Genomic DNA, 57,671 nt, shown 5'->3' with positions numbered 1-57,671 from the left:
ATAAGTGAATATATCGACCACTTAAGAAATGATGTGGTGATTGACAAAGAAAAATTCGACAACCTTAGTGATGCCGAGAAATTGGCGAGATCATCTATTGGTGCTTCTATCACCTTAAAAGGTATTAATGAGAAACTTGATACTGTTGTAAGTCCATCATTTATGGCAACAGTTGCCGCACTGGATTTAGAAGCGAAAGAAATTATTGGTACGATTAAGGCGTATAAAGAGAAAAACCTCAATACTGATGACTACAGCTTGTATTTAAAAGATGAGTTGAGCATTGATGAGAGCCATAAGCATGCCAGCGCCCTAGTTGAAGCATATCAAAAACTTGAGCCTGAGCTTACGACTGAACAAATCGAAGACAAGGTTATGGAGTTAAAATTTTAAATGTCTGACTTTATCATTCAGGCAAAGAAGAATCGAGTTCAAGCAAACCGAGTAATTGGCGGTGAGCTTGAACCTATCTTATTTGCTGGTGAAATGACTGTTCCTCAAGAAAACTTCTGGGATATTTTCAAGCATAAGATTGAGTACGTTGATAATGAAACCTTAGCTTTAGTGATTATTTCGGACGATAAGAGCTTCCAGGTTGACTCTGATATAAGTATTTCAGATAGCTTTGTTAACTCTGTAAAAGAAATTGGTTGGCTTACAGAAGAGTTAATCTTTCCTGGGGCTTCTATAGCAAGTTATCCCCAAATTGAAACACCAATTCCATATACTGATCCTTCTTTTTCGTCTGTCGCATCTAGCATAAAAGCTATTGACACATCGGAGATGGAGGAACTCTCAGATGGAACGAGCCTCCAAGCTTTCTATCGAAAAAAAACCAGAGATTATGGACGTAGGTAAGTGCTATGGATATTAATATTCAAACCTTATTAAATGCTCTGGATGATGAAAAAGTACGAGCAAAGGTGCGAGAGATAGTTGTTGAAAAAAATGATTGCGTAGAGCCACCGTTAGAAACTGAGCAAGTATCCAGTTTTGATAATTCTGAATTAGAGTGTGTGAAAGAGAGCCTACAAAAGGTTGAGAGTGAGAACGAAGACTTGAAACAATTTATTGATAAGTTAAAGTCTTTGCTTTGTATGGAGAAAGAAGCTAAAGAAAAAGCTGGAGTTAGGGTTGAGCAACTTTCTGAACAAAATGGGGATAAGGATCTGTTGGTTGCGAAACTACAGGCTGATCTTAAACTGCTAGCAGAGATGAAGAATCAGTTACAGAATGATGTGACCGAGTTAAACCAGAATCTTGAGTATTACAGAAATAATTTCCGTGATGATCTACAAGTTCTCGAGTTATATAGCCGATTGTCAGAGCAAACACTTCAGTCTTTATCTGGAATCTTTAAAGATACAACAGTTCAAGGTTTGATTTCTTGTGGGATTCAAGAGAAAAATATTTCTAATCTATGGGATTATGCGAAGAGTGAAACAGTCAACGGAAATAATGGTGATATAGCTAATGTGATTTCGCTATTCAATCTGTTATTTAAGCGTTTTACCTTAGCTTATCCTATGTTCGCACTTCAAGAGGTTAGCTCTGGGGACTCGTTTGACACTCAGTGTCACATAAAACATAGCTCTAGCCACAACACAAGTGGCTCTATCACCCAGATCATGCTTCATGGTTACGTTAATACCAAAACAGGTAAAGTTATTAAACCATCTGTCGTGAAGTTGTAGCTTTAGCTGGATGTTCAGAAATAGAAAAGCGACATTCATAGAATGTCGCTTCGATCTATATTATTGCTCAGTAATAAACGGATAAACAGGGTCACCCCATAGCTCACTACTACCATCCATCATAATCTTGATGATAACTGGTAGAACCTTTTCCAAGAGCACGGTGCAATCTCTTAATTGCTGTCTATTCGCAGAGCTGCTATAAGTCGCACCACCGTGAATTATTTGATTACGCAGCGTGTAAAGGCGTGAGAATACGATAGAAAGCACTGACGCTGTGTTGTTATGCCCAAGTGCTGTATTAGCTGCGACCTTAGCTTTACTGCGAGCTTCTTTCCATTCTTGTTCACTAATGCGTCCCGCATGGTAGCTCCAATAGCTTTCAAGAATAAACTCGTTATCGAGCAGTGCTCGTATTACACCTGAGTAGTTTTGCCAGACAATTTCAGCTAACAAGTTATCAGAATCTAGTTCAACAAGGCGAGATAAAAACTCTTGGTACAAGCCACGCTCACCGTAGTTTGCTTTTTGTTCAAAATCTTGAGCGTAAGCTGAGTTGAAAGCTATCCAAAGGAAAGTAAATGTAGAATCATCATCTTCACATGCTTCCGCTTTCTTTAGCCAACTTAGAGAGCGATGCACACGAGTAGAAAGTGATTGCGAATAGCTATTTCGCTCACGACGGTGACGTTCTTTTAACGTATTAAAAGTAAGCATTTTGCCCTCTTTCTATTATTGTTTGTTGTTATTTTGTGAGTGTATTACTTTTACAAGTAGCGGCTTCTTAGGTGATCCTTATAGTGCTGTATATTAAGTGTTTCCCCTGTAGCTTGCTTGACTAGTTCATCTGTACTTAACAAGCTACCTTTACTCCAGATATTATCAGATAGCCAGATAAAAATTGGCGTAAGATCTCCTCTAAGGATTGCTCCATCTACATCTACTGATTGTTTCATAGCTGCCATAAATTGAGCAGCGTACATGGCTCCCAGCGTGTAGCTTGGAAAGTACCCAAAACTTCCATCGCACCAATGGATGTCTTGCATGCAGCCATCTTTATAGTTGTGCTTGTTTAGTCGTTTTTCTTTATTTTTCATCGTGTTAGTGGAAGTGATGTGCGATCGCTGAGGGTCAGTCCAATGGATGTCTTGCATACAACCATTTTTGAAGTTGCCCTCTGTAGATAGACCCAGATACGCTTTCATTTTCTCATTCCACAATTCAGGGACGTCAGTGTGTTTAATCACACCGTTCATGAGATCTCGTTCAATTTCGTAGCGAAGGATAACGTGCGCAGGGTAGGTCAGTTCATCTGCATCAACTCGGATGAAGCCTTTTTCTACTCGCGTGTATATCTTCGCTAGATTGTCCTTCGCGAACTCGTTGCCAGAGAAATGATTTGAAGCCAAGCGAGCAAGATGATCGATAAAGGCGTTGTTGCGGCCAATTTGCATCTCGAAGAATAGAGATTGTGATTCATGAATGCCCATCGATCGCGCTTCACCCGCTGGTGTGCCAGCCAATTCCTTAGGTAAGCCTTGTTCATAACGAGCGTGACCAGTTTCGTGCACGATTCCCATTAATGATTGCATAAACTCACTCTCATCGTAACGAGTTGTGATACGCACATCGGTAGGAACGCCGCCACAGAACGGGTGGACACTCTCATCGAGTCGACCATGCTCGAAATCGAACTGGAGCAGCTTCATCACTTGCAAGCCCAGTGCTTTTTGTTTTTCAGCAGGGTAATGGCCGTTAGGAAGCAGAATGTTATTTGATTTTTGCTTTTCAATTGCTTCGTCAATTAAAGAAGGCAACCATGTTTTGACGTCAGAAAACAGTATATCTAAAGAAGTCGACGTCGTGCCTGGCTCGTAAACATTCAGCATCGCATCGTATGGCGTTGTGCCATTTGCGTCTGCACGAATTTGAGCCTCTTCTTGGGAAAGTTTTACAACTTCTGCCCAGTTCTTCTCAAAACCGGCCCAGTCATTATTAGCACGCTGTGTTCGCCAAGCGTGCTCACACTTCGAACCGGCAAGAGAACTTGCTTGAACTAATGATTCTGGAAGAAGGTTTGCAAGCTGCCATTCGCGTTTCATTTCACGTAACATGGCTCGCTCTTGCGTGGCGAGGGTTTCTTCTTCTGCTTGTGCAAATAGATCCTCAAGATGCGGCTGAATCATGAGCGAGTGGATGTGTACTTCAAGTTCAGCCATTGCGTTGGAGCGTGCTTCAGCACCGCCTGATGGCATCACAGCTGCTTGATCCCAGCCTACAATTTCTAATAAATGGCCAAAGTTGGCGACTTTTTTTGAATGTTCGACGAGTTTTGTAAATGCATTCATTGTGACTACTCTTATTTTTGTTCTTTCCCTAAACACCCGAAAAGGGTCCTTCACATCAAGTCGCGCTAAGCAACTGAAGTTAATTTACTAATAATTAACATTTAATGACGTCTCATTGTCCACAAATTCATCCGGTTGTATAGCGCTCTTAAAAAAGAAGCTTGCGAATCGAGTTGATTGGCGGTATTGATGACACATTACCCATTAATTATCACAACAATATGGACATACTAAATTTTGAAGCGTTTCTTATCGCTATCACAATTTTAACGCTGACGCCGGGGCTGGATACCGCATTAGTTCTTCGTAATACAAGTCGTTCGGGCTTAAAAGATGGGTGTACAACAAGTTTAGGCATTTGTTTTGGCTTGTTTGTACATGCGTTTTTCTCTGCCGTGGGCATTTCTGCCATCCTTGCACAATCCGCTGAGCTATTCCAAATCGTTAAAATGATTGGAGCCGCGTACCTCATTTGGCTTGGTATCAGCAGTTTGAAAGCGCTAATGGCTTCAGACGGAGGCATTACTGTCGCTGAACAAATTCAGCAGGTATACAGTGGAAAACGTTCGTTTAGAGAGGGCTTTCTCTCAAATGTACTAAACCCAAAAACGGCAGTGTTTTACTTGGCATTTTTACCGCAATTCGTTAATCCGGAAGGCTCCCCATTGTTGCAATCTATGACGATGGCCGCTATCCATTTTGTTATCGCAATGGTTTGGCAATGTGGCTTGGCGGGGGCTTTAAACTCAGCAAAGAACTTGCTCAAAAATGCCAGCTTTATGAAATGGATGGAAGGAGTAACAGGTGCTGTGCTTGTTGCGCTAGGAATTAAGTTACTGATTGAAGAACCACTTTAAATGCGCAATTTATACCGACTTGCTTTAATGCTGACGCTGTTTTTGTTGGGGTTTGCGAGTGCTGTTGCTTGGATGACATTACCACAAATCAAGTTTTCACCTCGGGGGATGGAGTGGGGGTGGCACTGGGCGCACTTTGAGCCGTTTTCTAATGGTATCCAAAAGGCGCGAACGCACGACACCAAACAGCTATTGTTAAGACGAGTTTACCTTGACGATGCGATCGTCGTTTTTGTATCTACGACGTTAGACAACAAGTTTGAAATCGATGTTGTGCAGGAGAAAACTTGCAAACCGAACACCACAACTTGGGCATCCGTATCAGTGAATCGCCAGCGAATGGCGCATGTGCCAATGGTATGTGATAGCGTCGGACAGAGTTATTTTTACCGTTACATAGGTAAGCATTTAGATTCGCTGGAATTTGGTGTTGATGAGTCTTTCATTACGGAAGATTTTGCCCATTGGCCAATCGCGGATATTAAAGTTGATCAGTTCAAACAGCAAAACGCTAAGTTTTTTGAACAGCGTGGAGAGAAGGTTGAACATCAGTGGTTACGTGATTAACGTTGTCATCTGAATCTAGATAAAAATAAAGCCCGCTAAACATGAGCGGGCTTTGTGTTTTAAGGTTTCTAACTCGTTTAAGTGCAGGCTTAACGGTTCTTTGTAGAGCTATGCTTTTACCGCATCAAGATCATCAGATTGAACTGAAGGGTTAAAGAACAATTTAGTTTCTGCCAGTACAACATGACGAAGCGCAATCAAACCAATAAGGTTAGGGATCGCCATCAAACCGTTTACGATATCTGCCAGAATCCAAATCATGTCTAGGTGCAGGAACGCGCCTGAAGCCACTAGAGCAAGGAAGATAATCTTGTAAGGCAGAACCGCTTTTGTGCCCATTAGGAACACCACACAACGCTCACCGTAGTAGTTCCAACCAAGGATCGTTGTAAACGCAAAGAACATCAGACCGATAGACACCAGCATTGGGCCGAATGTTTTTGCGTTGAGACCAACAGCAAAGGCATGTGTTGTCATCGCGGCACCTGAAAAGTCACTTTGCCAAGCGCCAGTTAGGATCAGGGCTAGACCTGTCATGGTACAAATGATGATGGTATCGAAGAAGGTACCTGTCATCGAAATCAAACCTTGTTTAACACAAGAGTCTGTTTTCGCTGCTGCTGCGGCCATTGGCGCGCTACCCAAACCAGATTCGTTTGAGAATACACCACGCGCAATACCAGATTGGATTGCCAACATGATGCTAGCACCTAGGAAACCGCCCGTTGCTGCGGTAGACGTGAAAGCAGATACCAACACAAGTTCAACAGCATTTAGTAGTTGATCTGCGTTCATGATGATCACGCTAAGACACGCCAACACATAAAACAGCGCCATTGCTGGAACCACTTTACCTGCGACACTTGCGATAGATTTGATGCCACCTAGAGTTACAAATGCAACCAAAAGCGTCAGGATGAAAGCTGCAAGCTCACGGTTTACACCTAGAGAGATTTCACTTGCATCAAGAATCGCATTTACTTGCGGGAACGTACCGATACCAAAACAAGCAACCCCAAGTGAGAATACCGCAAACATGATGGCTAGCGCTTTAGAGCCAACACCATATTGTAGGTAGTACATTGGTCCACCTATCATTTGGCCATTGTCGTCAACGCGTCGGTATTTAACAGCAAGCAGACACTCAGCGTATTTCGTCGCCATTCCGAATAGGGCAGCAAGCCACATCCAGAATAGGGCGCCAGGGCCACCAAGTTTGATTGCGGTTGCAACGCCGACAATGTTACCAGTACCGATAGTTGCAGAAAGTGCAGTACAAAGTGCTGCGAAGCTAGAAACGTCACCCTGTTTATCAGATGACTTATCTTTACTGAATACCATCGCTAACGCGGTTGGTAGGTGTTTAAACTGGATCAAGCCTAAGCTAAAAGAGAAGTAAACACCGGTTCCCACAAGCAAAATAAGCAGTGGTGGACCCCAGACAAAGTTATCAATGGTTTGTAGTAAAGATTGTAGGTCGTTCATGATTTCCCCTTAATAAAACAACTAATAAGGAGAAGAGGGAAAGGACGAGATCAAGGATCTCTAATAGAACTAAGCTATTTAAAGAAGGCGGGAACGCCAAATAGTTAGGTTGTAACTTTCCACTCCTCTGTCCTTTTGCCTGAGAGTTTCACCCTGCACACATGTGCAGGACTTGCTCCTTCGGCGACCGATTTAACGGTTCTCTCCAGAGGTTCCTCCAACTACAGTCCCCGCTACCAAGGTAGCACCTGAAATAGTTAATTCTTCGGCGAGTTAATCTAACCAAATGTTAAAGTTTGGTTAATAACCACTCTCCTGCAGTCTTCATCGGAACAATTACTCAATCAAATGAGTAAAGGTTAGTTAATGATGCTGGTCACCATTAACGTGTGAACTCTATCATGTTTCTTGACCATTTCAACACCCTTGGACGATTTATTTTCAACACATTTTTGAACAAAAGGTATTTTTATGACGTACTGGATAGAGGTTTGTTGAGTAGAGTAGGGAACTGATACTATTTCTATTGGCAATATTCGCACTTCTCAACATAATTGTTGGTAATGCATCGCCAGTGAGCCTTAGGTAAGTTATTCAATTAAGAGCACAAAATTGATCCAATCTAGCACACGCGAATGAAAATCTACGCTAAGTTGACCTTGCGTAACGTAGAAATGAGTTACAATAAACTTTTGTGAAACTGTCTTGTGAGTTAGTCAGTTTTACACGATTGGACAAGGAGGCTGTATGACCAGATTGTTAGCCATTGCGGTATTGATAGTTGTAGCGTTTGTGCTATTCCGTTATCGAACCAATGAAAAAGTCCAAAAAGCGACCGTCATAACATTGATTGGCGCATTCCTGATTTATACCGCATCCATTGTGATTGCGGAACTGATTCGCTAGCAAGATAGAAGAGTCCTTGGAGTAATATACGGTGACTTCTCAAAAAAATATTGAAGAACAAGATGAAGTGGTTGTCATTGAGGAACGTGACAAACGCACACACATATATATCGCAATTGCAGCGGTACTAGGCTTGGCATTTGGGGGCTTGGCTGGCTCTGTTTTGACGGCGAATAAATGGGAATCTACTTACCAAGTTTTAGAAGATAAATATCAAGCGCTTGCGCAAGATAAAACCGCGTTAGTTTCTCAAGTTAAAACTCGTGAAGAGTCGCTAGACAAAGAAATCCAAGAGAAAGTGGATGCACTGCTCGCAGAAAAGGACGCCGCACATCAGAAAGCGCTGAAAAAATTACAAGCTCAGCTTACCGAGGTCGAGAAGGTTAACTTGTCGTTGGAATCTCAAGTGAAGCAACAGAATGACAAGTTGAGCTCGAGCAAGACAGAGAATGAAAAGCTCACTCGCCAAGCGGATATGCAAGCAACCATGTTTGAACGCTCTCGTGAAGTGTTCCAGAAAGAACTCAAAATCTCGCAAGATCTAGAAGCGTTAGAGAAAGAGCGCGAGAAGCTACTGCCGAAAATCGACAAGCTGAAGAAAGAATGTGATGTGTTCTTAGAAGGGAAGTCGTGGGATGTAAAATCCGATGCTTGCGATAAGCACGATGAAGCAAATTCTCGACTTAGCCAAATTGATCAACTAATTGAAGTCTACAAAATGGATCTCAAACAGATCAAAGAAATCACATCGGATATGGGTTTATAAGCTCAACAATACACTCGATTGTTCATATAAAAAGGAGCTCACTGAGCTCCTTTTCCTTTACCTATGTCAAGCTAAAACTCGTTAGATACGAGAGGCATCATAACCTGATGCAAGCAAAAGTTCTCGTTCATACCTAATGAGTTGAGCGCGATCTTCAATTAATTCGTTCAAAGCTTGAGATGGCTTTCCTGCGAGAGTTTTGAAAGCAGCAAACGTTTCTGCACTGTCGATCTCATCAATCATACTGCTAATGACATTGCGCGCTTCACACGGATTGTTATTTGTAGTGAAGTATTCTACTTGTTTAGCTGCAGCTTTCATTTCTGTTAATAGCTCAAGCGGGCTTGTGTCTTTTGCTACCGCCATGTAGTTGTCTAACACGCGCTTTGCATAAAGCAGTTCTTTTAGTGGGATATCACGTCCACTTTCAATTAGGGATTCGCTAAGGATCATACTTGAGCTCATGGGCATTCCTTTAGTTATATACAACGCAGCTTATAAGTGTCCCCTGAGTCTAATTTATTGAAGTCTAATTGGGAATGGTAAAAAGCATTTTTAACGCATTTTTATTCACTGATGAACACACGAATGCGGTGCTTATCAGGATCGGTCGCTACAAAATTTAACCCATACACCGAGGTTATTGGTGGCTGAATAAAGTCTACGCCCATCTCTTTCCACTTGTTGTAAACCAGTTCCAGTTGATGGCCGTCTGCTACAGACAGCGATAACTCGGCTCCTCCACCTTTCACCATGCTGACTGGAGTAAGCACGTCACTCTGTTTGAGCGTAAGTTTGACGCTATGGGAAAGTGGCATAGAAGCAAATGTAGGAGATAAAAGCGTGACCTCACAATCAAACAGTCTCGAGTAAAATGTTTGGCTCACGTGAATGTTTTCTACATAGAGAACGAATGAATTGATAGTCAGCATGGATTATTCCTCAACTTTGTTAAATAGATGAGGCTGAATTTACCGAAAGAGCATGACAGGTGCTGTCAGTAGTGAATTTTTACGTTAAAAATCTAGTCGCTCTAAAACAAAGAAAAGGAGCCATTTGGCTCCTTTTTTCCTAACTTAATCAGAGGATATTAGTTCGTACGTTTCGAAGAATACCAGTTGTTTTGATACGCTTTAGATGCAAACAGCGCGTTTGCTTTTGCGCGGTCAATAACGGATTCATCGACCTCTAGCGGCTTCATCGTTTGGCTTTCAAAGTCGTATTCCATGGTCGACACTTTTTCGCCAGGAGAAAGTACAACCAAGTTATCTCGGGTTAAGTAACCGAAGTTTTTGTCGTACTGCATCATTGCGCGTTCATCTTCGCGAGCCAGTGGCTTAGTTAAGTCACGGCCAATCATCGGTGTTTTTGCGTCCACACCAATAAGAGACAGCAGCGTTGGCGGCATATCAATGTTGTTGGCGATGCGGTCATCTTTACGTGGTTGAATGTCTTTACCAATGATCAAAGCAGGGATGTGGAAGTGCTTAACAGGAACAAGGTTTGCACCAAATACACGAGCATCGTGGTCCGCAATTACGATGAAAATCGTGTCATCCCAGTATGATGATTTTTTCGCTTTGTCGAAGAACGTTCCCAAAGCGTAATCTGAGTATTTCACCGCGTTGTTACGCGTCATGTGCTCAGGATCGTATTGTTCGATTTTACCTTCTGGGTACTCATAAGGACTGTGGTTGCTTGATGTGAACACAAGGCTGAAGAAAGGTTTGTCGCCTTTTGAAAGGCGCTCAAACTCTTCATCTGCTTTATTGTAAAGATCTTCGTCACTCACTCCCCAAGAGCCAACAAAACCTGGGTTCGTATAGTTTTTCTCTTCAACAATTTGGTCGAAGCCATTGCCGAAGAAGAAGGTTTTCATGTTATCGAAGTTTGCTTCACCGCCATAAATGAACTGTGTGTGGTAGCCTTGTTCTTTGAGCAAATCTGCAATAGTAAAGAAACCCGTTTGGCTCTTACTCAGTTTTACAACCGCGCGAGAAGGCGATGGCGGGAAGCCTGTTGTTACCGCTTCGATACCACGAACTGAACGAGTGCCCGTTGCGTACATTTGTGTGAACTGCCAGCCTTCTTGCATCAGTTCATCAAGGTTTGGTGTAAGAGGCAGACCACCCAAAGAGCCCACAAACTGTGCGCCCAAGCTCTCTTGTAACAAGATAACCAAGTTTTTACGCTTTCCTTGGTACGTCGCTGGGTTGCTGTTCATGGTTGGTAGCAATGTAGGATCAAAGTCGATCTTCGTTGATGAAGCGCGAACGAGATCCAACATCTTTTGATTGTCCATCTTGCCGTAGAACTGCTCAGCGCTCTTTTCTGACTTCATATTGTTGACAGCAAATAGCAATGAGTAAGACGAATTCAGTGCTAAGTCGTTAAGCAGTGGATCGTTCGAAAACGCCACCATAGCAGGGTTGAGCGGACGGTGACCCAAAGACGAACGAGCGCCTGCAACACAAAGAAGCACAACGAAAATCGCCAAAAGAGGGCGCCATTTCCAATTGATTTGTTGCGCGCTATCGGTCAGTTTTTTGCTCCATTTCCAGCCTAAAACTAGCGTCAAAGCGGTGCCGATTGCACCAATAAACAGTTCTAGTTTGTAGCCAGTCCAAAGCATGCTCATCACTTCTTTCGGGTAGATGAGGTATTCAACAAACAGGCGGTTTGGACGCAGGTCATATTCTTGAATGAATGGCGCCGTTGCCAGCTCCATGTACACAAGAATCCATAGCCCAGCGACCATCCACAAGCGCAATACCCATTTCCAGCATTCTCCGACCTTGCCTTTTAGTGGCATGAAAGAAGAAAGCAGAGCAGGGAGGATGAACAACCAGCATAACGTTGCGATATCAACACGCACGCCTTGGCCTAGGATGTAAAGGAAGTCGTTGAAGGATTCAATACGATCAAACTGCCAAAAGGCGAGTAAAATGCGTGATATGGACAAAAATGCAAGTGAAAACAAAGAAAAAACAGCGAGAGGCTGCAATGGCCCAAACATGGGTCTCTTAGACGAACTTTTCATATTTATTTTGTGATGGACTTAGTCGTGATGTTGTGTCGTTTCTAGCAAAGCGAGCGTGAAATAAACGTGAATTATAATGAAAATCTATGGACTGAATTGTAAGTATTCGTATGTCTATGTAAGAGTGGGAGGCGTCTCATGCTTGGTGCGAAACAAGGCGATAGAAGTGTGCTCCATATCGCCTTTTTAGTCGTCTTTTTTCGCTAGTACTTTGGGAATGCGACGACAAACGTGTTCTTGCCATTTTCTCTCGGAATCAGCTCTATTGTTGCGCTGTGTAGCGTGGCGATGTCTTTGCAAATAGACATGCCCAACCCCGCACCATCGCCTTTTTCTGAGTGACCTCGGTAGAATTGTTCAAAGATCCTTTCTCGCGTTTCTTGTGGAATCTCCGGGCCAGTGTCGGAAACCAAGATTTTGATGGCATTTCTATTTTCTTGCACACTAACTTGGATTTCGCTGTGTGCGCCTGAATAGCGAATGGCGTTGTCTACAAGGTTACGGAACAACACTTCTAACAACATTTTGTCGCCAGAAAGCGCGACTTCCGCTGGTGAGAGGCTGATGTCTTGATCTTGTCTTAAAGCAAGTGGCGCTAAATCGGCGACGACGGTTTGCAGCAATGGGGTTAGTTCGACGTTGTCAAAGACACGTTCAGATAAACTGTCTACTTTAGCAAGTGTAAGCAGTTGGTGGATGAGACGGTCGGTTCTTTCAATGCCTTGAAGGATGTTGTGTAAGTCTCCGCGTAACTGCTCTGGGTCATTACTTTCAAGAGCGTTTTCTACGTTTAGGCGCAGGATTGTCAGCGGCGTTTTGAGCTCGTGTGCGGCGGCTCGCGTAAAGCGCTTCTCTCTCTGCCACGCTTGTTCAAGTTCAGAAAGCAATGAATTGAGTGCTTCCACCAACGGAGCAAGCTCGGTTGTGTTGTCGGTGACATGAATGCGGTCTAAGCGGTGCACGTTTCGTTGCGTGATTGCCGTGCGTAGATCGTTAATCGGTCTGAAATACCTGTCTATCAGCCAGAACAGCAACAGCAGCAAAGTCGGCAATAGTAGTAACTGTTCGATGGACGTAGACAGAGCGATTTCATGGATGATCTCTTTACGTATCTTCTGCTTTTCAGCAACGACAACGTATTCGTTCTCATGCTCGGTCTGTGGTAATGAGAGTTGGAAAGTGCGCCACTGCACGCCGTCTTTGGTAATGTCGTCGTAGCCGTTGTTATCAAAAGAAGAAGAAAGAGAGCGCAGATTCGGAGTGGAACTCCAGATCAACTTGTTGTCACGGTAGAATTGAAAAACGAGATTCTGTTCGTAGGGGTGACCAAATTTGGTGGCTTTGTCTTCGTCGCTCTTTGCCAAAGAATCGATGTTTTTCATCCACTGGTCGAATAGCTCTCTGTGGTTGGCGAGAGTGTCCGTTTCGGTTGAAATGGACAGCGTCAGCAGCATCAGCTTAGCGGATTGCCCAAGCCTAGCGTCATAAACTTCTTCGACTTCGTGTTTGGCTGATTGAAAGCTGAAGTACAAAGAAATAAGCAAAAGCGCGCTGACTAACAAGCCAACCGAGAGCGTCAGTTGGCGTTTAATGGAGTAAGGTTTTTTATTTTTCAAGAATGTACCCCACACCACGAATGTTTTTGATGGCGACGTTGGGGGCTTTTTTACGTAGGTTATGAATGTGAACTTCTATCGCGTTGTCGCTTGAACCTTCATCCCAGCCGTGCAGTGATTGTTGCAATTGCTCCTTACTTTGCACGCGTCCGGCGTTCGTCATCAAGCTGGTGAGGATTTTAAATTCATGGCGTGTGAGTTTAAGTGGGGCGTCATCGTAGCGAATGCTTTGTTCCGATAAGGATAAAGATAACTGCCCAACTTGAATGATTTCTTCTGCACTACCGGATTGACGGCGAATCAACACACGCAAGCGAGCGAGCAACTCTTCGAGTGCAAACGGTTTTCCGAGGTAATCATCTGCGCCGCCATCAAGGCCTTGAACGCGATCGCGAATGTCGTCTCGTGCGGTAAGTATCATCACTGGGAGCTTAAATCCGCCTTTGCGAATATTACGCAGAACTTCCAATCCATCGATATCGGGTAGAGTGAGATCCAAAATTACGGCAGTGAACGCTTCTGTTTTGAGTGCGCTAGTCACGCCAGACCCTTTTTCCACCCAATCCACGGTGTATCCATGGCGACTTAATGAAGTCACCATGGATTGACCGAGTAGTTTGTCATCTTCTACGAGTAATAAGCGCATAGATTATTTCAATCTCCCAAGAGTCGCTTCAATTTCCAGTTTTCGGCCTTTATCCGCCAAAGGTCGGTCAGGGCGAGGTGATGCTTGCATTGCGCGAGTCAAATACACTTTCGCTTCTTTGTCTCGACCTTCTTCTGCAAGGAAGTCTCCATAAAAATAGTTCGGATCGATGCCTTTTGGATTGATCTCTAACGCTTTTTTCAACATTTCTTCGGCTTTATCGTCATCACCAAAGCCAATTGGCCACCCCGGAACTTTGTAATACAAAGAACCTAAACTGGTGTATGCAGAGCCATCAAGCGTTTGCGGTGACGTTGCAATTACCCCTTCGAGTAAAGATTTGGCTTCTTTGGCGAGTGATAGTGCACCTAAGCCACCTTGAGCACCAGCCAGCGATGCTTTATTGATTGCCAGCCAAACAGTGAGTTCGGGATTGCCGGGTTCTCTGTCGAGATAAATACTGGTTTTGGCAATCGCACGATGGAAGCATTGTTCCTTTTCGTCACCATCGGGCGTGCTGTACTGACATTCCGCCCATTTCTTTTGAACCTGTTGCAGTGGAGCATTACCTGCCAACGCAGCGGTCGAAGCTAACGTTGAACAAACCGTCAAAGCGCAAAAAAGTAGTTGTTTGGTATTCATCGTCCATGTCCTCTTCAATGACTGACTCGGTTTACGTATTGGTGAATGGTTTCTTGTTGCTTACGAATCGCAGAAGAAACCACGCTTGGAAGCAGTTGATTGATGCGTGCAAAAAGCTTTTCTGGCCAACCAATCCATTTCGCAGAAATTTCTTTTTCCAACATGGTGACAACGTGATTGGCAACAACTAGCGGCGAGTCCGTTTTGTTACCCAGTTGTCGATTCATTTCATTGACGGCATCGCTATTGAGTGAGGTTTCTGTCGCTCTTGGTGCCAAATACAGCGCACGGATTCCGGTTGCGAACAGCTCTCTGTCGAGCGATTCGGTAAAACGGTGCAACCCCGCTTTTGCCGCGCAATAGGAGGTATAGCCTGGGTAGCCAATTGAGCCGAATGTTGAACCAATATTGAGAATCACCCCTGGCTGCTTTAACCACGTTAACGCCGACTGGCACAGCAGCATCGGCGTGACGAGATTGAGTTGGATTTCGTCTGCAATCTGCGTTGGTCGCTTGTGGCTTAACAACGAGAAATCGTTGCTGCCCGCATTGTTAATCAGGGCGTCCACTTTTTGATGTTGGCGCGCTCGATCTTTAATCGCTGTTAATCCTTCTGATGAGGTGATATCTGCAACGACTACGTCATGACGTTCTGGATTTGACAGTTCACGCTGTAGTGTTTGCAAGCTCTCTTCGTTTCGCCCAACAAGAATGAGGCTGGCTCCGCGTTTTGCTAACTCTCGCGCGATGGCTTGCCCAATTCCGCCCGTTGCGCCTGTCAGGAGAATGGTGCTGTTGTTAATGATCATGCTTCACCTCACGCCGCTTGTTGGGTTGAGAAGGAAGGCAAAGAGCGCAGCATTTGTCCGTACAATGCGAACACCATTTTTGCGGAGTCGATGATGACTTGTTGATCTTCCACTTTGGTTATTTTGTTCATCAGTGATTCAAAAAATTGCAGATGATCTTGGTCTAACACGCTGTGTGAAACTAGGTAAGTCATTGCTGAAGGCGGTAGGCTTAACGTTGACTGGATTTTGTCTGCCATTTGGCCACCAATACCGACGCTGGTGCCTTCTAATACCCACACCATGCCAAACAGCGCGAGTGGGTTGTGGCGGTCAATGTTGTGGTAAAGGTAGGAAACCATCAATTCAATCGGCGCACCGATTTGACCTACATCTTTGTTGTTGCGCACTGCTTCGGCATCACCGCCACATGCTTTAATGTCATTTAAAATCCATTCTTGATGGCCTTTCTCTTCCTCGATGTATTCGGCAATGGCGTCTCGTACCCATTCGTATTCGCCAGATAGTCGGCCTCCACACGCCATCAGCAAGGGAACGGTGTGCTTAACGTGATGGTAAGCTTGGGTTAGAAAGGCGATATACATATCTTTGGAAATGTTGCCTTGTTGAACGTCTGCGATGACTGGCGCAGTTAACATTGCTTGTTGAGCAGCGGCAGTGCTTTTTTTGAGTTGTTCGAAAAATAAAGTCATAACCTTCTCCTTAAGAAGCCGTTAACTAAGATGCAGTTTGGAAAGACGTAATGTGTTGCCGAAAGGGCAAATCGATGCGTTGGATCTTTTGCGCTTGCAGCGTTAATTCAGACGTTGTGCTCGCTAATAACTGAGCCACATCATGTTCGATTTGATTTCGTTTGAGCTTGCCGTTATCCGTGTACCAACCAGAGATGGCTCGTGGGTTGTCCAGCAGCAATAAGGTTCGGATTTGAGCGTAATCGGGTAGGGTTCGGTTTAATGCATGAACCTTTGCTTCGACGTCTTCGCTATTGGCAATGACAGCACATAATGTTTGTTGGCTATCACCTGTAACGATCAGTGGCGTCATCGGCAAAAACGCCAACGCTTCTGATTCAATCCACTCCGGTGAGACATTTCTGCCGTATGCGGTGACGATAAGGTTCTTCTTGCGTCCTGAGAGAGTGACAAAACCTTGCGCGTCAATTTGGGCTAAGTCGCCAGTTGCTAACCATTCTTGAGTAAACGGCTCATTCAAATAGCCAAGAACAACGTTGCCTTTGACGAGCAGTTCACCATCTTCTGCGATACGAATCTGAGCGTGGGGAAGTGGTTTGCCACACGTTCCTGCTTTAAATGCGCCTGGTGTATTCAAACAAACAACAGAGCCACATTCAGACAAGCCATAACCTTCAAACGCAGGGATGTTCAGCGCATGCGCGGTGTTAATCAGTTGCGACGACACTCTTGCGCCGCCAACGGCAACAAATTTTAGAGAATCCACAAGAGAGGGCTGATGTTTCGCGATCTGAATGAGCGCAAGCAATAAAGCCGGTGTGAGCACTAAGCTTTCTGGTTTGATGGTCGCTAATGCTTGTGCAAACAGACGCGGTTCGAATTGGCTTGAACCGAGTAAGCCGGTTTGCTCTCCGGGTAAAATAGATGACGTCACGCCCAACATGAGTGGAACATAAACGCCGGTTATGTTCTCGAGAAGTGTCGATAACGGAAGCAGCACTAAGTGCGAGTGCGCCGTGCCGTTTACTGCGTCGGCGAGCGATTTCGCCACCAAACACAAATGATCATTGCTTAAACAGACGCCTTTAGGCTGACCAGTCGAGCCCGACGTAAATGTGATTTTTCCGGTTTCTGGTAGATAAGCTACCTGTGTATCTTCATCTCCCAACTGGTTACGATGCAGCAAAGGCAAATTTGCAATGGAAAACGAATGGTCTTGCTGGTTAAAGCTTTGCTTAGGATTAGAAGCCAACCATGCTTGCCAATCGCCGACTAAAGCATCGACGCCTGATTGCTCTAATGTGTGTTCAACTTGTGCATCAGAGAAAAAAGTCGGAATAGGTACGACGACTATGTCTGCCGCCATCGCCGCCAAATCAACAATGGCCCAATCGATGCTGTTTTCTGCGCGTAGCGCGAGTGCTTTGATGTTCTGTGCAATAAGCTCGGCGGCAACGAGTTCGATCTTGTTTAACAATTCAGAGTAAGTCAGTTCAACCGTTTGATTCGCTTCGTAGCCGACAAGTGCTACTCGATCTGGTGTCGTTTTTGCCCATTTTGTAATGGCATCGAGGAGAATATTCATACATCACCTATATTCTGCGTTGTGTTTAACCAAGTTGTTGTGGTTGTGTTTGCGTTTTTAACGACGTTTACTTTTCTATCTAGGCTTGTTTGCGTTTTCTTTCTTGGACTAATCGAAGACGTTCGAGTCCTTTTTGCAGATTGCCAGCTAACACACGCGGTTGATGTTCGTAGTATGACCCCCAAGTGGACTCGGCATCGGGGACTTTGTTTTGATCGGCCTGCGCGATGATATGAGGCTCCAATCCTAGGCGCGCCATCATGGCGTGAAGTGGATCTGTCGCGGTGAAGATGCACCATTCAAAACCGAGGTTGACCAGCATTTCTGCGATGAGGTAGAAGTGCAGAGACGACATGCCCTTAGCGAAAGATGCCAAGTGACCGAATTCCACTAAGTTCGAACGTTTTACGTCGCAGTTAAATACGTTAGAAACCAGCTTTTGGGCGTCGTCTTCTAAATACTGTTCAAGGAACAAGGGCTCATCTTCGGCGATGCGAAAGCCGCATACGGAAATAATTTGGCCGCCTTCAATGAGGGTTAAATACGCCGGCATAAATTGTTTTAGCTCGGCAAAGAATGCTTCTTGATAACGCTGAGAAACATGCTCGATAACTTGGCTCCAAAGCGGATGCATTGGATAAACGATGTCTAAAGTAAAGCCATCTGCAGAAGTTTGTGCATGGTGTTTCATGAGCGCTTCCTTTGTTTGAGTAGTTATCAACAAAATAAAACGCGAAACTTAAGAAATTCTTAAGGAATGAAATTTTGATAAATTATTTAACGACAGGAAGGCTTAAATGGCAGTGCCTTTTGGGGTTTTGTGCTGGTATGTAGTTGATATTAATACGATGTTTTCTTGAGTAATCTAAATAAAAAAGCCAGTCTAAATAATCGACTGGCTTTTCATTTTCTCACTGAGGAACTAAAGATACGCTAAAGCTTTAGCGGTTTCTTAAGGTTTTTGGGCGTTACATTGCCGCTTTCTTCGCTTCTTCAATCCAACCATCAAAGGTTGTTTGGTTGGCTTTAATCCAGCCATTTACGTGCGCTTCGATGTCTGCCGCGCTATTTTTACCTTGGCTCATCATCATGTTTTGAGCGCTGACATCATTGATATTCAGTTTGATGATTTCGAACAGTTTCGCTGCCGATGGGTTCTTCTCTGTGAACTCTTTGTTCGCGACGATGCGCATAGAGTTCATTTCAAAACCGTAGTTTTTGCCGTTTTTCAGTGTGGTGTCGATGTCTTTACGTTCACCAGGAAGAGACGAGAACGGCACCTCTAGCCACACAACGTCTTTACCCGGAACAAGTACGCCACTTACCCAATACGGTGTCCATGTGTAGTAAAGAATTGGGTCGCCTTTTTTGTAGCGGGAGATTGTATCAGCAATGATTGCGGCGTAATTACCTTGGTTGTGAGTGACGGTGTCACGAAGTTTGAACGCGTCCAACTGATGCTCAACCACCATTTCACACCCCCAACCTGGGTTACAGCCGGTAAGATCGGCTTTGCCATCGCCATTTGCGTCGAATAACTTCGCCAATTTTGGATCTTTTAACTGACCAATGTTCGTAATGCCGTATTTCTCGGCGGTTTTCTTATCGATGAGGTAGCCTTGCGCTGCGCCACTGACGTATTGGCCTTCTCGGAAAAACTTATCATCACCACCTGACATGGTGTATTTGTCTGCATGGAGCGGAAACCAGCCAACCGCTAAGAACGTCGCGTCACCTTTTGCTATCGAGGTGTACCCGACGTTGTAATCCACTTCTTTGGTTGGTTGGACATCGTAACCCAAAGCTTCCAGAGCACGGTTTACGATCAACGTTTGGAACGTCTCTTCAGCGACAGTGGACTGTACAGGTTGAACCGTGACGCCTTCACCCGGCAACTCTCCGGCAAAGCCGTAAGTCGAAAATGCGATTGTGCTTAGCGCGCCGACAGACAGCGCTTTCTTCCATGAATTATTCATTCGTATTTCTCCTAAGTTTTAGGTCGTTTGGGTTCTTGTTGGTTTTAAATTTGAGCAGATAAGAGATAGGGCCGGTATGGTACCAGCGAAGTTTGGTATTGCCGGCGTTGACGCCAAGCTCTTGCGTAATGCGATCCAACAAAATAGCGAGGATCACAATGCCTAAACCGCCGACAGCGGCCAGACCCATGTCCAGTCGTCCGATGCCTCGTAACACCATCTGACCCAAACCGCCCACGGCGATCATCGAGGCGATAACCACCATCGACAGTGAAAGCATCAAGGTTTGGTTGACGCCCGCCATGATCGTTGGCAGCGCAAGCGGCAATTGAATGCGATACAGCATTTGCTTTTTATTTGCACCAAAAGAGTGACCTGCTTCGATAAGCTCTTCCGGTACTTGTTGAATCCCAAGAATGGTCAATCGAACCACTGGCGGTAGCGCGAAAATGATCGTCACAACAACGCCCGGTACGTTACCAATACCAAACAGCATCACGATCGGAACAAGGTAGACGAACGCCGGGGTGGTTTGCATCGCATCCAATATTGGTCTTACAAATTTGGCGGCGGTTTGGCTTCTGGCTAGCCAGATCCCCATGGGTAAGCCAATCAACAAGCAGAAAAACACCGATGTGAGCACCAAGGCGAGCGTGGTCATGGCTTGAGACCAGGCGCCGATCAAGCCAATGAACACTAACGATACTAGCGTTGATAAACCAAGTTTGAAGTTAGAAAACTGCCACGCGAGTAAAAATAGGATCAGCACCATAATCGGTGACGGCGTAGAGACTAACGCGGTTTCGAATGAGGACAAGATAAAATCGATCGGAACTCGTATGGCTTGAAAAACAGGGCGACCATGTTCAACGAGCCAATTCAACCCAGATTCTACCCAATTATCGAGTGGGAGAACGGCATCTTGAAATGGGTTCATGATATCGAAAGGTGTCTCTTGCACGGCTTCGCTGTTCAACCAATCGTTGTTAGTTGCGGCCTCACTACCTTGTGACCACGGGTCTTCTTGTGTTGGTGCGGCTTGCGACCAAGGATCGTTATTTGTTTGCTCTGTAGACATCGTTTAATCCTTATCGAGTGTTTGCAGAAGACGCGACTTCGTCACGACACCAAAATAGGTTCCTTGCTCATCGACTACTGGCACAGCATAAGGAACGCTCGCCACGACGCCGAGAATGTCATTCACAGACTGGTCCGGCTGAAGGGTCACGTCATCTTCTAATTGAGCGCTGGCCAAGGAGCGATTTTCCTTGTGGGCTAAGCGTAAGGAGTCGAGAGAAACGATACCGGAATATCGGCTAGATTTATCTACGACGATGCCGTAATCACGGTCGTGATCCATCAAGATTTGCATGGCAGAGCCAGGGCCGTCGTGTTCGGATTTCTTGAATACCGCAGCGGGCTTTTTGCGCGCAATATCTTTGACGGTTAGCACGCTGGCGACATTAACGCCGCGGAAAAACGCCTCGACATAATCATTGGCGGGGTTATGAAGAATTTCATCTGGTGTGCCGACTTGCACAACTTCGCCGTTTTGCATGATGGCAATTCGGTCACCGATGCGCATGGCTTCGTCCAAGTCGTGCGAAATGAATACGATGGTGCGTTTATCGTCATTTTGCAGACGAATCAATTCATCCTGCATTTCAGAACGAATCAAAGGATCGAGCGCTGAGAACGCTTCATCCATCAGCAAAATATCGGGGTCGCAAGCTAGGGCGCGGGCAAGACCAACACGCTGCTTCATACCACCTGATAGTTCATCAGGAAACGATTCAGCGTAGGTGTCTAACCCAACTCTCTGCAACGCTGATAATGCACTTTCGTGGCGAGCAGTCACATCGACGCCTGCGAGTTCCAGGCCAAAAGCGGCATTTTCTATCACCGACATGTGGGGCATGAGCGCAAAATTTTGAAAAACCATTGAAATGTTGTTACGACGAACTTCGCGCAGTTCTTCTTCGGAGATGTGAGCAATGTCTTTCCCTTTGAGGTAAACACTGCCTTTGGTGGGTTCAATGAGTCGATTGAGAAGTCGAACGAGAGTGGATTTTCCTGAGCCAGAGAGACCCATAATGACAAAAATCTCGCCTTCATTGATGGTCAGAGATACATCGTTGACGCCAACGGTTAAGCCAGTTTGTTCAAAAATATCGTCTTTATCAACGCCTTTTTCGATGAGTGAGAATGCTCGCTCCGGAGCTTCTCCAAACACTTTATAAAGTCCCTTAACTTCCAGTATGGGATCCATGTTAATTGTCCTTTGTTATGTGTTTATCACGAGTTAACGTTTTGTACTCTAATTAAATTGATGGAAGTTTTCAAATGATTGGCTTGGCTTATTGGTGTTCAGTGGTCATATTTTTCGTAGTAATGAACTTTCGTTGTTTTATTGATAAATCTTTTTAAAACATTTAGTTATGAATGTGTTCGTTTGTGTTTTTAGGCGATAAACACGACGTTGAATTTATTTTTAAGTTTTTAATACATGTCGGCACAGTAGGGTTGCATATTTATTGCTCAGTATTTAGAGGCAGAAAGAACAGTGAAATGATTAGAGTTCAAATCTGTGTTTGGAAGAAGCAAACATAACATGATGAGGTAAGCAGAAGTCTTAGCGTTATCTGTTGCTTATGCTAAATCGAGATGATATTGATCTGGTTACTTTAGGCAACGCATGGAATAAAGAATGGAAGCCGAGCAGTTAGAAGTACTCAATTTCATTAGCCAACATCCTCCTTTCGATGAACTGCCAGAAGAGCAGTTAAAAAAAATCGCCATTCATGCAGAAGTGGCGTATTTCCGTCAAGGTACCGACATCCTCAAATTTGGCGATACGATTCGCGATTTGTATATGGTACGCAGTGGAGCGGTAGAGATTTATCGACGCAAAGGTGAACTTTATAACCGTATTGATGCTGGTGGCCTGTTCGGGCAAATGGGGTTGCTCATGAACAACCGAGTTCGTATGCCAGCAAAAGCGATAGAAGACACCTTGGTGTATTGCATTCCTGAGAACATCTTCAACGAACTTTGCGACGAGTTTGAAAACTTCGCGGATTTTATGGAGCTCGAAGATAGCGCTCGGCTTCGCAATGCGATCTCTAGTCGCTCCGATGGCAATGATTTAACAACCGCAAAAGCGCGTAAAATTCTGACTCGTGACCCTGTGACACTCGAAGCGACCGCTTCTATTCAAGAAGCTGCAAGCCTAATGGCAGAAGAAAACGTCACCGCCTTGCTCATCGTCCGCCCAACTGAAGAACTGACCGAAGAGGATGATGATCAACTGCTTGGCATTCTTACTGACCGCGATTTATGTATACGGGTTTTGGCACAGGGGATTGATACCAATATATCGGTGAGCGAGGTCATGAGTTACGACGTGGTATCGCTCGATTACAACGCGTATGTGTTTGAAGCGATGCTGACCATGCTTCGCTACAACGTGCATCATCTGCCGATTCTCAAAGACAAAAAGCCAATAGGCATCATCGGTATGACGGACATTGTCCGTTACGAATCTCAAAACAGCTTGTTGCTGGTGAGCTCGATTTTCCAACAGACCAGTGTGGAGGATCTCAAACAAGTTTCCCTACAAGTGAAAGATTGTTTTGTTCGAATGGTCAATGAAGACGCCAACGCGCACATGATTGGACGAGCGATGTCGGTGATTGGCAGCAGCTTTAAGCAACGATTAGCGGAACTCGCCGAGCAAGAGCTTGGTCCTGCTCCAATTCCATACTGTCTGGTTGCGATGGGATCGATGGCGCGAGATGAGCAGCTCATCGTCACCGACCAAGATAACGCGCTGATTCTTGATGACAGTTACGATCCTGACAAGCACGGCGAATATTTCGCACAGTTTGCGAAATTTGTATGTGATGGATTGGCGGCATGCGGCTATACCTATTGTACGGGCGACATTATGGCTACCAATCCTGAATGGCGAAAAACCAAATCGCAATGGGAAGAGTGCTTTGGCGATTGGATCGATCATCCGACCCCAGAGAGGTTGCTCAACAGCAATATTTTCTTCGATTTGCTAGGGATTCATGGCCGGGTTAAATGGGCAGAGCAACTGAGTAGCTTTATTGTCAGACGAGCCAAAAAGAACAATCGATTTTTGGCTTGTATGGCTTACAACGCAATTCGAAGAACGCCGCCGTTAGGATTTTTTAAAGATTTCGTGATGGAGAAAGATGGGCGTCATCGCAACTCTATCAACCTTAAACGACGCGGTACCGCGCCGCTGGCAGATTTGATTCGAGTGCATGCCTTGGCGATTGGTTCGCGCTCGCAAAACTCGTTTGATCGATTAGACGACATTAATGACGCCGGGATTCTGCCAAAAGGGCGAGGAATGGACTTGCGAGATGCGATGGAGCTTATCTACATGGTTCGAATCCGTCACCAAGCCTTGGATATTGAAAATGGCGACGAGCCAGATAACAACATCGAGCCAGAAAACATGTCCGATTTCGAACGTCGTAATCTGAAAGCGGCATTCCAAATTCTAAGCAATGCGCAGAACTTCATTAAGTTCCGCTACCAAAGAAGCAGTAAATGATGTGGTTGGCAAAAAGTAAGGCGAGTACACCGCTGCTCGATACTTCGCAAACGCCGGAGTGGTCAGTATTGTTTGAGCAGTTGGCAGAGCAAGCGCAAGATCAACGGTTGAAGCGATACTATTCGACTCCTATGGTGAATGGGGATACGCCATTAAAAGAGGTGCCGTTTGTCTCGGTAGATTTTGAAACGACGGGCTTAAATGCAGAAGACGATGCCATTCTTACCATTGGTCTTGTGCCGTTTACGATTGACCGAGTGCAGTGCAGTGGTTCAGCGCATTGGATTGTAAATCCGAACCGAGAGCTTAATGGGGAGTCTGTCGTTATTCATGGCATTACGGATTCTGAAGTGAAAAACGCGCCCCAATTAACGCAAATACTAGGTGAGATTTTGGATGCACTCGCTGGCAAGGTGGTGCTGGTGCACTACAAGAATATCGAGCGGCAGTTTTTTTATAATGCGCTTTTAAACACCATTGGCGAAGGGATTCAGTTTCCCGTCGTCGATACGTTGGATATCGAGTATGCACTTCAACGCCGAGAATGTTCAGGCATTTGGAACAAGTTAAAAGGTAAGAAGCCAGGGTCGGTGAGGTTGGGGCATGCTCGGGAACGATATGGTCTGCCTGCTTATCAACCGCACCACGCATTAACGGATGCATTGGCGACGGCAGAGTTGTTTCAAGCTCAGTTGCAATATCACTTTAACCGAGACATGCCAATTTCTTCTATTTGGCAATAAATGTTATTTACCTTAAACACAAAAACATCAAATGATCGATGGAGGTGTTTCCTTTTAAGATGCTAATGAGAGCTACTACTTTAAGAAAATACATATACTTAAACTTGTGCTTGGTGATGTGAACTAATCATCACTCAAACTCCTACAAAGTATTTAAATTTGGTCACGTATTGTTAAGGAGATTATTCGTGAGCACCGACAATAATGGTGGGATTAAACGTCCCGATGGAAAGGTAAACGCGATAGATACTGACTATCAGATTGGTCAGGATAACGTTGCGTTAAAAGTCGGCCCATTCGGCTTAGACATTCACAACCGAGTTTTCGCAATTTCTGGGATGGCTATCGTCCTCTTTGTTGTGGCAACGCTAACTTTTCGCCAACAAGTTGAACCCTTTTTCGCTGGCTTACGTGCTTGGCTAGTATCCAATCTTGACTGGTTCTTTCTTGCTTCTGGCAACGTATTTGTCATTGTCTGCTTGGTCTTGATTGTGACACCGCTTGGCCGAGTTCGAATTGGTGGTACTGAAGCGACACCAGATTACTCTTATGCAGGCTGGCTAGCGATGTTGTTCGCAGCCGGTATGGGCATCGGATTAGTGTTTTTTGGTGTGTCTGAGCCAATGTCGCACTTCAGCTCTGCACTTGGCGGCGTGAACATTGAAAATGGTGTGCGCACCGACTGGGCACCACTTGGTGGTGCGGTTGGTGATACAGATGCTGCATCTGCACTTGGTATGGCTGCGACCATTTACCACTGGGCACTTCACCCTTGGTCTATTTATGCGTTGTTGGCCCTTGGCTTAGCGATTTTTTCGTTCAACAAAGGGTTGCCACTGACCATGCGTTCCATCTTCTACCCGCTGTTTGGCGAACGAGTTTGGGGCTGGGTAGGGCACATCATTGATATTCTTGCGGTTGTTGCGACGGTATTTGGTCTGGCGACATCGCTCGGCTATGGCGCTTCACAAGCAGCAACAGGTTTGAACTTCTTGTTTGGTGTGCCAATGACCGACACAACTCAAGTCGTGTTGATTGTAGTGATCACGGCATTGGCGCTGATCTCGGTGGTTGCAGGCCTTGATAGTGGGGTAAAACGTCTGTCTGAAATCAACATGATTCTGGCGGCGATGTTGCTGTTCTTTGTGATCATCGTTGGCCCAACAATGGCGATTCTGACTGGCTTTTTCGACAACATTGCGTCGTACATAACTAACATTCCCGCATTGTCTATGCCGTTTGAACGTGAAGACGTGAACTATTCGCAAGGTTGGACGGCGTTCTACTGGGCTTGGTGGATTTCTTGGTCACCATTCGTGGGCATGTTTATCGCTCGTGTTTCACGTGGACGTTCGGTTCGTGAATTCATCATCTGCGTTATTTTGATTCCTTCGACGGTTTGTGTGCTTTGGATGACGGCTTTTGGTGGTACAGCGATCAGCCAGTACGTGAATGACGGTTACGAAGCCGTATTCAATGCTGAGCTTCCGCTTAAACTGTTCGCCATGTTAGACGTAATGCCGTTTGCAGAAATCACATCGGTAGTAGGTATCATTCTGGTGGTTGTGTTCTTTATCACGTCGTCGGATTCAGGTTCACTTGTGATCGATACGATTGCTGCTGGTGGTAAAGTCGATGCGCCAACACCACAACGTGTTTTCTGGTGTACGTTTGAAGGCTTAGTCGCCATCGCACTGATGCTCGGTGGCGGGCTGGCAGCGGCTCAAGCGATGGCAGTAACTACAGGCTTACCATTTACCATCGTATTGCTTGTTGCGACAGTTTCTTTGATTAAAGGTCTAATGGATGAGCCTCGTCCAAGTACCAAGGTAGTCAAAAAAGATAAATAGCCACGACGACAAAACTAACCTTAAAACGGCATGCGAAAGTGTGCCGTTTTTTTATGTAAAAACCTTAAGTCCTCTCTTTGAAACCCCGCTGCATTCTGACTCATGTTGAGTTGTTTCGTATTAAATGATGCTTTAATAAATTAGAGTTCAAACTATTTTAATTTTAGGTTAAATGTTGTCTTGGTGTGACTTTGGTCACATTGATCTAGATTAAAGCGCCGATTATTTGATTTTTAACCGTAAAGAATGTCCATAATAAATGCGAAATTTAATTAGACGTCAAAGGATATGTATTTCAAAATGATCACATCAGCACCTTGGGTGCTTTATCCAGAAATTGGAGAAGACCCAAGCAAAAAATGGATTTTTCGTGAACCTAAAATCTCTGATGGTGATGGCATTTACAGCTTAATTGCAGATTGTCCTCCGTTGGACATGAACTCTTCTTACTGCAATTTTCTACAGTCAACGCATTTCAGCAAAACCAGTATTTTGGTTGAGCACAAAGGCGACATCGCTGGCTTCATCTCGGGTTATCAGAAGCCTGACGAACAAGACGTATTATTCATTTGGCAAGTCGCTGTATCACCTCGATTCAGAGGTAACGGTTTAGCATTTCGTATGCTCAAGGAGCTTCTCGAAAGGGAAGCGCTGAGCGAGGTTAAATCGGTAGAAACGACCATCACGGAAGATAACCAAGCCTCTTGGGCGTTGTTCAAAAAGTTAGATGCGATGAACGGCAATCATGGCCAAGTCAGCACCTTTTTGGATGAAAAAGCCCATTTTAAAGGCAAGCACGATACAGAGTTTTTGTATCGCATTCCTCTCAAATAATCCTCAAACAATAGGAATCAAAAACGGTCTCATCATGGATATTTTCAAAAAGCAGGAATCCAACGTACGCTCATATTCAAACAATTTTCCAGTGGTATTTCGCAAAGCGAAAGGTTGCTGGCTAGAAACAGAACAAGGTGAACGCTACTTAGACTTCCTCGCTGGAGCGGGATCCCTAAATTATGGCCATAACAACCCTGTATTGAAGCAAGCACTGCTTGAATACATCGAAATGGATGGCATCACACACGGTTTGGATATGCATTCAGAAGCGAAAGCGGGCTTTCTCGCCGCGCTGGATAACTACATCTTAAAACCAAGAAAACTGGACTATAAAGTTCAATTCACCGGCCCAACTGGTACGAATGCGGTGGAAGCAGCACTCAAGTTGGCGAAAAAAGTGAAAGGCAGAAGCAGCGTTGTTGCATTCACTAACGGTTTCCACGGTTGTACCGCAGGCGCGCTGGCGGCTACAGGTAATCAGCATCATCGACAAGGTAACGGCTCAAGCCTTACAAACGTAACGCGCATTCCGTTCGAAGGTTACGCTGGCGTTGATGGTTTGGCGCTGTTCGAAACTATGCTGAATGACAACTCTGCAGGTATGGACAAACCAGCAGCCGTATTGCTGGAAACCGTACAAGGCGAGGGTGGTTTAAACGCCGCCTCTAATGAGTGGCTACAGCGCTTGAGCAAAATATGTAAAGCAAACGACATTCTATTGATTGTCGATGACATTCAAGCTGGTTGTGGCCGAACTGGGACATTCTTCAGTTTTGAGCCATCAGGTATTGACCCCGATATTGTGACGCTATCGAAATCGATCGGTGGTTACGGTCTGCCAATGGCGGTTGTACTGCTGAAACCAGAACTTGACCAATGGAAACCAGGCGAGCACAACGGCACGTTCCGTGGTAACAACCACGCATTTATTACTGCGGCAAAAGCACTAGAAATCTACTGGTCAAATGACGATTTCGAAACGCACATTAAGCAATGTTCGCAAAATGTGAGTGAAGTGATTGATCGCTGCGTGCGTCGTTTCCCGCAAATGTTTGTTCAGAAAAAGGGACGCGGCATGATGATTGGTATCGAGTGTATTCACGGTGACTTGGCAGCAGAAATCGCTAAAGCATGTTTTGACGACGGCATGGTGATTGAAACCGCAGGCCCAGATGATGAGGTGGTGAAGTTTTTCTGTCCATTGACTATCAGTGAATCTGAGCTGAACCAAGGACTAAGCATCTTTGAACGTGCAGTAGAAACGATTACTGCAAAACACTTCAAACAAGCATCTTAATAAGGATTATTAATTATGATCGTAAGAACACTTGACGAGTGTCGAAATAGTGAACGTCGCGTAGTCGCGGATAACTGGGAAAGCGTACGTATGTTGTTGAAAGATGACAACATGGGATTTTCTTTCCACATCACCACGATTTATGAAGGAACGGAAACGCATATTCATTATCAAAATCACCTAGAGTCCGTTTTCTGCATGAGCGGCGAAGGTGAAATCGAAGTGGTGGGGGGCGAAACTTACCCAATCAAACCGGGCACATTGTACATTTTGGACAAGCACGACGAGCATTACCTAAGAGCATACAAAAACAAAGAAATGGTCATGGCGTGCGTTTTCAATCCCCCAATCACAGGTGTCGAAGTGCACGATGAAAACGGCGTTTACCCGCTCGTTGACTAAAAGCTAAGTGTGAGGCGCACGTCGCCTCACACCTCTAAGCGCTTTCTCTTTTTTTGTTTCATTTAACGTTACCAATCAAAAAAGGCTTATCATGACTTTTACCGTAGAAAAAATCGGCGGTACTTCAATGACAGCATTTGATGCTGTTCTCGACAATATTATTCTTCGTCCCAAAACGCCATATAACCGCATTTTTGTTGTGTCGGCATACGGTGGCATGACCGACGCGCTATTAGAATGTAAAAAAACCAGCAAAGCAGGCGTCTATCAGTTAATTGCTAAACGTGACGATCAATGGCAAGACGCCCTAGCGTATGTAGAAAGCCGCATGCTGCTTACTAACGAAAACATCTTTGCGGATCCAATGAATCGCATTCGAGCGGATAAGTTCATTCGTTCACGCATTGCAGAGGCGAAAAATTGTATCGCTAATATTCTAGAAACCTGCCAATACGGACAGTTTTCTCTGCGTCACTATCTGCCACAAATTCGCGAGTTTCTATCGTCGATTGGTGAAGCGCACAGTGCGTACAATACAGCGCTTAAGCTGAAAAACATGGGCATCAATGCGAGGTTTGTGGATCTCTCTGGTTGGGATAATCAGGAACCAAGAAGTCTCGATGATTCCATTCGCGACGCGTTTGCTGATATCGATGTGACCAAAGAACTGCCTATCGTCACGGGTTATGCATACTGCAAAGAAGGTTTGATGCACACTTATGACCGGGGCTACAGTGAAATGACGTTCAGTCGTATTGCAGCTATCACCAAAGCAGACTTAGCCATCATCCATAAAGAATACCATTTAAGTTCCGCAGACCCGCGCGTGGTCGGCCCAGAGAAAGTGTTGCCAATTGGAAGCACGAACTACGATGTAGCGGATCAACTCGCTAATTTAGGCATGGAGGCGATTCATCCTAATGCTGCCGCTGGTTTGCGCGAAAGTGGGATTGAGCTGCAAATCAAAAACACGTTTGAGCCAGAACATGAAGGTACGTTGATATCTTCAGGGTATCGCCCAGAAGAAGACAAAGTGGAAATCATCGCCGGTAAAGAAAAGGTCTTCGCACTGCACTTGTTCGATCAAGCGATGGTCGGCAAGGTTGACAACGTGAGTTACGAATTGATGGAAATCATCTCTGATGCACGCGTCAGCTTGATCGGTAAAGAGATGAACGCTAACTCGATTACGTATTACCTTGGCGGTAGCTCGGACAGCTTAAACAAAGTGTTATACAAGGCCGAAAAACGTTACCCGAATGCTTCCATTAAAGGGCGAATGGTTGCGCTAATTTCAGCCATCGGTTCTCACATCGACACTAACAAAACGTTAGCGAAAGGCGTACTTTCTCTCATGAACAGCGGTGTCACCCCGGTGGCGTTGCACTCGTCACTGCGTAATGTAAACGTGCAATTTGTCGTCAGTGACAAAGAATATCAACGCGCCATTTGTGCATTACACGATGAGTTTTTTACGCCTGTCGAAGGCTCGAACGCAATGGAGCATGTGGCTTAATTGATTCATCGATTTAGACGTTACAAAAGGAGCCTCTCGGCTCCTTTGTTCTGTTTAGTGCCAACTAAATTTTAAATATTTGGCCTTGCGGTTTCATGAGTTGATGGAGGTAAGTGAGGCAAGGTGACTTGTGGTTGATCGCCTGTCAGAGAACGTAAGAATTCAGTGATTTTGGTGGACTCTTCTTTCGTTAGCTTTTGACCAAGTTGCAGATCGGCCATCATTTCTACCGCTTCTTGAAGATCCCAAACAGACCCGTCATGGAAGTACGGGTAGGTCAATTCTACGTTACGTAAGGTTGGGACTTTGAATACGAACTTATCGAAATCACTTCCGGTAATGGCTTTGCGGCCAACATCTGGGTTGTCTGTCGCAAATGGCTTCACTAACCCCATTTTTTGATACATTTGTCCGCCCGCTAATGGCCCGCTGTGACAAGCAGTACAGCCTTTGTCTTTAAACAGTTGATAGCCTTCCACTTGTGCAGTAGTGAGTGCGTCGTCGTTACCTTTCAACCATAAATCGAATGGAGAGTTTGGCGTACGCAGCGTTTGTTCAAATGTTGCGATAGCATCGGTCACGTTATCAATGGTTATGTTGTCGCTGCCATAAGCTTGCTGAAACCACTCGCGGTATTGAGGGATAGATTGAAGAGTGTCGACCGCGAGCTGGTGGGTAAATGCCATTTCCAATGGGTTTTCGATAGGGCCTGCGGCTTGCTCTTGCAGATCTTTCGCTCGCCCATTCCAAAATTGAACGAAATTCAAATCTGAATTAAACACCGTAGGTGAGTTGATTGGGCCAATTGACCATTTGTGACCAATTGAGCTTGGTAAGTTATCAACGCCACCTTTAGCGATGTTATGGCAAGAGTTGCAAGAAATGGTGTTCGACGCCGACAGTCTCGGTTCAAACCACAGTGTTTTACCCAATTCGATCTTTTTACTGTCGAGCCCAGAAATGGGTTCGATGACCTTGATGGGTTCGTTGGATTGACGTTCAGCATGGGCACCGAAAGACAATATAGATAAAACACTCACTGCGATAAGAGTTTTCATAATAACTTCCTTTTGACGTGATTTTCGACTCTCACTAGAGCGGCGCACTTCTTGTGAAACCGCTGATAAAACAGTCGTTGGTGCGCTCGAAAATTACGGTATAGGAAAGGTGTTATTCGATAAAATGCAAAAATTCGATGGTTTTTATGGCAAAAAACGATGTTAAAAGTGATGAATTTTTGTACGTCAAGCTGGAGCAGGCTATTGTGAGTGTTGGTTACAAATTTGTCACAAATGTTTAAAGTTATTTATCGGACGAATCCTTGATTAAAGTCAATTTCAATCTGAGGTTGTGAGGCGTTCAAATACAACAAAGGGGGCGATAGTTCGCCCCCTTTGTTGTTCATCTGGTCATGGAATTGTGATTTCTGTCAACTTATCTCTTTGAGCTGCAGAGAAAAATTAACTTAGGCTTTCGGTAACAACGGGTTTGTTGTTACGTTTTGCTATCCAATACGCCACACCACCCCATAGCGCAACAAGCAACCACAATGCCGTCCAATGTTTGGCAACTTGCTGCCATGTCGCGCCCATTTGGTTGAGCGCCAAGAAGCCTTTTATTGCCCAAGTACTCGGGCTCAAATCGGCTATCCAAAGCAGTGGAGCAGGTATCGATTCAACTGGCCAAATGAAGCCCGCTAAAAAGATGAGAGGCATTGAACTGACTAGAACCACTAAGGTGACCAGTTCTCTTCTTGGTAGTAGATAGCCAAGCCAAAAGCCTAGCCCACAACAACCCAGCAAGAACGGGAAAAGCATGGTTAAGAGCTCACCTGCTTTGGCAATGTGATTCACACTCAGACGTTCGAAGCTAAAACCAAAGTAATACGCGCTCAGTAAGTAATAAATGGCAATAAACACCAACGTTCTTACCAATAACAATGACCCGGTTGATACCTGCGACCAGTAGCCTCGGCCATGACGCTGCGAACCAGTTTGCAAGCCTACTGCCATAATAAGTGTTTGCTGTAAAATCAGCACAAAGACAGCAGGAACCACGTATTCGATATAGCCCATCGTTGGGTTGAAGGTCGGTTTCATATTCAGCTTGATAGCAGAGTAATTGTGGCTCGCCAAACTAAGCGGTACGCCTTCAATCACCATTTTGCTGACTTTAACTTGTGCGCCTAATGTACCGCCTGCTTGAGCTAAACCTTCAACGACCGTGCCGTAAACCAAGAAGTAAGAGGCGTCTGCGGCGTATGCAAGAGTCGGGCTTTTACCTAACATTACGTCTTTGTAGAAGTGCTCAGGGATCACTAAGAAACCCGTAATTTCGCGATTCAAAAACGCTTGTTTTGCATCCTCAATTGTATGTAAACGCGAGACGATTTTGACTTGAGGTGTCGCATCGACCATACGCTCTAGCTTTAGGCTGGTTTGGCTTCCGTCTAGGTTTACGACCGCAATTGGCTGCTCTCTAGGGGTTTGTTGTGCGTATGGCAGCGGATACAAAAACGAATAAAAAACCACGCCACCAAAAACAGTTAATGTGACGACGGGGTTGGTCAGCACAGAGCGAATCTCTGCTTTAATCAGTTGCCAGAGTGTCATGCTGCCTCCCTTTGCTGAGTCGACAGTGCTGCCGCTCGGTATTTATGAATGAATGCGGCTGTCAGTAAGAGTGGCACCACATACCAGATCATTGGCCACAAAGCACTAAACGATTGAGCGGCTGAGGCTCCGTAGCTTGCCTGACCAACCTGAACTTCGATGTAATGGGTGATAGGTAATAGTGAGCGCCAAGCATGAGCGAGCGTGTTCATGTCGGAAACTGGAAACGTAATCCCCATAAAAGCAAAACTTGGCGCAGTAAACGCACCAGCAAAACTCATTGCGCGGGCAGGGTCCATCGATAAAAAGAAAAACAGTGCGCCCATAATGATACAGGCAACAATGGTGACCAATTGAGCCAGTAACATGACTACGAGACTGCCTTCCATCGGCCAGTCCAATAACACATAAAACCAGTAGAGGAACAAGGCACCTTGCAACATAAACACTGGGATGTATTGGCTCAAAATTGCGCTGAGTTTTGTGTATGGTTTATTACCCAAAAACTCAAAGCCATTTTTGCCCCCATAAATGCGAAAGTGCGCCGCAAGGATCAAAATCGTACTCACGACGATACAAATTTGCCAAATCGCAGGCACGATAGCGGTGACCAAAAACTGCGCGTAGTTAGTGTTGCGATTAAACAGCGCGGTGATTTGGGTCGACACTGGCACAGCTTGACCGAGCGCGGACAACGTCGTTGTATTGCCTTTGGCGAGATTGCCCATCACTTGCACCTGAGCATCAAAGTACCCTTGAGCTTGTGCCACGGCTGAATTAATTAACTTTGCCACCAAAATATATTGGCTGTTAAAAAACACTGAAAGCTGCGGTTGGCGATGCAGCAAAATGTCTTGGTCAAACTTAGATGGAATGACGGCAAAAGCGTAAATATCGCCTTCAATCATGGCATTCTTGGCTTCATTCGCACTGGTGTAGTGATAATCCACAGAAAGCGTTGAAGAGGCGTCTAACGTTTGGATCAACTTACGAGAGAGTTGCGAATGTTGTAAATCGACCACGCCAATCGGCAGGTCTCTCGCGATTCCCGCAGAAAACACGCCCCAAATGGTAAGCGAAAGCAAAATAGGCACCCAAGTTAAGCACGACAGTAACCACTTGTCGCGCCGTAACACATGCCGTTGTGAAATCTTAATCGTCATAGACTTTTTACCTTGAGCGATTACAGCTCAACCACAACGCTCATACCCATGCGCAGTTCTGGTTCTGGTTGAGTAGGGCGAGCTTCTACTTCAAAGGTACGCAGATCGAAACCTTGTGCTGCATCGGTCGCTCGCCAAGTTGCGAAATCGCCCATTACGGCAACGTGCGTGACTTTAAACTCGACACTTTTATCTAATGCTGGCAGGTATGCGTTAAATGTGGTGTCTTTAGTGAAGTGTTTAAGCAGATCCTCGCGCACGTTCAGTGTTGCCCACGCATCTTCAGTGTCGATGACGGTCACGACAGGGAAGCCCTGCGGTGCAAGCTCACCGCTTTGTAAAAGTACTTGAGATACTTCACCGTCAAACCAACTGTAGATTTGAGTATCTTTCGCATAAGCTTCCACTTCAGCAACTGCGCCAGACGCCATTCGAGCTTTCTCAGCCGCAGCCACTTTGGTTTCACTACGAGCCCCTTCTTTCGCCATCTCATACATCTGGAAAGCGGCGCTTTCGGTGTATTTAGAAGCTTGCCATTGGGTTAGCGCTTCATCACGTTTTTGCTCGGCAACCACGCCATCTTTATACAGGTTGTTCACGCGGTTATAGGTTTTTTCCATCAAATCCGCTGCGGCTTTCGCTTTTAGCCATTGGTCTTTCGCGGCTTGAATTTGCTGCTCACGTGCGCCTTTCTCTGCTTCTTGCGCTAGTGCATCTGCCGCTTTTTCACCAGCCTTTGCTTGTTCCAGTTTCGCTTCGATTTCTGGGCTATGAAGCGTAAAAATTAGCTGGCCTTTTTCAACATCATCGCCTTTGCGAACCATCACTTCGTCGATGCGACCTGGGACTTTCGATGAAATGCTGTATTGCTGAGCTTCAATCAAACCTTGCAAACGAACTGGTTCTGGCTGATAAGCTTGGTAAAACTGATAGCCAACCCAAGAAGCCACACCCAAGACGCAAAGTGAAAGTAGAACGGGTTTTAAAGATTTTGCTGCCATGACTTATTTAACCTCTTTGGATATTTTCGCTGGGGCGTAAGCGGTATTTTGATATTGTTCGAAGCTGTTCATTTCACTGCTTAATGCTAATAGTTTGGTTAGTGAAATCAGATAGCGGAAGCGCGCTGCCGAACGTTGAGTTTCGATACTGGCGACATAAAGCTGAGCGTCAACCACATCGAGAGAAGAAGAAAGACCTTGAGTGAATGCCTTTTCTCGCAGAAGCAGGTTTTCATTGGCTAGTGCGATGCTGGATTCTAAGCCTTGCACTTCATCAATCGCTTGCTGCGCTTCTAGATACGTTTTCTGCACAAGTAAAGACAAGTCTTGTTTGGCTTGAGATTTAAGAGCATCAACTTGAGATACAACGCTTTGTGCGGCTTTAACTTTTTCGCTTCGACCTGTGGATTCAATCAATGGAATGTTAACGCCAACCCCTACGAGCCAATCCGGTTTCATTTGGCTGGCCAACGAATCGTCTTCATACAGGCTGTAATCGCCATATAAGTAAACTTCTGGGTAGTATTTGCCTTTCTCAGCCTTAATTAAGCTCGATGCCTGTTTGTGCTTGGCATCCAAAATGTCGAGCCCAGGGTAGGTGAGCAAGGTCTGATCGATAAATGCACTCAGTGGTGGCAGGTTATCGTTAATGAACAAGGTTTCTGCTGGTTCAACAGAATCCTCTTGCGCGAGAAGTTTTCCAAGAGCAGCTTGCGCAATACTCAAGTCACTGGCTGCTTTGCGTGTTTCTACTTTGGCTTTGTCTAATGAGGCTTCAGCTTGTAGGCGTTCAACGCGAGCGATCTGTCCTTGCTCTTCCAGCTTGATGGCAAAATCTCGGTGCTTTTTCAAACCTTGTTCTACAGCTTGGCGCGTAGCGAGCACTTCTTTGGCAAGTACAACTGAGAAGTAGTATTTAGAAAGGTCTTCAAAGCGAGCCTGTTGCTCCATGGCTAACTGACTTTTCGCTTCATCGGTTTTACCCGCCGCGGCAGATTGCGCAGCTGAGATTCGGCCACCAGTAAAGATAGGCCAAATCGCACGGATAGAAGAAGAGAAAATATCGCGCTCAGTAATGGTTGAGGTGGTGTTCGCTAAGGCACCAAAAATGGGTTGAAAAGCAGGTGGCACATTAATGTGTGTTCCAGTGCTATCTAGGATCTGCTTTCCTGAAAGAGTAACGTCGGTGTCCAAGCGTGTGTAGTTAGCACCAATGCTTACTTGAGGCAGATTAAGGTTGCTGGTTGCGCTTTCTTGATATTGATAGTTCTCAACATTTGCCCGTTGAGCTTTAAGAGAATAGTTGTTTTCTAGTAACAACTGCCACGCAGTGTCAAACGTGATCGGTGCTGAATGGCAGGCAAGAGAAATGGAGCTACTAATAAGGCCCAATACCCAAAACTTTCCAGTTTGTTTCATAATGGCTACTTTGTTGTAGAGTATTGGCTCTAATATAAAGTAATCAACTCACGCTGTTAAGTGGTTGAGAGGAAGAATTAAGGGTAAATCAGCGCTCAGCATCGCCAATCACTGAGCGCGAGGTTGTTAAGAGTTTATTTCATACGAGGGCAGTGGAATTCCGCTCGCCATTCTAGTTGGCGAGAACCACGCATCGTGTTCAACAAATCTTTACCGCTCATTTGAGGAAACGAGAGTAACACCTTGAGATCCGAAGCATTACCTCCGTTTTTTTCATAAGCCCTGACGTGTGTAAAAGTTGAATACATATTCTCTGACAGCATAGCCTTATTCAGGCAAATTCCAAATGTATCGCGTTCCATGTTTGGTGTTCCTTCTAAACTATAAATTCACCTCTGTTTATAGTTTTCCAGTTTGCAGATGGTGTCTAAGTGTTTGTCATATAGTCAGTATTTGTATTTTTATTAAGTTATTTCCAAATTGCCTGACTTCAATGTTGAGCTAATAATAGACTTCCAGCTTCACTGCTTTCTTATAAGATGCTCTTTGTGGCTTCTTGACTAAAAATTATACGATGGAAAGTCTAAATGTGCCTCAAAAACCGCTAAATTTGGTGTGATCGTAATCATGCTTTAAAGGGCAATTTATGTATGCCATTGAATATCAGCAAGGAATATTGTGCCTGATGAATGGATGTAATTTTATGTTTCACGCCGCCTATTAATTCACCATAAAAGTCACGCTTTGTTTGCCGTGTTCACAGATTTATCATCTGATCTAAGCCTTGCTGTTAACTCGATGTTAACTTAGAACAACACCACAGTGACGTGGAAGTGGGTTAACGGTAAGGATGTACCATGAGTTGGAGAACCATCAGCTTTAGAAAGCGCATGCTGGTCATTATGACGCTCTCGGGCTTGATCGAGTTACTTCTGCTCGTCGCCGCAGGTTTTACCTACCTCAAAGTCAATCAAGAACACGAAATGGGTGAAAAGGCACTCGGTGTTGCCCGTTTCCTTGCAGAGTCTGAAATCGTCATTGAGATGGTGGAAGCTCAGCAGCCAGAACCTTATCAAGAGTCCTTTCGCGCACTCACTAAAGCGATTGGTGCGGCCTTTATTGTGATTGGGGATAACCAAGGCGTGCGCTTAATTCATCCGGTAGATGAGCGAATTGGTAAGCCCATGAAAGGGGGCGACAACCAACGAGCTCTGGTCGAAGGTCAATCCTATGTGTCTACAGCGCGCGGTTCTTTGGGTTATTCCGTCCGCGGTAAAGCGGCGATATTCGACGCACAAGGTAACATCATTGGTGTGGTGTCGGTGGGGTATTTGCTCGACAGGCTCCAAGATCGCATTGAGCCATTCCTCGCTTTTTTAATTTTGATGGTTGTCGTCGTAGTGGTGGCAAATGCCGTGGTGTCCAATTACGCGTCTCGAAAATTCCAGCGCGCGATTTTAGGCTTCGAACCAGAAGAGATCGGCCGTCTGTATGGTGAACTGGAAGTCACCATGAGTACTATCAAAGAAGGTGTACTCAGCATTGACGCACAAGGTGTGCTTCGTTCCATCAACCGCAGTGCTTGCCAGATTCTCGGCATTGACAGAGATAAGGCGCTCAACAAACCGCTTACGGATACATTACGCGACAGCGACTTATATACCGTTCTTGAAACGGGTCAAGAAGATCACGACATTGAAATTTTCCTTAATCATAAGCGTTTAATTGCGAACCGCTCACCCATCTTTGTGGAAGGAAAGATTGTCGGGGCTGTATCAAGTTTTCGCTTGCGCGACGAGATCAATGAGCTTACGGAGCAGCTCTCGCAAACCAAAGAATATGCGGACTTGTTGCGTTCTCAAACTCACGAGCATAGAAACAAGCTCAATACGATCAGTGGGTTAGTACAAATGGGTGAGCTTGAGGCTGTGCAAAAGCTCATCGGACAAGAAACCGCCCATTATCAAGCCATGATCGAGTTTTTGCGAGATACCATAAAAGATCCGCTTATTGCGGGTATGTTGTTGGGAAAAACAGAGCGAGCACGAGAACTGGGTTTGCAGCTGGTGGTCGAGGAGGGCAGTCGCTTGGAGCCGCTTTCTGAATGGTTAAATTCGGAAGATCTGGTCACCATTTTAGGTAACTTGATCGACAACGCGTTTGATGCGACTTTGAGCGTTATTCGCAATGAATCCAACGTTGCATCAGAGCGTCGAAACATCGAAGTCTCGGTTAGCGATTACGGCAACGAAGTGATTTTAGAAGTCAGCGATCACGGATGTGGGTTGCCAGAGAACATTGAACCTCAAACCCTTTTCAAAAAAGGCATTTCGACAAAATCTCGACAAAATAGAGGGGTAGGTTTGCACCTAGTGAACCAATTAGCGACCCGCTATCACGGGCATGTTGAAATGCTACCAAACACAGAATATGGAACGCGAATAACCGTGTATTTGCCAAAGGAAGAACAAGTATGAACATGGCAACGCGAGTGATGATCATTGAAGATGACATTGCCATTGCTGAATTACACCACAAATACCTGAGCCAATTGGCAGGGTTGGATGTGGTTGGCATTGCAACGACGCGATTAGAAGCGGAAATGCAGCTCGAAGTGCTCAAGCCAGATCTGCTTTTGATGGATGTTTATCTGCCGGATGGTACAGGGTTGGAGATACTAAATACGCTGCGCTCAAACAATCAAACTTGTGATGTAATTTTGATTACCGCGGCTCGGGATGTCGACACACTACAGCAAGCGATGCGCGGAGGTGTGGTGGATTATCTGTTGAAACCCGTCATATTCCCACGCTTGGAAGCGGCACTTAAAAAATACATCACTCAGCGCCAACAGCTGGATGTCGCGGAAAGCCTCGATCAAGGTTTGGTTGACCGCATGTTGCAATCAAATACAGGAACGGACAGTTGCCCTAAACGCTTGCCTAAAGGGATAGATAGCGTAACGCTCGATAAAATTCGCGACTTGTTTGTTGGTGAAGGCGCACTAACGGCTGATGAAGCAGGAGAAAAGATTGGCGCTAGCCGAACCACGGCAAGACGTTATTTGGAATATTTGATCAGCTCGGGTGAACTAGAAGCGGATCTAAACTACGGCACGGTAGGTCGTCCGGAACGTTGTTATAAAAAAGTGATACGGTAACAAAGCGTGAGCCCAGATCGTATTTTGAGCGTATAAAACAGTTAAAGCGGTGATTTTTAGTCACCGCTTTTTTGTATCAGCTAAAAATAATCTTTAAAAGAAAAGGTTGATGAAGTTGTTTTTGACAGATGGTAGTAGTGATTCGTCCCATGAAAACAAATCGGATTAACACATTTGCACGGAGGAAATAGATTTGGCTTATTTCACACTTATTATGTAATGGATTGCAAGTGTGGGTGATTTTTGTCCGAATTAGAGTTTTTGCTTAAATTTTAACTAACTTAAGTGTTACTTTTTTTATCCATAAAATACAAACATTTATGACGTTTTAAGTAAGTTATTTAAACGTTTGCACAGCCAAGTGTTGATGTAAATCAAATAGTCGTAGACAATACTGCCCCGTGTCGGACTTTCCTCCACTGAGCGCAAGGTTGTGCTCTTGAGACATAAGTGACCTAAATGGCCTCAAAACGTCGTGTTTCTGATGATTAGGAGCGCAACTTCTTGAGGTTCTTTGGGCCTATAGACTTTACCTATCAACGTAATAGGTAAGACCAATTTTCTATTTTTGAGTGTCATTGATAGGGTTGGCTCATCCTTTAGCCGTATCCGGGCACACAATAAGTACCTCGTTTTTAAGGGAAAGATGATGGTAATACCAGAAAACAGCAGCATCGTTATTTTTGGTGCTTCAGGTGACCTTACATATCGTAAGCTCATTCCTGCTTTATACCACCTTTATGCGAACAAGCAGCTTCCAGAGAGTTTTGCCATTCTTGGCGTAAGTCGTACTGAATACAGTGACGAGTCCTACCGCGAGAAGCTGAAAAAATCGCTTCAAGAAATGGAAAAAACCGAGCCAGAAACGCTTGATGCATTTATCAACCATCTGCATTACCAAGCAATTAACACTTCTGACACGCAAGATTACAGCAAGCTGGCAACACGTTTAGACCAACTTGCCGACGAATATCAATTCGAACAACGTAATACGCTTTTCTACCTAGCTACACCTCCAAGCCTATACAGTGTGATCCCTGCAAGCCTTGCAGCACATGGTTTGAACAATGAGGAAGATGGCTGGAAACGTCTGATAATCGAGAAACCGTTCGGTTACGACCTTGAGTCAGCACGCACGTTGGATAAAGAGATTCACGAGCACTTCCAAGAACATCAAATCTACCGTATCGACCATTATCTAGGTAAAGAGACGGTTCAAAACCTACTTGTTTTCCGTTTCTCTAACGCGATGTTTGAACCGCTTTGGAATCGTAACTTCATTGATTACGTGGAAATCACAGGCGCTGAATTCCTAGGCGTAGAAGAGCGTGGTGGTTACTACGACAACTCTGGCGCTGTACGCGACATGTTCCAAAACCACTTGCTACAAGTATTGGCAATGGTCGGTATGGAACCACCAGCACAAATCAACGCAGATTCAATGCGTGATGAAGTGGTGAAAGTGCTTCAATGCCTAAAACCACTGGATGAAACAGCACTACGTAACGATCTTGTACTTGGTCAGTACACTGCATCAGACGTGCGTGGCCAACACCTTCCGGGTTACCGTGAAGAAAACGGCGTAGCGGACGATTCTCGTACTGAGACGTACATTGGGCTAAAAGCTTACATCAACAACTGGCGTTGGAATGGTGTACCTTTCTATGTACGCACTGGCAAGCGTCTTCCGACTCGCGTTACTGAAGTGGTTATTCACTTTAAACAAACACCGCACCCAGTGTTTGGCCAAAATGCGCCAGAAAACAAACTGATCATTCGTATTCAGCCAGACGAAGGCATTCAGATGAGCTTTGGTTTGAAAGAACCAGGCGCAGGCTTTAAAGCGAAGGAAGTGAAAATGAACTTCCACTACGCAGATCTGCAAGAGACTCAAATGCTAACTGCGTACGAGCGTCTTCTACTTGATGCTCTAAATGGCGATGCGACGCTATTTGCACGTAGCGATGCAGTTGAAGCATGTTGGCAGTACGTTCAGCCAATTTTAGACTTCAAACAAGATCCTCAATCACTCTTCGGATACGCATGTGGTACATGGGGTCCTAAAGAGTCTGATGACTTGCTTCAGCGTGACAACCGCGCTTGGCGTTTCCCATGTAAAAACCTAACAGATACGGACTACTGTGAACTATGATCAACCATAAGATCTATCAAACTGCGGAGCAGGTAGTAGAAAGCCTAGCTAACGACATGAAAGCGTTCAGCGAAATGGGCCGACCTGTTCACATCTCTCTTTCTGGCGGCAGCACTCCTAAAATGCTGTTTAAACTGTTGGCTTCTGAGGCTTACGCAACGTCGATTCAGTGGCAAAACCTTCACTTCTGGTGGGGTGACGAACGCTGCGTGGCACCTGATGATGCAGAAAGCAACTACGGTGAAGCAAACACATTGCTGTTTAGCCAAGTAAATATTCCTGCGGAAAACATTCACCGTATCCGCGGCGAAGATGAGCCTAAAGCAGAAGCAGAGCGCTTTGCAAAAGAGATGGCAGAGGTGATCCCGACTGAAAACGGTACACCTGTGTTTGACTGGATCTTATTAGGCGTTGGTGCAGATGGTCACACAGCTTCTTTGTTCCCTGGCCAAACGAATTATGATGATGCGAACCTATCTCTTGTAGCTGCGCATCCTGAGTCGGGCCAACTTCGTGTGTCGAAAACCGCACGCGTATTAGAAGCTGCGAAACGCATTAGTTATTTAGTACTTGGCGCGGGTAAAGCGGACATTGTTGAAGAAATCAACAGTTCACCAGCTAACGTACTTCCATATCCGGCGGCGAAGATCCATGCAAAAGCGGGTCTGACGGAATGGTATTTAGATTTGGACGCAGCAGCAAAAATCGCTTAATGCGCTTGCTCGTCAATGAAAGACAATTGGAGAGAAACAATGAAAGGTGATATCGGTGTAATTGGCCTAGCAGTAATGGGTCAAAACCTTATCCTAAACATGAACGACCACGGTTTTAAAGTGGTAGCTCACAACCGTACTGCTGCCAAAGTAGACGAGTTTCTGGAAGGACCAGCGAAAGGCACGAACATCATCGGTGCATACTCTCTAGAAGAACTAGTAGAGAAGCTAGAAACGCCACGTAAAGTGATGCTAATGGTTCGCGCAGGTGACGTTGTCGATAAATTCATCGACGCTCTAGTCCCTCTACTAGACAAAGGCGACATCATCATCGACGGTGGTAACACGAACTACCCAGATACAAACCGTCGCGTTGCAGCACTACGCGAAAAAGGCATCCACTTCATTGGTACTGGCGTATCTGGTGGTGAAGAAGGTGCACGTTTTGGCCCATCTATCATGCCTGGCGGCGCTCCAGAAGCTTGGGAAGCGGTTAAGCCTATCTTCCAAGGTATTTCTGCGAAAACTGACGCTGGCGAGCCTTGTTGTGATTGGGTTGGTAACGATGGTGCAGGTCACTTCGTTAAGATGGTTCACAACGGCATCGAATACGGCGACATGCAGCTGATCACTGAAGCTTACCAGTTCATGAAAGACGGTCTTGGTATGTCTGCAGATGAAATGCAAGCGGTATTCGCTGAGTGGAACAACACTGAGCTAAATAGCTACCTAGTTGAAATCACGGCTGACATCCTTGGCTACAAAGACGAAGATGGTGAACCTCTAGTTGAAAAAATCCTAGACACTGCTGGCCAAAAAGGTACAGGTAAATGGACAGGTATCAACGCACTAGACCTAGGTATTCCACTAACGCTTATCTCTGAGTCAGTATTCTCTCGTTGCCTATCTGCACTAAAAGATCAACGTGTTGAAGCTGAGAAACTGTTCGGTAAGACAATCACGCCAGTAGAAGGTGACAAGCAAGAGTGGGTTGACGCACTACGTCAAGCGCTACTAGCGTCTAAGATCATCTCTTACGCTCAAGGCTTTATGCTAATGCGCGAAGCATCAAACGAGAATGGCTGGGATCTAAACTACGGTAACGTTGCTCTTATGTGGCGTGGTGGTTGTATCATCCGTTCTGCGTTCCTAGGCAACATCCGTGATGCATATGAAGCAAACCCAGAACTAGCATTCCTAGGCTCTGATGATTACTTCAAAGGTATCCTACAAAACAGCCTAGTAGCATGGCGCAAAGTTGCAGCTAAGTCTCTAGAAGCAGGCATCCCAATGCCATGTACGACTTCTGCACTAACGTTCCTAGACGGTTACACAACAGCTCGTCTACCTGCGAACCTACTGCAAGCTCAACGTGACTACTTCGGTGCTCACACTTACGAGCGTATCGACCGTGAGCGTGGTGAATTCTTCCACACTAACTGGACGGGCACAGGCGGCAACACAGCGTCTACAACTTACGACGTTTAATCGTTTTAAGTAAACCGACTGAATATAAAAGGATGCCTAAGTGGCATCCTTTTTTGTGTCTGTAAGACATTGAGATATTGGTAGATTTAAAAGTTACATCAAACGTTGATTCGTCACGCACTTCTCAGAAATTGGAAAGCAGCTTTTTTCCTCGAGATTAAAATATTCCAAATTAAAAAATCTAAGGAAGAATGGCCATGACCGCAGATAAATTTCAATGTTTGAGCAAGAGAAATAAAGTTAAAAGGGATAGTTGTCTAAAAAAAGTGGCAGAAAATGAAGTCGATGTATATGTACTAGAGAGTAAAGGTCTAGTTGATCTTTGGGTCTTTGAAAAAAAATTCAAAGGGTTAAATGAAGAACAAATTAAAGATCTTGCGATATCAATGAAAGTCGCTGAGTTTGTTAGCTCAAGAGGAAGTCTATTACATGATGTTACTGCATTCTATATACTTGCAGAAGACCTACATAAAGGAGGGGCAATAATTGGAAAATATGAGATAACGAGGAATGGTTCTAAAAGTTACATCACTTTTAAAGGTAATCATAGACTCAGAAGCATAGTAAAAGGTACACGGTATCTTTTGAACAATGCCAACATCTTGGCGTTAGGAATAGGTCAAGCTGGATTGAAAGCAAGCGCTAAAGGCGGAGTGTTTTTGACGATTATTTATTCAGTTCCCTATCGAACTTTGGAGCTAGCATTTAAAAAAGATTATTTGTTCAGTAATTGGATTGTAAATATTGGTTCAGATGTCTTAAAGGCTTCAATTTCTGCTACTGTTGGCTACTTAGCGGGGGCTTATGTTATTGGTGTAACAGGAGTAGTGTTATTACCTATTGGAGTTGGTATTGTTACCGCTTTAGTCGTAGGAGAGGTGCTAAGTTCTTTGGAAGGAAAGTTAGAATTGAAAGAAAAGGCTATTGCAGCTATAGACGAGTACTTTGAAAAGATGGACAAACAAGCAATTGATGATATCAACGGAGATATCGTTAGGCGTAAATCTATAAGTCAACTCCAGCACCCAACTACCAAGGCTATTTTCTTATGAGAGAACAGAAGCACGCGGTACATTCAGCTTTGGTTTTAATAATTAGTATTCTATTGGGTGCGTACTCAAGTTACCGCTTGTATGAGTATTTCACGCTGGAGTCTCTACAACATCAAATAAGCAACAACTTCCCAGTCATATATTTAACAACATCTCATGTAATTAGTATTAGTGGTTTGATTTTAACACCAGCCTTAACTATTTTTGTTGCTTCTAGTATTATTTCTAAAGCTTCAAGTATATCGATAAAATGGGTGGGTTATGCGACCGTCGTTGCTTTGCTAGTTGCAATTCCCGGAAGAGTTTGGGAATTTGGACGGCTACAAAATATCGCAGAGATTCACGGTTATTTGGAATGTCCGCCTTTCACGATTGCATCAAGTGGCATGTTTGTAGAGGCTATGGTAAAAGAAGAAAAATACTGCTTAGAACCAGAGATTAACCGTATTGGTATGTATGGCTATTTTCACGAGTTAGAACGGATTGATTACTATATCAAGTCAAAGGACAATAATATTCAATAGAAAAGAGCGCCTAGGCGCTCTTTTCTGTGGTCGTTTTCTTGTTTTGATAGAACCTGTCTTTGAGGTAGAGAATTGCGCTGACCACAAGAGCCACTACAGAAACAGTGAATAGGGCATACATGCTGAGAATCCATGCGAATGTGGCCGTCAAAAACGCAATGAAGGAAAACATTCTGCTGAAAGACATCACATGGCCAAGTTTGTTACTTTTCATAAACGCCTCCCAAAGCTGAGTGGGGATAGACAAGAGTGGTCATATTCCACACTTAGATTGTCTTCCTTTCTTGGCATTTTCACCCAAAAAAGTGGCTAAAGATTTCTCAAAAAAGGTGAAATATTGAACTGGTAGACAAATTTGTGGATGAAGTTGCAGCGATATGAGCTTATTTGATTATCACGTCAAAAGAATTTACTGCACAGGCCAGTGACTGTTTTGCATGAATTTGTAATTTGAAACGTCGCCTACCTTAATTTTATAAGGTGCATGGGAAGTGCTTCTCATCCTGTTGATTTATAGAATCAAAAATCACTTTTCTTTGTTTAACAATACTTTATTGAATATGTGTGATTGCATCAGTTTTGAGAATGAAACTAAGGTTGCAAGAAAGGCGAAAAAGAGTGCTAGGTAAGCCTTTGAACTACGCCTATAATTAGCGCCCACATGGAGGATGTTTAATAAATGAACATCCTTTATTTTTTGAAACCAGCAACAAGGATCCAGTAAAACGTGTTTTTCTGGTGTTGTTTATGTTGACCAAGAAGGTGATTAACACAACAAATTGAGGTTCTAAGATGACTCTTAACAAGTACTTTGTTTTCATTCCGGCAGAATTGGATCAGGAAATACACAAGGACAACCAAGTGATCTCTGAGAAGGAAACTCAACGTCAGGCATTAGTAAAACAGGCGCAACAACAAGGCGGCCTGTAAGCTAGGTTTCAAAATAGAAAGAGCACCGCAAAGGTGCTCTTTTTGTATCTGAGGTTATGGATTAACCCAATATGCCGAGGCTTTTCAGCTTTCTATAAATCGTATTTCGACTCACGCCAAGCATACGAGAGGTTTTACTGATGTTGCCCTGATTTGCTTGATATGTTTTAAGCAGTTTGTCTTCGACGGTTGCACGCAGTTTTAATGTTGGCTCTGCCGCGGTTTTCACGTCTTGAGCTTGGCTGAGCTTCTTACTCAGGTGAGTCGGTACGTGAGCGAGATCCAACGTTTCTTCACCTTGCGCCATTAACGCGGATACTTTGATTAAACTATCGAGTTCTCGCAGGTTTCCTGGCCAAGAGTAAGAAAGCAGCAGAGAAAGTAGGCGAGGACAGAGTTGTTGTTCAGATTCAGCATGACGTCGATGGATATTCTCGATCAGTTGCTGCCTATCATCTCGTTCTTCAAAGCGAGGCAATTCGATGATCAAACCATTGAGACGATAGTATAAATCTTGACGGAACAATCCTTCGCTAACCAAGCTATCGAGATCCTTATGCGTGGCCGCGATGATTTGCGTATCGACTTGAACACTTTGGTTTGAACCAACGGGAAGTACGGTTTTATCTTGAAGCACATGAAGCAATCGGCTTTGAGCTTCTAGCGGTAAGTCGGCGATTTCATCCAGAAACAAAATCCCTTTGTGTGCTTGGCGAATTTTTCCCTGATAGCCTTTGCTGTTTGCGCCAGTAAATGCACCAGCTACGTAGCCAAACAATTCGGACTCAACCAAATCTTTCGGTAGTGCGCCACAGTTGACGGAAACCAAAGGGCCAGTTTTTCTCTGGCTGTTTTTATGGAGTGCTTTCACGAACTCATTTTTACCGACCCCAGTCTCTCCGAGAATCAGTAAACTGATGTCTTTATCGATAACGCGATTGGCTTGTTGCCAGCAATGCTCGACAGCGGAATCACCGTAATGAAGATCATTAGAAGCGGTAACGGAACGAGACTTCACTTTTTTGTCGGTCAGCGGCTTTGTTTTGAACACGAAAGGATGGTCGGTACTCTGGATAGAAAGAATGTCGTCGAGCGATTGCCCGATGACGTTTTGTTGCGCGAGGAGCTGAGAAGCAACTTGGTTGTGCGCAAGGATCTGTCCATCTTCATTGGCGATGATAATCCCTTGCCACCCACTGTTCAGTAAGCCTTTCTCACACGCCAAATCCACACGAATATGCCCTTGTGGAATCAAGTTAAGCAATTGATTTTCAACCTGCTGCACCATGTTTTGTACCAGCACCTGCGTTGAGAAGTCATGTTTCTTTTGCTCGCTGGTGATATCTAATATGCCAATCAAATGACCAAGATGATCGAAAATAGGATTGGCCGAGCAGCTAATAAAACGATGGTGTTGGATAAAGTGTTGATCGCCGATGACAGAGACCGGTTTTGCTTCAATTATCGCAGTCCCAATCGCGTTGGTGCCTTTGACCTTTTCTTGCCAACACGCCCCCGAACTCAGCGCTATTTCGGTCAACTTTTCGCGAAACTTAGGTTGCCCCCAACTGCCGATGATAACGCCGTCGGCATCCGTCAGAATTAAGCGACTGTCACTGTGAGCAAAAAGCTGATTAAACAGCGGGAGAGCAAACTGGGTGACGGTTTCCAATAAGAAGTTGAGTTGGTGACGCCTATCTTGAAGTGTCGCTGGTGTCACTCGAATATCTTCAGGGCGTCGACGCTGTTTTAAACCCGCCTGTTCACTTCGGATCCATGACGTAGAAAGCCAGTTGTTATCGCTAATGTGTTGAAGTTCCATGACTGTACCATTTTGTCACAGTGAGGGTGTGCCATTTTGGAACACTTGAACATTGGTGTTCACACCATACATCCGCTCAAACATCGCTCACTTGGTTTGTTATCGCTTGGTAATCATAGTTTTACATTTAATTAACAACAAGTGTGGCGTAGTTGGCGTGTGACTTGCGTAATGCTCTCTGTGAACAGTGCGATACGACACTGTCGTTAATGAACGAGAAACAAAAGGAAGAGTTATGATCTATGCACAGCCAGGTAGTGAAAATGCCATCGTTAATTTCAAATCGCATTACGATAATTTTATCGGTGGGGAATGGGTAAAACCAACGGGCGGTGAGTACTTTGACAATATCTCACCAATCAACGGGCAAGCGTATTGTAAAGTTGCCCGTTCTGGCGAGGCAGATATCAACTTAGCATTGGATGCAGCACATAACATCAAAGCAAAGTGGGCGAAAACCAGTGTGACCGAACGCTCTAACATTTTGCTGAAAATCGCAGACCGTATTGAACAGCATTTAGAAGAACTTGCGGTTGCAGAAACATGGGAAAACGGCAAACCAGTTCGTGAAACCTTGGCGGCGGACTTACCTTTGGTGGTGGATCATTTCCGTTACTTTGCGGGTTGTATTCGCGCACAAGAGGGCAGTGCGGCGGAGCTGGATGAGCACACGGCAAGCTATCACTTCCCAGAGCCGATTGGCGTAGTTGGTCAAATCATCCCTTGGAACTTCCCAATGCTCATGGCGGCGTGGAAACTGGCACCGGCACTTGCGGCAGGTTGTTGTGTGGTATTGAAGCCAGCAGAGCAAACGCCAACGTCGATTTTGGTTTTGATGGAAAAAATCGGTGATCTGCTTCCTCCGGGCGTCATCAACGTTGTAAACGGCTTTGGTTCAGAAGCAGGCCAAGCGTTAGCAACTAGCAACCGTATTGCAAAACTCGCGTTTACGGGCTCAACACAAGTTGGCAATCACATTCTAAAATGTGCGGCAGACAACTTGATCCCATCGACTGTTGAGTTGGGTGGTAAATCACCAAACATCTACTTCTCGGATATTTTCGACTACGAAGATGAGTATCTCGATAAGTGTATTGAAGGCACGTTACTTGGTTTCTTCAACCAAGGCGAAGTTTGTACCTGTCCATCTCGTGTGCTGGTTCATGAAGCGATTTACGATAAGTTCGTAGAGAAATTGACGGAACGTGCGCAGTTAATCAAGCAAGGTAACCCGCTCGATACCGATACTCAAGTTGGTGCCCAGGCTTCTCAAGAACAGTTTGATAAGATTTTAAGTTACCTAGAAATCGGCCGTGAAGAAGGCGCAAAAGTGGTCTTTGGTGGTGGCGTGTCTGAACAGCCAGAGTCAATCAGTCAAGGGTACTACATTCAGCCAACAATGCTGGAAGGCCACAACAAGATGCGAATCTTCCAAGAAGAAATCTTTGGCCCAGTGATTGCTATCACTAAGTTCAAAGATGAAGCGGAAGCACTGGAAATTGCGAACGACACGGAATATGGCTTAGGTGCAGGTGTTTGGACGCGTGATGCAAACGTGGCATATCGCATGGGCCGTAATATCGAAGCTGGTCGAATTTGGATCAACTGTTACCACGCTTACCCTGCACACGCAGCGTTTGGTGGCTACAAGAAATCGGGGATCGGGCGTGAAACGCACAAGATGATGCTGGATCACTACCAGAATACTAAGAACTTACTGATTAGCTACAGCATCGACCCGTTAGGCTTTTTCTAAGTTTGATGTTTTAAGCTAAATACGAACTCAAAACCCCGGTTATTCGGGGTTTTTTTATTGGCATTCATTAAACCACAGAAGGGAGCTGTGCGTGCGTGATAACTTGTGTTTACTTTTCGCTTCGAGCAATCACATCTATCTTTCGCTCAAAAAGCTTTTCGATAGCAGCGCTTTGCTTCTCAAATCCAGTTGGCTTTTCAAAATCCAACACTTGATTGCAAGATTCAAGGCTCGCGAACTGGTTTAAACATTCGCTCAGCTCTCGCTTTGAGCTCATGCGTGCCTGTTTGTTTTCTGATGAAGAGAGTAGGGTCACTTTGCGACCTTGAAACGTTCCTTGTGGCACAAGTTCACGTCGTTCTACTTGCTCCAATCCGTGAATGGGTTGGCTGTTGCGTGCAGATTGGATGTCATTAGACATAAGACACCTAAACTCTCAGATCTAAACTTTGAGGCATAGCAGGCGTATCTTCGGCCACTACGTGAGCAGATAGCAACGACTCCCATGACTCGCTTTGCGTCAACAATTCCGCCAACGCATTTTCAAAATATTCATAATCCAATTGCTCGATGCCAATCAGTTTATTCAAACACAGTACGTGCCTATGATTATCTAAACTGAAAAATAATTGGTGTTCTGGCCAATGGTAATTGAACGCCAAAAAAGAACGATAAAGATCAGAATTGACGATTTGTAATCCAACAATTTCCGCTTCCAGCTGCAGCGTATTCGTTTCTGGATGAAAGATGAAATGAACCTTCAAGTGATCATCAAAAGCTAAGCTTAGTTCATTGTCCGTCAAATGCAGTTCAGGCAAGCCTATTTGATGAGCAAACTTCTGTAAAACCTCATCGATAGTTTGGCGTGCTGACATAGAAACAGTCCTTTTGAGAATTTTATCGGGAAACATATTCGATATCGTGGGGGGTGTTTATCAATTTTGGTTGTTAGTTATTATATTTTGGCCGGAAACCCAGAATTGACACCTTGCTTCTAATCTTACAAGTGAGTGCTGGTGCATATAAAGATTAACGGTTATTAAATTCTATTATGGTGAAATTTTGGTTTATATCGACAAGCGATGAAGAATTAGAATTGTGTTATCTTAAAAATTAAATACTATGTTAATTACGTGTTGTACGTGGAACGTTATTGCTGTCCATCTGTAGAATAAATATAAGCCGAAAATTTAAACGTACACATAAGAAGTTGTGTAAAAATAAATCATAATAAGGCGATAAAAATAATTTATGGGAGCCTAAATGAAAAGCAGTAAGTGGGCCGGTCTTATCGGTTTAATGTTATTGACTGGATGCGCTCAATCCGTGGGGACTGCACAGCCATTTTCCGTTCAGAGCCAAGCGAATGTATATGGGTGGATTTCTGTCGAAGGATACCATCCTCCAGTTTCGACCTATATAGAGGTGGAGATGTGTCAAGCTTTTGAAAATCAATGCCTTACTGTTGCTTCTCAGCAATATCAAGGTGTTCAGTTACCAGTTCAATATTCTTTTCTTATTGCGCCAATTCAAGCCGGGAAAGGAGAAATGAAAGTGATAGGGAAACTCTATTCTCAAGGTCAAATTATCGCCCAAAATGAGCAGAAATATATATTCAGAGAAGGAAGTCAGAAAGTGGATTTAAGACTTTTTCCTATAGAAATAGAAACAAAAAAGTAATCGGTTACATTTAATTAGCGCTATCTAATTTATTAAATGTGAATAGAAATAGCCAATTCAATGTGAAAGAATTGTTGAGCGTTTTTATAAATAAAATTGCGAAAAATGAGTCATCGGGACAGTTGGAAATTATATTAATAACTATTGCCACAAGCGTGTGATTTATGATTATATCCTACGCCTTGAACACGTTGGCTTGGCGTTTTGGATTAAAAAACAAACAATTTGAAGGTTTTGGAAATGTAGTTTTCCTAATTTTTATTATCATATTAGTAATTTAATTTATTCTAATATAAAAACAAAGTCAGAGTTTAAATAGCATAACGTTATTTAATAAAAATAGACTTATAAGAAAGTAAAAGCGCTATCTGAAAATAAAAAAACTACTCATTCAGAAGCCTGTATTTGAGCTTAGGCTGCTTAATTCCTCGAAGGAATGGCGGTTTCTAAGCTATTCGCTATTTATTTCGGGGGGTATGGTAAGTGATATGAACTTCTATGCTCTTTTCTTTGCTTCTTTAATTGAAATTGTACTGCTTAGGAAATAACAACAAACAAAGTAGTGCTTTGACAGTTTCTCTTTTACACACGAGAGAAATTAAAAATTATGAAGGGTAGAAAATGGATGTGTCAGGCCAACTAAACACAGAAACGGTCGGCTCTAGCTTGCGAAAAATTCGCAGTTTTTCTCACTACGAAAAACATGACGAAGTATTTCACTCAGACCAATCTCATATTGTTGTCGTTCACAATGGTCAATTACGAGTTCAAACTGGCGATTGCACCATAGATGTCGTTGCCGGGAGTGGGGTATTTCTCTCTCAAGGTGACTACTTATTAGAGTACTCACCGCAGGGTGGGAATTATCACTCATCAATCATTGAGTTCGACAATGAGCTAGTAAGCCAATTACTGCAAAAACACAGCGATCTTCTCATGACGTTGCCAAAAGTGGACAAACTCAACTCGGGTTTGTTTTCTTTTGGTTTGAACATTCTCATTGAGCAAGTGCTTTCCGGCATGAAAACGCTGGAGGAGCAGTCGTACCCAGACGCCATCATGCGTTTGAAGTACGAAGAAATGCTGATTCTATTGCTGCACAGTCAAGGGGGCGAAGTCCTCTATGCCTTGCTATCGCAGCAAACTAACCGAACCTCAGACCGCTTACGCCGCTTTATGGAGCAGCACTATTTGAAAGAGTGGAAGCTGACGGATTATGCTCAAGAATTTGGTGCCAGTCTCACAACCTTTAAAGAGCTTTTTAATGAGCACTATGGCATCTCTCCAAGAGCTTGGATCAGTGAGCGTCGCTTATTGCACGCACACAAGCTTTTGCTGACGAGCAAAATGAGCATTGTCGACGTGGCAATGGAAGCGGGATTTTCCAGCCAATCTTACTTTACTCAAAGTTATCGACGTCGCTTTGGCACTACGCCAAGTAAGGTCCGTTCCGGTGATGAGCAAGTCGCCATCGCTAATTGAAATGACTTATGACTAAAATTTTCTGACTAATTTTGAAAGTCACCGACGGACATAAAATTCTATTATGTTCAGCGTAAGAACGAATAATTCAAATTTATTACATCCCTTTCATTCTGGAGTGTTCGAAAGGGATGCGGAGAAGAACACAAATGAAAAAGCAGCATTGGCGACGCCGTTCGCTTTTTCCTGACAGCATTGTGACGCAAAGGAAAGTCACTGTTTTGCAAAGAGGAGCACGATATGAGAGTGCGTCTCAGCCATCACAGGATCTCAATGTTGTCCACGTGAATCACCGACAGCTGTTGAGTGAAGGTGTGCTGAATGACGACCAGTTATCGTTGTTGCAACGCTTGTTGGACAGAAGTGTGGTGGACAGTTTGTGCGCCAGCCAATTGGTGAAAACGTATTTGAGATTGGGTACATCGATTGACCGTTTTGCCATGCGTCTGTTTTTAGAAATTGGCGCTCAGTTAAGTGACAGTCAACGAGTGGCGACCTTTGAGCAGAGGCTCGAATACATCAACTCTCGATTGGGTTTTCGCTTTAATTTGGCCACGCCAAAAACGCTGATCCTTTGTTGTTACTTGGCGTTGACCGAGTGGATTCATCGACAAACCGACCAAAGTGCGTTGCACGCCTCGGTCAAAGTGGAACAACTGATGAATCAGCTGGACATTCAAAAAGAGTACTGGTCGAAGTTATCGGGTGAAGACACCAGCGCGATTTTTGTCGAACAACAACTTGCGTTGATTGAGAGCCAGCAAACGCAGTTAAAAGCGCAGCTAAATACACTGAACGAGCAGCAGTCACAAGTAATTGAATCTCATAAAGCGTTGGTCGATAAGTGGCAACCGTCGTTAAGCAACTTGAAAGAACTGGCGGACTACACTTCAACGACGGATATGTTCATCTCTGATTGGAAAACGTGGTGCTCTGAGGCTCGTTTACAAGCACCGGATCTCAATGAAGTCTGGGATGCATGTGACGTGGTTTATAACGACCTCAATGCCGTTGCTAAAGTGTGGCAATGGTTTAAAGACATGCAGATCGTTGGCGATGTTGATCACTACTATTTTGATATTCAAAGTGGCCAATGCGGTCAGGCTTGTAACCATCTCAGCCAGATTTAAATAGGGCAGTATATGTTAGATAAAATGATGAAATCTCTAGCGGAAACGCTAGGGATAGGGCCTTTTATTGCCGGAGAAAATGGCGCTTACACCATCGAAGTAGACCAGTTAACACTGACAATCAAACAGCACTCATCATGGATCTTATGGGAAACTGCCTTACCACTTCGATTCAATGAACATCTCAATTACCAACAAGAACAAGCATTAAAACGTTGTATGCAGCTATCACTAAAAACGCTTCGAGATACGCCAAGCGTGCTCACCACAAACGCTGATCAACAATTGATTTTGCAAGGCAAAGCGATGATAGAAAACACTTCAAATGAGCAGTTTGCAGAACTTCTTGCGCAACATGCCAACGTGTGTGAACGCTACATGGAATTGCTTGAACACGAGCGTGTTAATCACACCATCAGTCATCATGTGTGGTTACCGTAATGCGAACTCTCATGCCAAAAATAGGGCGCATTGCCGCCCAAATGACATTGTGCGCACTGTGTGTCGTTCCGATGTTTTCTGTACAAGCGACAGAGCTCAATTGGCCAGAACAACCGTTTCGTTACTATGCCGATAATGATTCGTTGAAAGATCTGCTTAACAACTTTGGTGCCAACTATCGAGTATCGGTGTCGGTGAGCGACAAAGTGAATGACCGAGTGAGTGGTCGATTCACGCCAGAAGATCCAGCGGAGTTTCTCGACTACCTAGCGCAAGTTTATAACTTGATGTGGTACTTCGATGGCGCAGTACTGCACGTTTACAAAGCGACAGAAACGCGCTCCCGATTGCTGCAATTGGAACTGCTTACCGCGCGCGAGCTTCGCAGTACCTTGATTTCAACCGGTGTTTGGGATGCTCGTTATGGTTGGCGCGCTGCCGAAAATAAAGGGCTGGTTTATCTAGCTGGGCCGCCGCGTTACGTTGAGTTAGTAGTGCAAACCGCAGAAGCGTTAGAGAGCCGATTGCTGCAAAAGTCAAACTCGACGGATGAGCTGTTTGTAGAACTCATTCCGCTTAAATATGCCTCGGCGACGGACAGAAGTATCTCGTATCGCGACCAAAGCATTACCGTTCCGGGGATTGCTTCGGTATTGAGTCGTGTGGTTGGCGGTGTTCAAACTCAAATTACGGATTCTGCGTCTGTACAAACATCGCCTGTAAACGGATTACCCGCAGAAGCAGCAAAACCTCGCGGCAAAACTGCGTCTGTGCACGGCGGTGCAACCGTAGAAGCGGAGCCGGGGCTGAATGCGATCATCGTTCGCGATACCCAAGCAAGACTGCCGTTATATCGCAAGCTGGTCGCTCAACTCGATCAGCCACAATCTCGTATCGAGGTGGCGTTATCTATTGTGGACATCAGCGCAAACGATTTACGTCAGCTCGGTGTGGATTGGCGCGCGGGTGTATCGGTTGGAAACAACCGCATTGTCGACATCAAAACAACCGGCGACGTTGATAACGGTGATGTCACATTGGGCAGTGGTCAGAGTTTCAAGTCCTTGTTGGATTCGACCAACTTGAACTACTTGTTGGCACAAATTCGTTTATTGGAATCGAAAGGCAGTGCGCAAGTCGTTTCCAGACCAACGCTGCTCACGCAAGAAAACGTCGAAGCGGTGCTAAACAACAGCAGCACGTTTTACGTCAAATTGGTTGGCAAAGAGACGGCGGCTTTGGAAGAAGTGACGTATGGCACCTTGTTGCGCATTGTGCCTCGTATCGTCGGCGACAGATTCGCGACGCGACCAGAGATCAACTTGAGTCTTCACTTAGAAGATGGCGCAAAGATCCCAGATGGTGGTGTGGATGATCTTCCATCTGTACGTAAAACCGAAATCAGTACGTTAGCGACGGTAAAACAAGGGCAAAGCTTACTCATTGGTGGCGTATACCGAGACGAAGTTAGCCATCAGCTACGTAAAGTCCCGCTGTTGGGCGACATTCCGTACCTAGGTGCTTTGTTCCGCAGTAATACCAACACAACGCGCCGCACAGTTCGCATGTTCATTATCGAGCCGAGAATCGTGGTTGATGGCATTGGCGACAGCGTGTTGATAGGTAACGAGCATGATTTGCGCCCGAGTATTGGCCAGCTCAACAACATTTCGAACAACAGCGCAGAATTTAAATCGGTTGTTGAAGTATTCAGCTGTACGTCAAAAACGCAGGCAGAACGTTACCAACAAGACTTACTGTCACAGCAAAAGTCCTCGCTGCTAACTCAATGTCAATTGCCGTCAGGGCAAGTAGGCTGGCGAGTCAAAGTGGCGGAATGTGACCTTTCACAGGCCGAATGTGTTCGCCCTTCAGAGGAGCCATAACCGAAATGCAGCAATGGAAAATTCGTATTTTATCCGGCGTGCATTCCGGGGTTGAAGTCACACTGCCAGAAGGCGCATTGGTTTTAGGTAGCGACGACTTTATCGCAGACCTTGTGTTATCGGATGCTGGCGTAGAAGCCAATCACTTCACTTTAGTGTGTGACAGTGAATCGGTGATGTTGCGTGGATGTCAGGACGTAACCATCAACGGTGAAAACCGAGCGGTTGGTGAATCGGGCATCGAGCTAGAGCGCCACGCGATGATCTCTGTTGGCGTGGTGAAATTTGCACTGGGTTACGTTGAAGACGAGCTGATCGTCACCAACGTTACGGATGCTCAAACCAAACAAGATGCACCAGTCGTTACTGCGCAAAGCACAAGCTGGAAAAGAACCGCA

55 protein-coding genes and 1 riboswitch (2 of these 56 cut by a window edge) are annotated in these 57,671 nt (G+C 44.8%); of the genes, 29 read left to right on the top strand and 26 right to left on the bottom strand.

The window, feature by feature from the left end:
• The 3 genes in view from ACYJZR_RS08495 to ACYJZR_RS08485 are tightly spaced (at most 5 nt apart) and all read left to right on the top strand, a layout consistent with a single transcriptional unit that may run on beyond the window.
• A protein-coding gene (locus ACYJZR_RS08495) for a hypothetical protein (protein ID WP_229636709.1) crosses the window boundary here: on the top strand, positions 1-393 show its 3' portion. 240 nt of this gene lie to the left of the window's left edge; only the last 393 of its 633 coding nucleotides appear in the window; the start codon falls outside the window, past its left edge; its stop codon occupies positions 391-393.
• On the top strand, positions 394-858 hold the full coding sequence (locus ACYJZR_RS08490) for a hypothetical protein (RefSeq protein WP_025499133.1): 465 nt from the start codon (positions 394-396) through the stop codon (positions 856-858).
• Positions 859-863: 5 nt separating this feature from the next.
• Positions 864-1,694, top strand: coding sequence for a hypothetical protein (locus ACYJZR_RS08485; protein ID WP_025499131.1), 831 nt, complete (start codon positions 864-866; stop codon positions 1,692-1,694).
• 60 nt (positions 1,695-1,754) lie between these two features.
• Here the strand turns inward: ACYJZR_RS08485 and ACYJZR_RS08480 are convergent, their stop codons facing one another.
• The gene (locus ACYJZR_RS08480) at positions 1,755-2,411 is read right to left on the bottom strand and encodes a HEPN domain-containing protein (protein WP_025499129.1); all 657 of its coding nucleotides are present in this window, start codon (positions 2,409-2,411) and stop codon (positions 1,755-1,757) included.
• 50 nt (positions 2,412-2,461) lie between these two features.
• Entirely contained in the window at positions 2,462-4,042 is a 1,581-nt protein-coding gene (locus ACYJZR_RS08475; protein ID WP_461715802.1) for a carboxypeptidase M32, read from the bottom strand.
• Positions 4,043-4,263: 221 nt separating this feature from the next.
• On the opposite strand from ACYJZR_RS08475, the gene ACYJZR_RS08470 reads away from it, so the two are divergent.
• Both ACYJZR_RS08470 and ACYJZR_RS08465 read left to right on the top strand, forming a co-directional pair.
• Positions 4,264-4,899 carry a LysE family translocator gene (locus ACYJZR_RS08470; RefSeq protein ID WP_005464660.1) on the top strand — a complete coding sequence of 212 codons (636 nt, stop codon included), beginning with the start codon at positions 4,264-4,266 and terminating at the stop codon, positions 4,897-4,899.
• Entirely contained in the window at positions 4,900-5,466 is a 567-nt protein-coding gene (locus ACYJZR_RS08465; protein WP_005464525.1) for a hypothetical protein, read from the top strand.
• Positions 5,467-5,574: 108 nt separating this feature from the next.
• Here ACYJZR_RS08465 and ACYJZR_RS08460 read toward each other — a convergent pair whose 3' ends face one another.
• Entirely contained in the window at positions 5,575-6,951 is a 1,377-nt protein-coding gene (locus tag ACYJZR_RS08460; protein WP_461715801.1) for an alanine/glycine:cation symporter family protein, read from the bottom strand.
• A 117-nt stretch (positions 6,952-7,068) separates the two neighbouring features.
• A riboswitch (glycine riboswitch) is annotated at positions 7,069-7,170 on the bottom strand.
• Positions 7,171-7,698: 528 nt separating this feature from the next.
• Here ACYJZR_RS08460 and ACYJZR_RS08455 point away from each other — a divergent pair.
• Both ACYJZR_RS08455 and ACYJZR_RS08450 read left to right on the top strand, forming a co-directional pair.
• Entirely contained in the window at positions 7,699-7,857 is a 159-nt protein-coding gene (locus tag ACYJZR_RS08455) for a hypothetical protein (RefSeq protein WP_005477734.1), read from the top strand.
• Positions 7,858-7,888: 31 nt separating this feature from the next.
• The gene (locus ACYJZR_RS08450; protein ID WP_005464478.1) at positions 7,889-8,623 is read left to right on the top strand and encodes a hypothetical protein; all 735 of its coding nucleotides are present in this window, start codon (positions 7,889-7,891) and stop codon (positions 8,621-8,623) included.
• Positions 8,624-8,704: 81 nt separating this feature from the next.
• Here the strand turns inward: ACYJZR_RS08450 and ACYJZR_RS08445 are convergent, their stop codons facing one another.
• The 13 genes from ACYJZR_RS08445 to proV all read right to left on the bottom strand — a co-directional run bounded on the left by ACYJZR_RS08445 (position 8,705) and on the right by proV (position 21,898).
• The gene (locus ACYJZR_RS08445; RefSeq protein WP_020840698.1) at positions 8,705-9,088 is read right to left on the bottom strand and encodes a hypothetical protein; all 384 of its coding nucleotides are present in this window, start codon (positions 9,086-9,088) and stop codon (positions 8,705-8,707) included.
• 101 nt (positions 9,089-9,189) lie between these two features.
• Complete coding sequence (locus tag ACYJZR_RS08440) at positions 9,190-9,555, bottom strand: VOC family protein (protein ID WP_024701807.1); 366 nt, start codon at positions 9,553-9,555, stop codon at positions 9,190-9,192.
• 158 nt (positions 9,556-9,713) lie between these two features.
• Entirely contained in the window at positions 9,714-11,663 is a 1,950-nt protein-coding gene (locus ACYJZR_RS08435; protein ID WP_069524135.1) for an LTA synthase family protein, read from the bottom strand.
• Between the two features lie 203 nt (positions 11,664-11,866).
• On the bottom strand, positions 11,867-13,279 hold the full coding sequence (locus ACYJZR_RS08430; protein WP_406965063.1) for a sensor histidine kinase: 1,413 nt from the start codon (positions 13,277-13,279) through the stop codon (positions 11,867-11,869).
• Positions 13,269-13,925: a response regulator gene (locus tag ACYJZR_RS08425; protein ID WP_024700573.1), complete on the bottom strand. Its 657-nt coding sequence runs from the start codon at positions 13,923-13,925 to the stop codon at positions 13,269-13,271. The genes ACYJZR_RS08430 and ACYJZR_RS08425 overlap by 11 nt, the downstream gene beginning before the upstream one ends.
• 3 nt (positions 13,926-13,928) lie before the next feature.
• Positions 13,929-14,567 carry a tetratricopeptide repeat protein gene (locus tag ACYJZR_RS08420; protein WP_050549002.1) on the bottom strand — a complete coding sequence of 213 codons (639 nt, stop codon included), beginning with the start codon at positions 14,565-14,567 and terminating at the stop codon, positions 13,929-13,931.
• A gap of 14 nt (positions 14,568-14,581) precedes the next feature.
• The gene (locus tag ACYJZR_RS08415) at positions 14,582-15,376 is read right to left on the bottom strand and encodes an SDR family oxidoreductase (RefSeq protein WP_406965066.1); all 795 of its coding nucleotides are present in this window, start codon (positions 15,374-15,376) and stop codon (positions 14,582-14,584) included.
• Between the two features lie 8 nt (positions 15,377-15,384).
• Positions 15,385-16,068, bottom strand: coding sequence for a TenA family transcriptional regulator (locus ACYJZR_RS08410; RefSeq protein ID WP_406965068.1), 684 nt, complete (start codon positions 16,066-16,068; stop codon positions 15,385-15,387).
• 25 nt (positions 16,069-16,093) lie between these two features.
• On the bottom strand, positions 16,094-17,653 hold the full coding sequence (locus ACYJZR_RS08405; RefSeq protein WP_406965070.1) for an AMP-binding protein: 1,560 nt from the start codon (positions 17,651-17,653) through the stop codon (positions 16,094-16,096).
• Positions 17,654-17,732: 79 nt separating this feature from the next.
• Entirely contained in the window at positions 17,733-18,344 is a 612-nt protein-coding gene (locus ACYJZR_RS08400; RefSeq protein ID WP_015296838.1) for a thermostable hemolysin, read from the bottom strand.
• Positions 18,345-18,621: 277 nt separating this feature from the next.
• Positions 18,622-19,629 (bottom strand): glycine betaine/L-proline ABC transporter substrate-binding protein ProX, encoded by a 1,008-nt coding sequence (gene proX, locus ACYJZR_RS08395; RefSeq protein ID WP_015296837.1) that lies wholly within the window; start codon positions 19,627-19,629, stop codon positions 18,622-18,624.
• The gene (proW, locus tag ACYJZR_RS08390) at positions 19,622-20,707 is read right to left on the bottom strand and encodes a glycine betaine/L-proline ABC transporter permease ProW (protein WP_140117332.1); all 1,086 of its coding nucleotides are present in this window, start codon (positions 20,705-20,707) and stop codon (positions 19,622-19,624) included. The genes proX and proW overlap by 8 nt, the downstream gene beginning before the upstream one ends.
• A gap of 3 nt (positions 20,708-20,710) precedes the next feature.
• Positions 20,711-21,898 carry a glycine betaine/L-proline ABC transporter ATP-binding protein ProV gene (gene proV, locus ACYJZR_RS08385; RefSeq protein ID WP_005500435.1) on the bottom strand — a complete coding sequence of 396 codons (1,188 nt, stop codon included), beginning with the start codon at positions 21,896-21,898 and terminating at the stop codon, positions 20,711-20,713.
• A gap of 438 nt (positions 21,899-22,336) precedes the next feature.
• Between proV and ACYJZR_RS08380 the strand changes: the two genes are divergently transcribed.
• From ACYJZR_RS08380 to ACYJZR_RS08350, 7 genes are all read left to right on the top strand, one after another.
• Positions 22,337-24,217 carry a DUF294 nucleotidyltransferase-like domain-containing protein gene (locus tag ACYJZR_RS08380; RefSeq protein ID WP_005485718.1) on the top strand — a complete coding sequence of 627 codons (1,881 nt, stop codon included), beginning with the start codon at positions 22,337-22,339 and terminating at the stop codon, positions 24,215-24,217.
• Positions 24,214-24,960, top strand: coding sequence for a 3'-5' exonuclease (locus ACYJZR_RS08375; RefSeq protein ID WP_406965074.1), 747 nt, complete (start codon positions 24,214-24,216; stop codon positions 24,958-24,960). Before ACYJZR_RS08380 ends, ACYJZR_RS08375 begins: the two co-directional genes overlap by 4 nt.
• A gap of 188 nt (positions 24,961-25,148) precedes the next feature.
• Complete coding sequence (locus ACYJZR_RS08370; RefSeq protein WP_021448619.1) at positions 25,149-26,810, top strand: BCCT family transporter; 1,662 nt, start codon at positions 25,149-25,151, stop codon at positions 26,808-26,810.
• A 300-nt stretch (positions 26,811-27,110) separates the two neighbouring features.
• The gene (ectA, locus tag ACYJZR_RS08365) at positions 27,111-27,644 is read left to right on the top strand and encodes a diaminobutyrate acetyltransferase (RefSeq protein ID WP_005477699.1); all 534 of its coding nucleotides are present in this window, start codon (positions 27,111-27,113) and stop codon (positions 27,642-27,644) included.
• A gap of 34 nt (positions 27,645-27,678) precedes the next feature.
• Entirely contained in the window at positions 27,679-28,944 is a 1,266-nt protein-coding gene (ectB, locus tag ACYJZR_RS08360) for a diaminobutyrate--2-oxoglutarate transaminase (RefSeq protein WP_406965077.1), read from the top strand.
• Between the two features lie 15 nt (positions 28,945-28,959).
• Entirely contained in the window at positions 28,960-29,346 is a 387-nt protein-coding gene (locus ACYJZR_RS08355) for an ectoine synthase (RefSeq protein WP_005500439.1), read from the top strand.
• Between the two features lie 91 nt (positions 29,347-29,437).
• Positions 29,438-30,862: an aspartate kinase gene (locus ACYJZR_RS08350; RefSeq protein WP_020840547.1), complete on the top strand. Its 1,425-nt coding sequence runs from the start codon at positions 29,438-29,440 to the stop codon at positions 30,860-30,862.
• Positions 30,863-30,933: 71 nt separating this feature from the next.
• Here ACYJZR_RS08350 and ACYJZR_RS08345 read toward each other — a convergent pair whose 3' ends face one another.
• The 6 genes from ACYJZR_RS08345 to ACYJZR_RS08320 form a co-directional block, all read right to left on the bottom strand.
• Entirely contained in the window at positions 30,934-31,920 is a 987-nt protein-coding gene (locus tag ACYJZR_RS08345) for a cytochrome-c peroxidase (RefSeq protein ID WP_180761793.1), read from the bottom strand.
• 402 nt (positions 31,921-32,322) lie between these two features.
• A complete protein-coding gene (locus tag ACYJZR_RS08340; protein ID WP_017448943.1) occupies positions 32,323-33,474 on the bottom strand; it encodes an ABC transporter permease in 1,152 nt (383 codons plus the stop codon).
• Entirely contained in the window at positions 33,471-34,637 is a 1,167-nt protein-coding gene (locus tag ACYJZR_RS08335) for an ABC transporter permease (protein ID WP_025625390.1), read from the bottom strand. Before ACYJZR_RS08335 ends, ACYJZR_RS08340 begins: the two co-directional genes overlap by 4 nt.
• A gap of 20 nt (positions 34,638-34,657) precedes the next feature.
• Positions 34,658-35,638, bottom strand: coding sequence for an HlyD family secretion protein (locus ACYJZR_RS08330; RefSeq protein WP_029855520.1), 981 nt, complete (start codon positions 35,636-35,638; stop codon positions 34,658-34,660).
• A 3-nt stretch (positions 35,639-35,641) separates the two neighbouring features.
• Positions 35,642-37,057, bottom strand: coding sequence for a TolC family protein (locus tag ACYJZR_RS08325; protein ID WP_005500452.1), 1,416 nt, complete (start codon positions 37,055-37,057; stop codon positions 35,642-35,644).
• Between the two features lie 134 nt (positions 37,058-37,191).
• Positions 37,192-37,419: a hypothetical protein gene (locus ACYJZR_RS08320; protein WP_005500455.1), complete on the bottom strand. Its 228-nt coding sequence runs from the start codon at positions 37,417-37,419 to the stop codon at positions 37,192-37,194.
• Positions 37,420-37,914: 495 nt separating this feature from the next.
• Here ACYJZR_RS08320 and ACYJZR_RS08315 point away from each other — a divergent pair, with 495 nt between their 5' ends.
• The 7 genes from ACYJZR_RS08315 (at position 37,915) to ACYJZR_RS08285 (ending at position 46,146) form a co-directional block, all read left to right on the top strand.
• Positions 37,915-39,534 (top strand): ATP-binding protein, encoded by a 1,620-nt coding sequence (locus tag ACYJZR_RS08315; protein ID WP_025501288.1) that lies wholly within the window; start codon positions 37,915-37,917, stop codon positions 39,532-39,534.
• Entirely contained in the window at positions 39,531-40,217 is a 687-nt protein-coding gene (locus ACYJZR_RS08310) for a response regulator (RefSeq protein ID WP_461715800.1), read from the top strand. The genes ACYJZR_RS08315 and ACYJZR_RS08310 overlap by 4 nt, the downstream gene beginning before the upstream one ends.
• A 649-nt stretch (positions 40,218-40,866) precedes the next feature.
• Positions 40,867-42,369, top strand: a complete 1,503-nt coding sequence (zwf, locus tag ACYJZR_RS08305; RefSeq protein ID WP_005500460.1) for a glucose-6-phosphate dehydrogenase — start codon at positions 40,867-40,869, stop codon at positions 42,367-42,369.
• Positions 42,366-43,082: a 6-phosphogluconolactonase gene (gene pgl / locus ACYJZR_RS08300; RefSeq protein ID WP_017448949.1), complete on the top strand. Its 717-nt coding sequence runs from the start codon at positions 42,366-42,368 to the stop codon at positions 43,080-43,082. The genes zwf and pgl overlap by 4 nt, the downstream gene beginning before the upstream one ends.
• A gap of 39 nt (positions 43,083-43,121) precedes the next feature.
• Complete coding sequence (gene gnd, locus ACYJZR_RS08295) at positions 43,122-44,570, top strand: decarboxylating NADP(+)-dependent phosphogluconate dehydrogenase (protein ID WP_015296824.1); 1,449 nt, start codon at positions 43,122-43,124, stop codon at positions 44,568-44,570.
• Positions 44,571-44,767: 197 nt separating this feature from the next.
• A complete protein-coding gene (locus ACYJZR_RS08290; protein ID WP_015296823.1) occupies positions 44,768-45,622 on the top strand; it encodes a hypothetical protein in 855 nt (284 codons plus the stop codon).
• The gene (locus tag ACYJZR_RS08285; protein ID WP_031832177.1) at positions 45,619-46,146 is read left to right on the top strand and encodes a hypothetical protein; all 528 of its coding nucleotides are present in this window, start codon (positions 45,619-45,621) and stop codon (positions 46,144-46,146) included. The genes ACYJZR_RS08290 and ACYJZR_RS08285 overlap by 4 nt, the downstream gene beginning before the upstream one ends.
• Positions 46,147-46,156: 10 nt before the next feature.
• Here ACYJZR_RS08285 and ACYJZR_RS08280 read toward each other — a convergent pair whose 3' ends face one another.
• Positions 46,157-46,360 (bottom strand): hypothetical protein, encoded by a 204-nt coding sequence (locus tag ACYJZR_RS08280; protein WP_005464314.1) that lies wholly within the window; start codon positions 46,358-46,360, stop codon positions 46,157-46,159.
• A gap of 578 nt (positions 46,361-46,938) precedes the next feature.
• On the opposite strand from ACYJZR_RS08280, the gene ACYJZR_RS08275 reads away from it, so the two are divergent.
• The gene (locus ACYJZR_RS08275) at positions 46,939-47,076 is read left to right on the top strand and encodes a hypothetical protein (RefSeq protein WP_005464410.1); all 138 of its coding nucleotides are present in this window, start codon (positions 46,939-46,941) and stop codon (positions 47,074-47,076) included.
• Positions 47,077-47,137: 61 nt separating this feature from the next.
• Here ACYJZR_RS08275 and ACYJZR_RS08270 read toward each other — a convergent pair whose 3' ends face one another.
• The gene (locus ACYJZR_RS08270) at positions 47,138-48,898 is read right to left on the bottom strand and encodes a sigma-54-dependent Fis family transcriptional regulator (RefSeq protein ID WP_269656438.1); all 1,761 of its coding nucleotides are present in this window, start codon (positions 48,896-48,898) and stop codon (positions 47,138-47,140) included.
• A 235-nt stretch (positions 48,899-49,133) separates the two neighbouring features.
• Here ACYJZR_RS08270 and exaC point away from each other — a divergent pair, with 235 nt between their 5' ends.
• The gene (gene exaC, locus ACYJZR_RS08265; protein WP_005464448.1) at positions 49,134-50,654 is read left to right on the top strand and encodes an acetaldehyde dehydrogenase ExaC; all 1,521 of its coding nucleotides are present in this window, start codon (positions 49,134-49,136) and stop codon (positions 50,652-50,654) included.
• A 109-nt stretch (positions 50,655-50,763) separates the two neighbouring features.
• On the opposite strand, the gene exsE2 is transcribed toward exaC, so the two are convergent.
• Entirely contained in the window at positions 50,764-51,075 is a 312-nt protein-coding gene (exsE2, locus tag ACYJZR_RS08260; RefSeq protein ID WP_025499827.1) for a T3SS regulon translocated regulator ExsE2, read from the bottom strand.
• A gap of 7 nt (positions 51,076-51,082) precedes the next feature.
• The gene (exsC, locus tag ACYJZR_RS08255) at positions 51,083-51,529 is read right to left on the bottom strand and encodes a type III secretion system regulatory chaperone ExsC (protein WP_020840558.1); all 447 of its coding nucleotides are present in this window, start codon (positions 51,527-51,529) and stop codon (positions 51,083-51,085) included.
• 388 nt (positions 51,530-51,917) lie between these two features.
• Between exsC and ACYJZR_RS08250 the strand changes: the two genes are divergently transcribed.
• From ACYJZR_RS08250 to vscD, 6 genes are all read left to right on the top strand, one after another.
• Positions 51,918-52,334: a YscW family type III secretion system pilotin gene (locus ACYJZR_RS08250; RefSeq protein WP_023623563.1), complete on the top strand. Its 417-nt coding sequence runs from the start codon at positions 51,918-51,920 to the stop codon at positions 52,332-52,334.
• 621 nt (positions 52,335-52,955) lie between these two features.
• Positions 52,956-53,816, top strand: a complete 861-nt coding sequence (gene exsA, locus ACYJZR_RS08245) for a type III secretion system transcriptional regulator ExsA (RefSeq protein ID WP_005464548.1) — start codon at positions 52,956-52,958, stop codon at positions 53,814-53,816.
• A 131-nt stretch (positions 53,817-53,947) separates the two neighbouring features.
• The gene (gene esxD / locus ACYJZR_RS08240; protein ID WP_074534445.1) at positions 53,948-54,946 is read left to right on the top strand and encodes a type III secretion system regulon anti-activator ExsD; all 999 of its coding nucleotides are present in this window, start codon (positions 53,948-53,950) and stop codon (positions 54,944-54,946) included.
• A gap of 12 nt (positions 54,947-54,958) precedes the next feature.
• Complete coding sequence (gene vscB, locus ACYJZR_RS08235) at positions 54,959-55,387, top strand: YscB family type III secretion system chaperone VscB (protein WP_017448955.1); 429 nt, start codon at positions 54,959-54,961, stop codon at positions 55,385-55,387.
• Positions 55,388-55,428: 41 nt separating this feature from the next.
• Complete coding sequence (gene vscC, locus ACYJZR_RS08230; protein ID WP_225878878.1) at positions 55,429-57,273, top strand: SctC family type III secretion system outer membrane ring subunit VscC; 1,845 nt, start codon at positions 55,429-55,431, stop codon at positions 57,271-57,273.
• Positions 57,274-57,278: 5 nt separating this feature from the next.
• On the top strand, positions 57,279-57,671 hold the 5' end (the start) of the coding sequence (gene vscD / locus ACYJZR_RS08225; RefSeq protein ID WP_140369437.1) for a SctD family type III secretion system inner membrane ring subunit VscD. 909 nt of this gene lie beyond the right edge of the window; only the first 393 of its 1,302 coding nucleotides appear in the window; it begins with the start codon at positions 57,279-57,281; its stop codon lies off the right edge, out of view.

The organism is Vibrio sp. RC2502 (genome assembly GCF_054850435.1).
Note: the sequence above shows the minus strand (reverse complement) of the source record. Positions and strands in the feature narration are given on the sequence as shown.

Excerpts from the sequence above, each read along its gene's own strand:
- ACYJZR_RS08315 (WP_025501288.1), top strand. The coding sequence starts at position 37,915 with ATGAGTTGGAGAACCATCAGCTTTAGAAAGCGCATGCTGGTCATTATG.
- ACYJZR_RS08250 (WP_023623563.1), top strand. The coding sequence starts at position 51,918 with ATGAAAAGCAGTAAGTGGGCCGGTCTTATCGGTTTAATGTTATTGACT.
- ACYJZR_RS08410 (WP_406965068.1), bottom strand. The coding sequence starts at position 16,068 with ATGACTTTATTTTTCGAACAACTCAAAAAAAGCACTGCCGCTGCTCAA.
- ACYJZR_RS08485 (WP_025499131.1), top strand. The coding sequence starts at position 864 with ATGGATATTAATATTCAAACCTTATTAAATGCTCTGGATGATGAAAAA.
- ACYJZR_RS08415 (WP_406965066.1), bottom strand. The coding sequence starts at position 15,376 with ATGATCATTAACAACAGCACCATTCTCCTGACAGGCGCAACGGGCGGA.
- ACYJZR_RS08400 (WP_015296838.1), bottom strand. The coding sequence starts at position 18,344 with ATGAAACACCATGCACAAACTTCTGCAGATGGCTTTACTTTAGACATC.
- exaC (WP_005464448.1), top strand. The coding sequence starts at position 49,134 with ATGATCTATGCACAGCCAGGTAGTGAAAATGCCATCGTTAATTTCAAA.
- ACYJZR_RS08290 (WP_015296823.1), top strand. The coding sequence starts at position 44,768 with ATGACCGCAGATAAATTTCAATGTTTGAGCAAGAGAAATAAAGTTAAA.
- ACYJZR_RS08345 (WP_180761793.1), bottom strand. The coding sequence starts at position 31,920 with ATGAAAACTCTTATCGCAGTGAGTGTTTTATCTATATTGTCTTTCGGT.
- ACYJZR_RS08420 (WP_050549002.1), bottom strand. The coding sequence starts at position 14,567 with ATGAATACCAAACAACTACTTTTTTGCGCTTTGACGGTTTGTTCAACG.
- ACYJZR_RS08285 (WP_031832177.1), top strand. The coding sequence starts at position 45,619 with ATGAGAGAACAGAAGCACGCGGTACATTCAGCTTTGGTTTTAATAATT.
- proV (WP_005500435.1), bottom strand. The coding sequence starts at position 21,898 with ATGGATCCCATACTGGAAGTTAAGGGACTTTATAAAGTGTTTGGAGAA.
- ACYJZR_RS08355 (WP_005500439.1), top strand. The coding sequence starts at position 28,960 with ATGATCGTAAGAACACTTGACGAGTGTCGAAATAGTGAACGTCGCGTA.
- pgl (WP_017448949.1), top strand. The coding sequence starts at position 42,366 with ATGATCAACCATAAGATCTATCAAACTGCGGAGCAGGTAGTAGAAAGC.
- proX (WP_015296837.1), bottom strand. The coding sequence starts at position 19,629 with ATGAATAATTCATGGAAGAAAGCGCTGTCTGTCGGCGCGCTAAGCACA.
- ACYJZR_RS08320 (WP_005500455.1), bottom strand. The coding sequence starts at position 37,419 with ATGGAACGCGATACATTTGGAATTTGCCTGAATAAGGCTATGCTGTCA.
- ACYJZR_RS08275 (WP_005464410.1), top strand. The coding sequence starts at position 46,939 with ATGACTCTTAACAAGTACTTTGTTTTCATTCCGGCAGAATTGGATCAG.
- exsA (WP_005464548.1), top strand. The coding sequence starts at position 52,956 with ATGGATGTGTCAGGCCAACTAAACACAGAAACGGTCGGCTCTAGCTTG.
- ACYJZR_RS08460 (WP_461715801.1), bottom strand. The coding sequence starts at position 6,951 with ATGAACGACCTACAATCTTTACTACAAACCATTGATAACTTTGTCTGG.
- exsC (WP_020840558.1), bottom strand. The coding sequence starts at position 51,529 with ATGTCAGCACGCCAAACTATCGATGAGGTTTTACAGAAGTTTGCTCAT.
- ACYJZR_RS08475 (WP_461715802.1), bottom strand. The coding sequence starts at position 4,042 with ATGAATGCATTTACAAAACTCGTCGAACATTCAAAAAAAGTCGCCAAC.
- zwf (WP_005500460.1), top strand. The coding sequence starts at position 40,867 with ATGGTAATACCAGAAAACAGCAGCATCGTTATTTTTGGTGCTTCAGGT.
- ACYJZR_RS08440 (WP_024701807.1), bottom strand. The coding sequence starts at position 9,555 with ATGCTGACTATCAATTCATTCGTTCTCTATGTAGAAAACATTCACGTG.
- proW (WP_140117332.1), bottom strand. The coding sequence starts at position 20,707 with ATGTCTACAGAGCAAACAAATAACGATCCTTGGTCGCAAGCCGCACCA.
- ACYJZR_RS08425 (WP_024700573.1), bottom strand. The coding sequence starts at position 13,925 with ATGCGCTTATTACTCGTAGAAGATGACAAACTACTCGGTCAATCCATG.
- gnd (WP_015296824.1), top strand. The coding sequence starts at position 43,122 with ATGAAAGGTGATATCGGTGTAATTGGCCTAGCAGTAATGGGTCAAAAC.
- ACYJZR_RS08455 (WP_005477734.1), top strand. The coding sequence starts at position 7,699 with ATGACCAGATTGTTAGCCATTGCGGTATTGATAGTTGTAGCGTTTGTG.
- exsE2 (WP_025499827.1), bottom strand. The coding sequence starts at position 51,075 with ATGTCTAATGACATCCAATCTGCACGCAACAGCCAACCCATTCACGGA.
- esxD (WP_074534445.1), top strand. The coding sequence starts at position 53,948 with ATGCGGAGAAGAACACAAATGAAAAAGCAGCATTGGCGACGCCGTTCG.
- ACYJZR_RS08335 (WP_025625390.1), bottom strand. The coding sequence starts at position 34,637 with ATGACGATTAAGATTTCACAACGGCATGTGTTACGGCGCGACAAGTGG.
- ACYJZR_RS08445 (WP_020840698.1), bottom strand. The coding sequence starts at position 9,088 with ATGAGCTCAAGTATGATCCTTAGCGAATCCCTAATTGAAAGTGGACGT.
- ACYJZR_RS08330 (WP_029855520.1), bottom strand. The coding sequence starts at position 35,638 with ATGGCAGCAAAATCTTTAAAACCCGTTCTACTTTCACTTTGCGTCTTG.
- ACYJZR_RS08280 (WP_005464314.1), bottom strand. The coding sequence starts at position 46,360 with ATGAAAAGTAACAAACTTGGCCATGTGATGTCTTTCAGCAGAATGTTT.
- ACYJZR_RS08380 (WP_005485718.1), top strand. The coding sequence starts at position 22,337 with ATGGAAGCCGAGCAGTTAGAAGTACTCAATTTCATTAGCCAACATCCT.
- ACYJZR_RS08350 (WP_020840547.1), top strand. The coding sequence starts at position 29,438 with ATGACTTTTACCGTAGAAAAAATCGGCGGTACTTCAATGACAGCATTT.
- ACYJZR_RS08480 (WP_025499129.1), bottom strand. The coding sequence starts at position 2,411 with ATGCTTACTTTTAATACGTTAAAAGAACGTCACCGTCGTGAGCGAAAT.
- ACYJZR_RS08435 (WP_069524135.1), bottom strand. The coding sequence starts at position 11,663 with ATGAAAAGTTCGTCTAAGAGACCCATGTTTGGGCCATTGCAGCCTCTC.
- vscC (WP_225878878.1), top strand. The coding sequence starts at position 55,429 with ATGACATTGTGCGCACTGTGTGTCGTTCCGATGTTTTCTGTACAAGCG.
- ACYJZR_RS08310 (WP_461715800.1), top strand. The coding sequence starts at position 39,531 with ATGAACATGGCAACGCGAGTGATGATCATTGAAGATGACATTGCCATT.
- ACYJZR_RS08325 (WP_005500452.1), bottom strand. The coding sequence starts at position 37,057 with ATGAAACAAACTGGAAAGTTTTGGGTATTGGGCCTTATTAGTAGCTCC.
- ACYJZR_RS08490 (WP_025499133.1), top strand. The coding sequence starts at position 394 with ATGTCTGACTTTATCATTCAGGCAAAGAAGAATCGAGTTCAAGCAAAC.
- ectB (WP_406965077.1), top strand. The coding sequence starts at position 27,679 with ATGGATATTTTCAAAAAGCAGGAATCCAACGTACGCTCATATTCAAAC.
- ACYJZR_RS08465 (WP_005464525.1), top strand. The coding sequence starts at position 4,900 with ATGCGCAATTTATACCGACTTGCTTTAATGCTGACGCTGTTTTTGTTG.
- ACYJZR_RS08405 (WP_406965070.1), bottom strand. The coding sequence starts at position 17,653 with ATGAATATTCTCCTCGATGCCATTACAAAATGGGCAAAAACGACACCA.
- vscB (WP_017448955.1), top strand. The coding sequence starts at position 54,959 with ATGTTAGATAAAATGATGAAATCTCTAGCGGAAACGCTAGGGATAGGG.
- ACYJZR_RS08470 (WP_005464660.1), top strand. The coding sequence starts at position 4,264 with ATGGACATACTAAATTTTGAAGCGTTTCTTATCGCTATCACAATTTTA.
- ACYJZR_RS08270 (WP_269656438.1), bottom strand. The coding sequence starts at position 48,898 with ATGGAACTTCAACACATTAGCGATAACAACTGGCTTTCTACGTCATGG.
- ACYJZR_RS08375 (WP_406965074.1), top strand. The coding sequence starts at position 24,214 with ATGATGTGGTTGGCAAAAAGTAAGGCGAGTACACCGCTGCTCGATACT.
- ectA (WP_005477699.1), top strand. The coding sequence starts at position 27,111 with ATGATCACATCAGCACCTTGGGTGCTTTATCCAGAAATTGGAGAAGAC.
- ACYJZR_RS08340 (WP_017448943.1), bottom strand. The coding sequence starts at position 33,474 with ATGACACTCTGGCAACTGATTAAAGCAGAGATTCGCTCTGTGCTGACC.